General features: G+C 72.1%; 38 protein-coding genes and 2 pseudogenes (2 of these 40 running past the window's edge). 23 read left to right on the top strand and 17 right to left on the bottom strand.

Going from position 1 to position 57,671, the window contains the following annotated elements:
• A protein-coding gene (locus tag HBB12_RS30625; RefSeq protein WP_236993444.1) for an amidohydrolase family protein crosses the window boundary here: on the top strand, positions 1 to 1,045 show its 3' portion. The gene continues 404 nt to the left of window position 1, outside the view; the window shows 1,045 of its 1,449 coding nt (coding positions 405-1,449); its start codon lies beyond the left edge, outside the window; the stop codon is at positions 1,043 to 1,045.
• 104 nt (positions 1,046 to 1,149) lie between these two features.
• Positions 1,150 to 1,947 (top strand): IclR family transcriptional regulator, encoded by a 798-nt coding sequence (locus HBB12_RS30620; protein ID WP_236993442.1) that lies wholly within the window; start codon positions 1,150 to 1,152, stop codon positions 1,945 to 1,947.
• 416 nt (positions 1,948 to 2,363) lie between these two features.
• Here the strand turns inward: HBB12_RS30620 and HBB12_RS30615 are convergent, their stop codons facing one another.
• On the bottom strand, positions 2,364 to 2,879 hold the full coding sequence (locus HBB12_RS30615; protein ID WP_236993441.1) for a helix-turn-helix domain-containing protein: 516 nt from the start codon (positions 2,877 to 2,879) through the stop codon (positions 2,364 to 2,366).
• Positions 2,880 to 3,153: 274 nt separating this feature from the next.
• Complete coding sequence (locus tag HBB12_RS30610; protein ID WP_236993440.1) at positions 3,154 to 4,065, bottom strand: helix-turn-helix domain-containing protein; 912 nt, start codon at positions 4,063 to 4,065, stop codon at positions 3,154 to 3,156.
• A gap of 250 nt (positions 4,066 to 4,315) precedes the next feature.
• Between HBB12_RS30610 and HBB12_RS30605 the strand changes: the two genes are divergently transcribed.
• The 5 genes from HBB12_RS30605 to HBB12_RS30585 are packed head-to-tail and all read left to right on the top strand — an operon-like array spanning position 4,316 to position 9,325.
• Positions 4,316 to 6,025, top strand: a complete 1,710-nt coding sequence (locus HBB12_RS30605) for an FAD-dependent oxidoreductase (protein WP_236993439.1) — start codon at positions 4,316 to 4,318, stop codon at positions 6,023 to 6,025.
• A 48-nt stretch (positions 6,026 to 6,073) separates the two neighbouring features.
• Positions 6,074 to 7,303, top strand: a complete 1,230-nt coding sequence (locus HBB12_RS30600; protein ID WP_236993438.1) for an ABC transporter substrate-binding protein — start codon at positions 6,074 to 6,076, stop codon at positions 7,301 to 7,303.
• Between the two features lie 30 nt (positions 7,304 to 7,333).
• A complete protein-coding gene (locus HBB12_RS30595) occupies positions 7,334 to 7,669 on the top strand; it encodes an NIPSNAP family protein (protein WP_236993437.1) in 336 nt (111 codons plus the stop codon).
• A 37-nt stretch (positions 7,670 to 7,706) separates the two neighbouring features.
• Positions 7,707 to 8,552 (top strand): SDR family NAD(P)-dependent oxidoreductase, encoded by an 846-nt coding sequence (locus HBB12_RS30590; protein WP_236993436.1) that lies wholly within the window; start codon positions 7,707 to 7,709, stop codon positions 8,550 to 8,552.
• Positions 8,549 to 9,325: a glucose 1-dehydrogenase gene (locus HBB12_RS30585; protein ID WP_236993435.1), complete on the top strand. Its 777-nt coding sequence runs from the start codon at positions 8,549 to 8,551 to the stop codon at positions 9,323 to 9,325. Before HBB12_RS30590 ends, HBB12_RS30585 begins: the two co-directional genes overlap by 4 nt.
• A gap of 228 nt (positions 9,326 to 9,553) precedes the next feature.
• On the opposite strand, the gene HBB12_RS30580 is transcribed toward HBB12_RS30585, so the two are convergent.
• The 9 genes from HBB12_RS30580 to HBB12_RS30540 form a co-directional block, all read right to left on the bottom strand.
• On the bottom strand, positions 9,554 to 10,609 hold the full coding sequence (locus tag HBB12_RS30580) for an alcohol dehydrogenase catalytic domain-containing protein (protein WP_236993434.1): 1,056 nt from the start codon (positions 10,607 to 10,609) through the stop codon (positions 9,554 to 9,556).
• The gene (locus HBB12_RS30575) at positions 10,606 to 11,841 is read right to left on the bottom strand and encodes an ABC transporter substrate-binding protein (RefSeq protein WP_236993433.1); all 1,236 of its coding nucleotides are present in this window, start codon (positions 11,839 to 11,841) and stop codon (positions 10,606 to 10,608) included. Before HBB12_RS30575 ends, HBB12_RS30580 begins: the two co-directional genes overlap by 4 nt.
• Before the next feature lie 62 nt (positions 11,842 to 11,903).
• Positions 11,904 to 13,127 (bottom strand): CaiB/BaiF CoA transferase family protein, encoded by a 1,224-nt coding sequence (locus HBB12_RS30570; RefSeq protein ID WP_236993432.1) that lies wholly within the window; start codon positions 13,125 to 13,127, stop codon positions 11,904 to 11,906.
• A complete protein-coding gene (locus HBB12_RS30565) occupies positions 13,124 to 13,954 on the bottom strand; it encodes an HTD2 family dehydratase (RefSeq protein WP_236993431.1) in 831 nt (276 codons plus the stop codon). The genes HBB12_RS30570 and HBB12_RS30565 overlap by 4 nt, the downstream gene beginning before the upstream one ends.
• Positions 13,951 to 14,319, bottom strand: coding sequence for a hypothetical protein (locus tag HBB12_RS30560; protein ID WP_236993430.1), 369 nt, complete (start codon positions 14,317 to 14,319; stop codon positions 13,951 to 13,953). The genes HBB12_RS30565 and HBB12_RS30560 overlap by 4 nt, the downstream gene beginning before the upstream one ends.
• A 446-nt stretch (positions 14,320 to 14,765) precedes the next feature.
• On the bottom strand, positions 14,766 to 15,743 hold the full coding sequence (locus tag HBB12_RS30555; RefSeq protein WP_236993429.1) for a tripartite tricarboxylate transporter substrate binding protein: 978 nt from the start codon (positions 15,741 to 15,743) through the stop codon (positions 14,766 to 14,768).
• A gap of 25 nt (positions 15,744 to 15,768) precedes the next feature.
• The gene (locus HBB12_RS30550) at positions 15,769 to 17,868 is read right to left on the bottom strand and encodes an acetate--CoA ligase family protein (protein ID WP_236993428.1); all 2,100 of its coding nucleotides are present in this window, start codon (positions 17,866 to 17,868) and stop codon (positions 15,769 to 15,771) included.
• A complete protein-coding gene (locus HBB12_RS30545; protein WP_236993427.1) occupies positions 17,868 to 18,254 on the bottom strand; it encodes a Zn-ribbon domain-containing OB-fold protein in 387 nt (128 codons plus the stop codon). The genes HBB12_RS30550 and HBB12_RS30545 overlap by 1 nt, the downstream gene beginning before the upstream one ends.
• A complete protein-coding gene (locus tag HBB12_RS30540; protein ID WP_236993508.1) occupies positions 18,251 to 19,381 on the bottom strand; it encodes a thiolase family protein in 1,131 nt (376 codons plus the stop codon). The genes HBB12_RS30545 and HBB12_RS30540 overlap by 4 nt, the downstream gene beginning before the upstream one ends.
• A 270-nt stretch (positions 19,382 to 19,651) precedes the next feature.
• Here HBB12_RS30540 and HBB12_RS30535 point away from each other — a divergent pair, with 270 nt between their 5' ends.
• The 12 genes and pseudogenes from HBB12_RS30535 to HBB12_RS30480 all read left to right on the top strand — a co-directional run.
• The gene (locus tag HBB12_RS30535; RefSeq protein WP_236993426.1) at positions 19,652 to 20,614 is read left to right on the top strand and encodes a Bug family tripartite tricarboxylate transporter substrate binding protein; all 963 of its coding nucleotides are present in this window, start codon (positions 19,652 to 19,654) and stop codon (positions 20,612 to 20,614) included.
• A gap of 91 nt (positions 20,615 to 20,705) precedes the next feature.
• The gene (locus HBB12_RS30530; protein ID WP_236993425.1) at positions 20,706 to 22,061 is read left to right on the top strand and encodes an acyclic terpene utilization AtuA family protein; all 1,356 of its coding nucleotides are present in this window, start codon (positions 20,706 to 20,708) and stop codon (positions 22,059 to 22,061) included.
• Positions 22,062 to 22,067: 6 nt separating this feature from the next.
• The gene (locus HBB12_RS30525; RefSeq protein WP_236993424.1) at positions 22,068 to 22,427 is read left to right on the top strand and encodes an AtuA-related protein; all 360 of its coding nucleotides are present in this window, start codon (positions 22,068 to 22,070) and stop codon (positions 22,425 to 22,427) included.
• A gap of 73 nt (positions 22,428 to 22,500) precedes the next feature.
• On the top strand, positions 22,501 to 22,953 hold the full coding sequence (locus tag HBB12_RS30520) for a tripartite tricarboxylate transporter TctB family protein (protein WP_236993423.1): 453 nt from the start codon (positions 22,501 to 22,503) through the stop codon (positions 22,951 to 22,953).
• Between the two features lie 4 nt (positions 22,954 to 22,957).
• Positions 22,958 to 24,541 carry a tripartite tricarboxylate transporter permease gene (locus tag HBB12_RS30515; protein ID WP_236993422.1) on the top strand — a complete coding sequence of 528 codons (1,584 nt, stop codon included), beginning with the start codon at positions 22,958 to 22,960 and terminating at the stop codon, positions 24,539 to 24,541.
• Positions 24,542 to 24,741: 200 nt separating this feature from the next.
• The gene (locus tag HBB12_RS30510) at positions 24,742 to 25,866 is read left to right on the top strand and encodes an ABC transporter substrate-binding protein (protein ID WP_236993421.1); all 1,125 of its coding nucleotides are present in this window, start codon (positions 24,742 to 24,744) and stop codon (positions 25,864 to 25,866) included.
• A gap of 22 nt (positions 25,867 to 25,888) precedes the next feature.
• Positions 25,889 to 26,749 carry a branched-chain amino acid ABC transporter permease gene (locus tag HBB12_RS30505; protein WP_236993420.1) on the top strand — a complete coding sequence of 287 codons (861 nt, stop codon included), beginning with the start codon at positions 25,889 to 25,891 and terminating at the stop codon, positions 26,747 to 26,749.
• The gene (locus tag HBB12_RS30500) at positions 26,749 to 27,801 is read left to right on the top strand and encodes a branched-chain amino acid ABC transporter permease (RefSeq protein ID WP_236993419.1); all 1,053 of its coding nucleotides are present in this window, start codon (positions 26,749 to 26,751) and stop codon (positions 27,799 to 27,801) included. The genes HBB12_RS30505 and HBB12_RS30500 overlap by 1 nt, the downstream gene beginning before the upstream one ends.
• Positions 27,798 to 28,568: an ABC transporter ATP-binding protein gene (locus HBB12_RS30495; RefSeq protein ID WP_236993418.1), complete on the top strand. Its 771-nt coding sequence runs from the start codon at positions 27,798 to 27,800 to the stop codon at positions 28,566 to 28,568. The genes HBB12_RS30500 and HBB12_RS30495 overlap by 4 nt, the downstream gene beginning before the upstream one ends.
• A gap of 2 nt (positions 28,569 to 28,570) precedes the next feature.
• Positions 28,571 to 29,305, top strand: coding sequence for an ABC transporter ATP-binding protein (locus HBB12_RS30490; protein ID WP_236993417.1), 735 nt, complete (start codon positions 28,571 to 28,573; stop codon positions 29,303 to 29,305).
• An 8-nt stretch (positions 29,306 to 29,313) separates the two neighbouring features.
• A complete protein-coding gene (locus HBB12_RS30485; RefSeq protein ID WP_236993416.1) occupies positions 29,314 to 30,111 on the top strand; it encodes an IclR family transcriptional regulator in 798 nt (265 codons plus the stop codon).
• Positions 30,112 to 30,309: 198 nt separating this feature from the next.
• Positions 30,310 to 30,716, top strand: a pseudogene (locus HBB12_RS30480) (transposase); the annotation flags it as partial.
• A gap of 257 nt (positions 30,717 to 30,973) precedes the next feature.
• Here the strand turns inward: HBB12_RS30480 and HBB12_RS30470 are convergent.
• Positions 30,974 to 31,536, bottom strand: a pseudogene (locus HBB12_RS30470) (IS630 family transposase); the annotation flags it as partial.
• A 176-nt stretch (positions 31,537 to 31,712) separates the two neighbouring features.
• On the bottom strand, positions 31,713 to 42,512 hold the full coding sequence (locus HBB12_RS30465; RefSeq protein ID WP_236993415.1) for a beta strand repeat-containing protein: 10,800 nt from the start codon (positions 42,510 to 42,512) through the stop codon (positions 31,713 to 31,715).
• A gap of 466 nt (positions 42,513 to 42,978) precedes the next feature.
• Here HBB12_RS30465 and HBB12_RS30460 point away from each other — a divergent pair, with 466 nt between their 5' ends.
• The 3 genes from HBB12_RS30460 to HBB12_RS30450 all read left to right on the top strand — a co-directional run bounded on the left by HBB12_RS30460 (position 42,979) and on the right by HBB12_RS30450 (position 50,084).
• Positions 42,979 to 46,566 carry an O-linked N-acetylglucosamine transferase family protein gene (locus tag HBB12_RS30460; RefSeq protein WP_236993414.1) on the top strand — a complete coding sequence of 1,196 codons (3,588 nt, stop codon included), beginning with the start codon at positions 42,979 to 42,981 and terminating at the stop codon, positions 46,564 to 46,566.
• A gap of 86 nt (positions 46,567 to 46,652) precedes the next feature.
• Complete coding sequence (locus tag HBB12_RS30455; protein WP_236993413.1) at positions 46,653 to 47,819, top strand: glycosyltransferase family 4 protein; 1,167 nt, start codon at positions 46,653 to 46,655, stop codon at positions 47,817 to 47,819.
• A gap of 270 nt (positions 47,820 to 48,089) precedes the next feature.
• On the top strand, positions 48,090 to 50,084 hold the full coding sequence (locus HBB12_RS30450; RefSeq protein ID WP_236993412.1) for a tetratricopeptide repeat protein: 1,995 nt from the start codon (positions 48,090 to 48,092) through the stop codon (positions 50,082 to 50,084).
• Here HBB12_RS30450 and HBB12_RS30445 read toward each other — a convergent pair.
• Positions 50,036 to 51,928, bottom strand: a complete 1,893-nt coding sequence (locus HBB12_RS30445; RefSeq protein ID WP_236993411.1) for an O-linked N-acetylglucosamine transferase, SPINDLY family protein — start codon at positions 51,926 to 51,928, stop codon at positions 50,036 to 50,038. The genes HBB12_RS30450 and HBB12_RS30445 overlap by 49 nt on opposite strands.
• An 11-nt stretch (positions 51,929 to 51,939) precedes the next feature.
• The gene (locus HBB12_RS30440) at positions 51,940 to 53,742 is read right to left on the bottom strand and encodes a tetratricopeptide repeat protein (protein WP_236993410.1); all 1,803 of its coding nucleotides are present in this window, start codon (positions 53,740 to 53,742) and stop codon (positions 51,940 to 51,942) included.
• Positions 53,743 to 53,862: 120 nt separating this feature from the next.
• Here HBB12_RS30440 and HBB12_RS30435 point away from each other — a divergent pair, with 120 nt between their 5' ends.
• Entirely contained in the window at positions 53,863 to 55,683 is a 1,821-nt protein-coding gene (locus HBB12_RS30435) for a tetratricopeptide repeat-containing glycosyltransferase family protein (RefSeq protein ID WP_236993409.1), read from the top strand.
• On the opposite strand, the gene HBB12_RS30430 is transcribed toward HBB12_RS30435, so the two are convergent.
• The gene (locus tag HBB12_RS30430; RefSeq protein WP_236993408.1) at positions 55,643 to 57,535 is read right to left on the bottom strand and encodes a tetratricopeptide repeat protein; all 1,893 of its coding nucleotides are present in this window, start codon (positions 57,533 to 57,535) and stop codon (positions 55,643 to 55,645) included. The genes HBB12_RS30435 and HBB12_RS30430 overlap by 41 nt on opposite strands.
• Positions 57,536 to 57,545: 10 nt before the next feature.
• Positions 57,546 to 57,671: the final stretch of a hypothetical protein gene (locus HBB12_RS30425; RefSeq protein ID WP_236993407.1), read on the bottom strand. Its footprint extends 156 nt past the window's final position; the window shows 126 of its 282 coding nt (coding positions 157-282); its start codon lies off the right edge, out of view; it ends in the stop codon at positions 57,546 to 57,548.

Raw genomic sequence — 57,671 nt, 5'->3', positions numbered from 1 at the left:
GCCGACCCCCGACTGGCCCGAGCATTACGCCGAGACCGGGATCCGGGCCGTGCTCTGGGCGATGTTCCGCTCCGGGCCGTGGAAGACGACGAACGGCCACTCGGTCGAGTACGACCTCGACCCGGCCCGCGGCGACCGCGCCTTACGCGAGGCGATCGACCTGATGGACGAGGCCGGCCGCCACCCGAGCGGGCGCATCTCGGGCCTGCTCTGCCCGGCCCAGATCGACACGGTGACGGAGGGCCAGATCCTGGAGGCGCTCGCCGCCGCCCGCGACCGCGGCCAGCCGATCCAGATCCACGCCGCCCAGAGCGTCGTCGAGTTCCAGGAGATCCTGCGCCGCACCGGCGAGACGCCGATCGGCTGGCTCGACAAGATCGGCGCGCTCGGGCCCGATCTCGTCATCGGCCACGGCATCTTCCTCAACGACCATCCCTGGCTGCACTTCCCGCACGCCGACGACTTCGCGCGCTTACGCGACAGCGGCGCCGCCGTGGCTCACTGCCCGGTGGTGTTCGCGCGCCGCGGCATCGCGCTGAACTCGCTCGGCCGCTACGTGGAGGCCGGCATTCCCTGCGGGATCGGCACCGACACCTTCCCGCACAACATGCTCGATGAGTTGCGCATGGCCTGCTACGCCAGCCGCATCCGGGCCGGCAGCTACACCGGCGCGACCACGGCCCAGGCCTTCACGGCCGCGACGAGCGGCGGCGCCGACCTGATCCGGCGGCCCGATCTCGGCCGGCTGGCCAGCGGCTGCAAGGCCGATTTCGCCGTGATCGACATGAGCAACCCGTACATGCAGCCCGATTACGAGCCGTTGCGCAGCCTGATCTACTCGGCCAACGACCGCGCCGTGCGCGACGTCTACGTCGACGGGGTCCAGGTCGTTCGCGACGGCGCGGTGACGACCTTCGACATCGCCGAGGACATCGACATGCTGCGGCGCGGCCAGGCGGAGGTCATCGCCGGGGCCCCCGGCCGCGACTGGGCCGGGCGCAGCCTGGAAGAGCTGTCGCCGCGGGTGTTCCCGGTGCGGAGCTAGGGCCGGCCGGACGCGGGGTCACATCGCTCGCCGATACGATCGTCTTGCTCTCGTGAGCGCCCGATGGTGTAGAACGGCCGCTCACGCGAGGGACGGCTGAGCGCATGCGAACGGACGACGAGGCGGACGGGGGAGCGGATCCGCGGGGCGGGGTCGACGACCGGCTGTTCCTGCAATCGGTGGCGCGCGCGCTCGACGTGCTCGAGGCCTTCGCCGCCAGCCCGCACCCGATGTCGCTCGGCGAGCTGGCCGAGGCCGCGGGGACGAACAAGAGCGCGGCCCAGCGCATCGCGCAGACGCTGCTTGCCCGCGGCTATCTCGATCGCGGCCGCGACGGCGGCCTCGTCCCGGGCCGGCGCATCCTCGACCGTTCCTTCGACTACCTGCGCACCAATCCGCTCATCGAGCGGGCGATGCCGGTCCTCGTCGACTTGCGCAAGGTCGCCAACGAGCGCGTCGATCTGAGCCTCTTCGACGACCTCACGACGATCTATGCGGTGCGGCTGCAGAGCAAGCGCGAGACGTTCTACGCCACGCTCGCCGGCCGACGCGTCCCCACCTTCGCTTCCTCCGGCGGGCGCGCCTGCCTGGCGCAGCTGCCGGACGGGACGGTCGACGACATCCTGGCGCGCTCGGACCGCAGGCCGCTGACGCGGAAGACCCTGACCGAGCCGGCGAAGATCTGGCGCAAGGTGAAGGAGGCGCGCCGCGACGGCTACGCCTTCGCCACCGAGGAGGCGCTGATCGGCGAGGTCGTTCTCAGCGCCGCCGTGCTCGCCGACCCGGGCCGGCCGCTGGGCGCGGTCCACATCGCAGGTTCGCTGAGCGAGTGGTCGACCGAGGATTTTCGCAAGCGGTTCGCGCCGCTGGCGATCGAAGCGGCTCGGGCGCTGAGCGGGTAGGGTCCGGAGCCGATCCGCGGGATCGAGTGAAGGGCCGGCGAGGCGCGAGGCTGCGTAACATCTCCCGACGGTGAATCGATCTCCGTAACCGGCTCTGTACGATGCCGAATCAGGCGCCTGCAACAATACAAGCGAGCTACGGGCGATTTATTAAATTTGATTTATATGAATATTATCGGGTGCCATATTTTTGCTGAAATATTTTTGAAGTCGGAGATATTTGATCGGCAAATATAACATGTTCTGCATGCATCTCTTTATAGTTGCACCCTATTGTCTATTTACAGATAATATTTTGATTGGTTGATAAATTAAAATATCACAGAATATAATAAAAAATAAAATTTACTATATAATATTGCAGTAGAGAATTAATACAATCTATTTTGACGATCAAAGGAGAGGATGCAGTGATATCATCTCAACCCCAAGCATCCCGGAAGCGGTGGTTCCGCCAATATGACACTTCCCATAGTCCGAGAAACCGCCCCCGTTCCTCGTGACATTCGCATAAGGCGCATGGCGTTCTTTACTCCGAGCCAGATGCGCTGGACACTGGTGTGAGAGAGGCCGTGGCGTTTGGCGATCAGGCGCGAACTCCAGTGCGTGGCACCCTCGGGCCTGCGCTCCCGGGTGTCGAGGACCAGGGCTTCGACCCGAGCGTCGTCGATGCGGCGGGGTGCGCCGCTGCGGGGCTGGTCGCAGAGCCCCTCGACACGGTCACGCAGGAAGCGGTTGCGCCACTTGCCGACGGTCGCCGGGTCGAGGGCGAGATCGGCGGCAATCGCTTCGTTGGAGGCGCCCTCGTCGGCCAGCAGCAGGATGCGGGCACGCATGGCTAGGCCTTGCGCGGTCTTGCGACGCCCGGCCCACTTCTCAAGGGCGTCACGCTCGGACGGGCGCAGGTTCACCGCAGGCAGGGGACGAGGCATCGGAGCCCTCCGTAGCAGGATCTTCCCCTACGACGTTCGTCACCGAACTTGAGTGCCGGGACACTAAGCAGACTTGCGTTGGCAGGCCAACGCTTCGTCCGCTTAGATCCTTGTATTATCGCAGATTTTATCCGCAAAACCGGCGGCCACTTTTGCGAAATCTGCTTAGGGCAGCGCCCGATTGCAACGTGATCGGGCGCTGCCCTAGACGAGGGGGATTCGGGAGATCGATTGCTCTCGCCGAGCAAGGACCCTCTTTCTGTCCGCAGACGGCCTATAAGGCTTGGGCCGTGGCCCGCGACGCACGGAACGCTTGCGGCGTCTCGCCGATCTTCTTCTTGAAGACGCGTGAGAAGTATGCCGGATCGCGGAAGCCGAGGGCGTGGCTGATCTCGGCGAGCGGCAACGTGGTGTAGATCAGCCAGCGCTGTGCCTCGACCAGGACACGGCGCTGGATCAGCACCTTGGGCGGCTGTCCGAACCGACGCTGGCAGGCGGCGAGCAGCCGGTCCTCGGTCACGGCGAGCTGCCGGGCGTAGTCGGACACGGCTTGGACCGTGCGAAAATCCTGTTCGACGAGGTGCTGGAAGCGGGCGATCAGCGCGGCCTCCGCCGATCTCGGTGCGTCCTCCCGGCCCTGCGCGTCCACCAGACGGGCCGCCGCCACCAGGATCCGGATCAGCCCGGCCTCGATGGCGAGCATCCGGGCCGGAGCCGACCACAGGAATTCCTGCGACAGATCGGTGAAGGCGCCGGAGAGCCCGGCCACCGCCTCGGCCTCCAGGCGGCCGATGCAGGCCGCCCGGCGCAGGAGCCGGTCGATGGCCGCCTCGCCCCGGGCAACGTCCATTGCCATCGAGTCCGCCACGGTGACGACCCATCCGTCGGTGCCGGCCACGAAGTCGAAGGCGTGGATCGCCCCCGAAGGGACGACCAGCAGGGCCGGCGGCGTGATCGGGAAATGCTCGGCCTCGGCACGCATCACGCCACCGCCCTGCGTGACGAGCAGGATTTGGTGCAAGTCCGCATGGGCGTGGGGCGCGATGGTCCAGTGGTGCCGGCCGCTGCGCAAGCGGATCGGCTCGACGTGCAGGAAGCGCGCCTCGACGCTCTGGACCGGCTCCCCGTAGAGAAGAAAGCGCTCGACCGGCGCGGCCTGTCCGGATTCCCGTCTCGTCTGCGCCATCCGCCCCCTCCCGGACACGCCGCGGCCCGCGCGGGAAAAGTGCAATCGAACGCGGCATCTGTCCATTGTGCCCTGCGGGCCATCCGGTAGCCTCCGTGCATGGTCCTCGCGAGGCGTCAGAGCTTGCGAGAGACGGGAGGCAACAGGCGGAGAGTTGAGGGCGCGACGCGCCCGATGCCACGGGGTCCGGGCGGTCGAACCGCCGGTCCCGCGCATCCCGGCTCCGCAATACCCGGGAGAGGATGAAGCCATGCCGCCCCAGGCAGCCAGCGATCTCGCTTGCGACGTGCTCGTCGTCGGCTCCGGTGCCGGTGGTCTCGCGACCGCGATCACGGCGCGGAAGCGCGGCCTCGACGTGCTGGTGATCGAGAAGGAGCCGTTCTTCGGCGGCACCACCGCCTTCTCGGGTGGGGTTCTGTGGGTGCCGGGCAACCCGCACGCGGAGCGCGCCGGTCTGTCCGACACGCGCGAGGCTGCCCGGACCTATCTGCGCCACGAGGCCGGCAACGCCTACGACGAGGCGGCGGTCGAGGCGTTTCTCGACGCGGGCCCGCGCATGATCGAGTTCTTCGAGCGCGAGACCGAGGTCAAGTTCGTACTCTCGGGCTATCCCGACTACCATCCGGACGCGCCGGGCGGCGCCAAGGCCGGCCGCTCGGTCACGGCGGCGGCGTTCGATGCACGCAAGCTCGGGCGCGAGATCGCCCGGCTGCGCCCGCCGCTCGAGACGATCACCTTCATCGGAATGATGTTCAATTCCTCGAACGAGGATTTGAAGCATTTCTTCCGGGCGACCCGCTCGCTGACCTCTGCGGCTTACGTGGCGCGCCGCCTCGCCCGGCATCTCAAGGATCTGGCGATCCACCGCCGCGGCGTCCAGATCACCAGCGGCAACGCGCTGGCGGCGCGGCTCGCCAAGACCGCCTTCGACCTCGGCATCCCGATCCGGACCGGCACCGCGGCCGAGAGCCTGAGCGTCAGCGACGGGCGGGTGACCGGAGCGGTGGTGCGCGATGCGGAGGGTGAGCGCCGCATCGCGGCCCGGCGCGCCGTGGTCCTGGCTTGCGGCGGCTTTCCGCACGACCGGGAGCGGGTCTCCGAGGCCTATCCCCACGTCAAGCGCGGCGCCGAGCACCTGTCGCCGACGCCGTCCGGCAATACCGGCGACGGCATCCGCCTCGGCGAGGCGGCCGGCGGCGCGTTCGAGATCCGGATGGCCAACGCGGCGGCCTGGATGCCGGTGTCGCGCGTGCCCCTCGGCGGGGGGCGCACGGGGGTCTTTCCCCACCTCGTCGACCGGTACAAGCCCGGCGTCGTCGCGGTGAACCGGCACGGGCGGCGCTTCACCAACGAGGCGAATTCCTACCACGACACCGGCGCGGCGATGATCCGCGACGGCGAGGGGGTGGATGCGACCGCGGCCTGGCTGATCTGCGATCATCCGACGATCCGCAAATACGGCCTCGGCTACGCCAAGCCGGCGCCGGTCCCGATCGGCCGATATGTCCGCAACGGCTATCTCGTCTCCGGCCGGACATTGCCCGAGCTCGCGCAGGCCGCGGGTATCGATCCGGACGGGCTCGTCGCGACGGTCGATCACTACAACCGCGGCGCCGCGCGCGGCGAGGACCCCGCCTTCGGTCGCGGCTCGACCGCCTTCAACCGCTTCCTCGGCGATGCGGAGCATCGGCCCAACCCCAACGTCGCGCCGATCGTGAAGGGGCCGTTCTACGCCCTCAAGCTGGTCATGGGCGATCTCGGCACATTCGACGGCCTGCGCACCGATACGGTCGGACGCGTGCTGCGCCCCGATGCTCATCCGGTCGCGGGCCTCTACGCGGTCGGCAACGACCGGGCCAGCATCATGGGCGGCGCCTATCCGGGGGCCGGGATCACGCTCGGGCCGATCATGACCTTCGGCTTCATCACCGGACACCACCTCGCGGACGAAGCGGCCTGACAGAAGCCGCCCGCGCATCACCAAACGACGAAGAATGGAGGAGACGCCATGACCCTCGACCGCCGCACTTTCGTGCTCGCCGGGCTCGCCATGATGCCCGCTTCCCTGAGCCGGGCGCAAAGCACCAACACCATCCGCATCGGCGTCATCACCGACATGTCGGGTGTCTACCGCGACGTCTCGGGGCCGACCACCGTCGCCTGCGTCCAGCAGGCCGCCGACGAGTTCATGGCTCAGACCCCCGATATCAAGGTCGAGATCCTCACCGCCGACCACCAGAACAAGCCGGATGTCGGGCTGACCATCATCCGGCAATGGTTCGATCGCGGCGGCGTCGACCTGATCGAGAATGTCGGCAACAGCTCGATCGCGCTCGGCTCGCGCGGCATCATCGAGGAGAAGAGGAAAGCGGCGCTGATCACCACCGCCGGCAGCTCGGATCTCACCGGCAAGAGCTGCAGTCCGAACTGGGTGCACTGGTCGTGGGATTCCTGGTGCCTCGCCCACTCGACCGCCACGTCCCTGGTGCGGGTCGGCGGCGACAGGTGGTTCTTCATCACCGCCGATTACGCCTTCGGCCACGCGGCCGAGGCGGACGCGTCCCGCTTCGTCAAGGCCGCCGGCGGCAAGGTGCTCGGCGCGGTGCGCTATCCCCTCGGCAGCACCGCGGACTTCTCCTCCTACCTGCTCCAGGCCCAGAGCAGCGGCGCCAACGTCATCGCCTTCGCCAATTCCGGCAGCGAGCTGATCGCCTGCCTCAAGCAGGCGCAGGAATTCGGCATCGAGGGCAGCGGGGTGCGACTCGCCGCGATGGTCGGCTACGTCACCGACGTGCTCGGCATGGGGCTGCCGGTGGCCAAGGGCCTGTCGCTCACCGAGACCTTCTACTGGGACCTCAACGAGCGGACCCGCGGCTTCACGAAGCGCGTCAAGCCGCGGCTTGCCGCCAACGTCCTCCCCAACATGAGCCAGGCCGGCGATTATGCGGGGGTGCTCCACTACCTCAAGGCGGTCAAGGAGCTCGGCGTCGCGCAGGCCAAGGCCGACGGGCGGGCGGTGATCGAGCTGATGAAGCGGATGCCGACCGACGACGACGCCTTCGGGGCGGGCCGCATCCGGGCGGACGGGCGCAAGATCCACCCGGCCTACCTGTTCGAGGTGAAGAAGCCGGAGGAGAGCCGGGGCGCGGGCGACGTCTACAAGCTCGTCTCGACCATGCCGGCCGACGAGGCCTTCCGGCCCGAAGCGGATGGCGCCTGCCCGCTCGTCCGCTCCTGATTCCCGCTCGAGACCCGTGAGGACACCTTCATGACGCTCGATGCGGCAATCGTCGACCTGCGCACCTACACCATCCGCCTGCGCGGCATGGCCGAGTTCCTCGACGTCTTCGACCGGCTCGCGATGCCGGTGCAGCTGAAGTATCTCGGCGCCCCGCTCGGGATGTTCACGAGCGCGGTCGGTCCCCTCAACCAGGTCGTCCACCTCTGGGGGTTCGACGATATGGGCCAGTTCGAGGCACGCCACGCCGCCCGGGACCGGGACCCGGACTGGCCGGCCTATCTCCAGGCCTCCGCCCACCTGATCACCGCCCAGGAGAACCGGCTGATCCGGAGGGCGGTCCTGCCGTCCCTGGCCGAGCGGTGATCGCCGTGCACGCATCCTCACGCGGAGCATTCGCACCATGAGCGACAGGGATTTCGACTGGCTGGACCTGCGGGACCGGGTCTGCGTGGTCACCGGCGCCGGAGGCGGGCTCGGGCAGGCGATCGCGCTCGGCTTCGCCCGGGCGGGCGCCCGCCTCGTCCTCCTCGACCGCGAGGCCGGGGCGATGGCGGGGATCGCCGCCGAGGTCGAGCGATGCGGCGCCGAGGTGCTGGCGCTGGCCTGCGACGTGACCGACCCGGACAGCCTCGAGGCCGCCGCGGCGCGGGCACGGGCGCTCGGGCCCTGTGCGGTGCTGGTCAACAACGCCGCGCTGATGCGTCCCGCACCCCTGGAAACCCTGCCGCTGTCCGAATGGAACGCGCTCCTCGCGGTCAACCTCACCGGCTACTTCCTATGCGCGCAAACCTTCGGGCGGCCGATGCGGGAGCGAGGCGGCGGCGCCATCGTCCACGTCGCGTCGATCTCCGGACGCCACCCCCAGGGCTTCAGCGGCGCCTACAGCGTCAGCAAGGCCGGCATCGTGATGCTGTCGCGCCAGCTTGCCACCGAGTGGGGAGGGGCCGGCATCCGCAGCAACGTGGTCAGCCCCGGCCTCGTGGTGACGCCGCTGAGCCAGTCCTTCTACGACGCTCCCGGCGTGCGTGAGCGCCGCGGCGCCGTCGTACCCCTCGGCCGCATCGGCACGCCCGACGATATCCGCGACGCGGTCCTCTTCCTCGCCAGCGACCGGGCCGCCTACGTCACCGGCGACGAGATCACGGTCGATGGCGGCTTCGGCCGCGTGCTGATGAACCTGATCCCACGACCGGGCTTCGAGGCCGGCGCGTCGTCCGGCGGTGTCCCGCAAGGGAGCGCACCATGACCCAGGCCATCCGCACACCCATTGCCCTGATCACGGGAGCCGCGGACGGCATCGGCTGGGCGATGGCCCGGCGCTTCGCCGCGGCCGGCTGCCGGGTCGCCCTGGCCGATCTCGACCGCGACCGTGCCGCTGCGCGAGCGGCGGAACTCGGAGCCCATCATCTGGCGGTGGGGGCCGACGTCGCCGACGAGGCCTCGGCGATCGCGATGGTCGAGGAGACCGTCTCGCGCCTGGGCGGGCTCGACATCCTGGTGAACAACGCAGGCATCGGTGACAGCCACAAGCCGACCCTGGAGCAGGACCTCGCGTCCTTCGACAGGATCCTGCGCGTCCACCTCGACGGCACGTTCGTGGCGTCGCGGGAAGCGGCCCGCGTGATGGAAGGGCAGGGCGGTGCCATCCTGAACGTGAGCTCGATCGCCGGGCTGACCGGCCTGCCGCGGCGCAACGCCTACGGGGCGGCGAAGGCCGGCATCGTCGCGATGACCAGGAGCATGGCCTGCGAATGGGCCGGGGCGGGCATCCGCGTCAATGCCATCGCGCCGGGCTATGTCGGCACTGCGCTGGTCGCCAGGCTGGTCGAGGCGAGCCGCATCGACCGCGGGCGGCTGGAACGGCGGATCCCCCTCGGCCGCCTCGCCGATCCGGCCGAGATCGCCGAGGCGGCATGGTTCCTGTGCTCTCCGGCGGCGTCGTACGTGACCGGCGCAGTCCTGAGTGTCGATGGCGGCTGGAGCGCCTACGGTGATGCCGGCGATGCGTCGCTCATCTGAACAGCCTGACGAAGTGCCGACCTCGTGTCGACGTCGACCCGAGACCCATATGATTTCCGCATCGCGAAACGATCGGTCAAAAACCGTGGGATATGAGGAAATCGTAACGATACACTGCCTCAACGATCGTTGGTATTACAGGCATCCTTTCTATGCCGTCGCCCTATATGACGACGACTTGCAATCGCTCAGGGCAAGAATCCGCTGCCGTCGCAATCGACGATCGAATCAGATCTTGTTTGACAAGACGAGACGTCCGGCAACCGATCCGGCCTCGAGACGCCGCATCGCGGCCTCTGCCTGATCGAGGGGGATCGTCTCGGTTTCGACGAGGGTCAGGCCGTGCCTCCGCACGAGGTCGACGAGGTCGCGCAACTCGCCAAGATTACCGACATAGGAGCCCGTCAGCGTCAGGGCGCGCAACGGCAGGAGCGGCAGCGGCAGCGAGATCTCGCCGCCGAACATGCCGACCGTGATCGAGCGTCCGCCCCGCCGCAAGGTATCGATGGCGAAGCGCGCCGTCTCGGCATTGCCGACGAAATCGATCGCTGCCGCAAGCCCGTTCTCGAGGCCGAGGAGGGCCGTGCGTGCGCCGGGATCGACAGGGTCGAGGACCAGGTCGGCGCCGAGCGACAAGGACCGTGCACGCTTGCCGGGCGCCGTGTCGGCAACCGCGATGCGGGTGTGGCCGAGCGCCCGCGCGAGGCGCAGGGCGCTCTGCCCGAGGCCGCCGGCGCCGATCAGCAGCAACCAGTCCCGCGCGGGATCGACACCGACCTTGCGCAGGGCGGAGAAGGCGGTCAGCCCCGAACAGGCGAGTGTCGCGGCGGAGGAGGGCTCGAGGTCCTCGACGTCGATCAGGTAACGGGGATGGGGGACCACGACCTTCTCGGCGAAGCCGCCCGGCCGGTGCACGCCGAGGCAGCGCCCGGCGGCGCACAGGTTCTCCTCGCCGGAGAGGCAGCGGTGGCAGCTGCCGCAGCCGATCCACGGGAAGACGAGGACCCGCCGGCCGATCCCGACGGTGCCCGCCTCGGGTCCCGCCGCGGCGATGCGGCCGAGGATCTCGTGGCCGAGGGTCACGGGCGGTTTCACCCCGCGCTCGGCGAGGCTCAGGCGCCGCCCGCCGCCAAGGTCGTAATGGCCCTCGCGCAGATGCAGATCGGTGTGGCAGACGCCGCAGCGCTCCAGGTCGAGCATCACCTCGCTGCCCTGCGGGACGGGATCGTCCTCGACCAGTGTACAGAGCGGGCGGCCGAATTCGGTGACGGCAAAGCGCTTCAAGGCTGCGTCTCCTTCGCCGTGCGCACCAGCGGGCAGCCGCCCTCGGCGAGTGGGCGGAACGCCTCGTCGCCGGGGATGCGGCGTACGAGCTTGTAGAGGTCCCACTCGCCCGTCGATTCCGCCGGGGTCTTGGCCTGGAAGAGGTACATGTCGCGGATCACACGCCCGTCGGCGCGCAACGTCCCGCCATGGGTCATGAAGTCCTCGATCGGCGTGCGGCGCATCTGCGCCATCACGGCATCCGGGTCCTTGCTGCCGACCGCCTTCACGGCCTTCAGGTAGTGCAGCGCGCCGCTATAGGCGCCGGCCTGGGTCATGCTCGGCATGCGCTTCATCCGGGCGAAGAACCGGCGCGACCACGCCCGCGTCGCCTCGTCCTGATCCCAGTAGAAGGCTTCCGTCAGCAGCAGGCCCTGCGCCACCTTGAGGCCGAGGGAGTGGACGTCGCTCAGGAAGGCGATCAGCGCGACGAGCTGCATCGAATCGGTGAGGCCGAATTCCCGCGCCTGCTTGATCGCGTTCGTCGTGTCGGTGCCGCCATTGGCGAGACCCAGGATCTTCGCCTTCGAGGCCTGTGCCTGGAGCAGGAAGGAGGAGAAGTCCTGCGTGTTGAGGGGCGCGCGCACCGCGCCGAGGACGCGCCCGCCGCTCGCCTTCACCACCGCGGCGGTATCGCGCTCCAGCGCTTGGCCGAATACGTAGTCGGCGGTGAGGAAGTACCAGTCGGTGCCGCCTTGGCGCACCACGCTCGAGCCGGTGCCCTTGGCCATGGCATAGGTGTCCCAGGTCCAATGCGCCGTATAGGGCGAACAGAACTTGCCGGTGATGTCGGAGGAGCCGGCGCTGGTGACGAGGGCGATCTTCTTCTTCTCGTTGGCGAGGTTCATCACCGCGAGGGCCATCGCGGAGGAGGGCAGGTCGGTAATGACGTCGACGCCTGAGTCGTACCATTGCCGGGCGATGTTGGCGGCGACGTCCGCCTTGTTCTGCCCGCCGGCCGAGACCACCTCGACGGGCCGACCAAGCACGCCGCCGCCGACATCCTCGACCGCCATCCTCACCGCCTCGACGGCGCCCAGGCCCCCGATATCGGCGTAGGTGCCCTCCAGATCGACGAGGACCCCGATCTTGACCGGGCCCTGGTCGGCGGCCCGTGCCGGGAGGGCGAGGCCGGCTGCGAGGCACGCGGCCGTGAGCCCTCGACGCAGGCCCTTCCATCGTATCCCTGTCATCGTGGTGTCTCCTCCCTGAAGGTCGAGGCCCGCGGCGTGTTCGCCGTCGGGCCGTGGCGTGTTCAGCCGGTCCCAGTCTCGAACGCGGCCCCGGTGGCGATCAGCACGTCGGTCTCCGCCTCGCTCAGGCCGAGCCCGTGAAGCACGGCACGGGTGTCGTAGCCCGGCGGCGGCGCCGGTCGGCCGGCGGCGGCCGGCGCGCCGTCATGCAGGATCGTCGGCCGGATGGTGCGCACCGTGCCCTCGGTCGGGTGCGCATCCGTGCCGATCAGTCCGACCGCAGCGAGGTGGGGATCACGCTCCAGCGTTTCGAGCGTGTGGCAGGGCATGGCCGGCACGTCGGCCCGAGAGAAGACCGCGAGCCACTCGGCGGTCGTGCGCGCCGCCAGAGCCTCGGAGCGGATGCGGAACCACAGGTCGACGTTGCGGAACCGGTCGGCGACGGTGGCGAGCCGCGGGTCGTCGATCATGTCGGCCCGCCCGACCGCTCGCAGGAAGGCGTGGACCTGCGCGTCGGAATTGGCCGTCAGGCTGATCCAGCCATCCGCCGTGGGGAGGGGCCGGTTCTCCGGATTGAGCACGCGGGCGTCGCCGGCCCGGCCGAGCGGCGGAACGAAGGTCCGCGGGCCGAGATGCTCGTGGAGCACGAAGGCCGCCATGGTCTCGTGCATCGGCACTTCGAGCGTCGCACCCGCGCCCGTCCGCTCGCGGGCGAAGAGGGCGGCGAGGATCGCCGAGGCGGCGATCTCGCCGGTGACGTGATCGGCCAGAAGCAACGGCGCGTAGAGCGGGCGGCCGTCGCGCCGCTCGGCCAGGCCGGCGATGCCCGACACGCCCTGGACCACGCTGTCATAGGCCGGGCGACCGCGATAGGGCCCGCCGGGGCCGAAGCCGGTGATCGTGCAGTGAACGAGCCGAGGAAACCTGCCACGGAGGCCTTCCGCGTCGAGGCCGAGCCGGGCCAGCGCCTCCGGGCGCATGTTGGCGACGAGGATGTCGCTTCCCGCGATCAGGCGCTCCAGCACCGCGCGGGCGGCCGGCATCTTGAGGTCGAGGCCGAGCGCGCGCTTGCCCCGGTTCAGGTGGAGGTACGAGCCGGCGTGGCGCCCCCCGGGCGAGGGTCCGCCCAGGCAGCGCAGCATGTCGCCGCCGGGAGGCTCGATCTTGATCACCTCGGCACCGAAATCGGCGAGCCGCAGCGTGCAGGCCGGGCCGACCACGACGCTCGTGAGGTCGATGACCCGGATGCCGGCGAGCGGCCGGGCGGCGGGGGAGGGCTCGCTCACCGGAAGGTCGCCTCGAGCGCGACCGCCCCGGCCTCGTCCTCGGCCCAGGCTCGCCATTCGTCTGCTCCACGCCGCGCCTTCAGGTGCATCGCACGCCCGCAATAGAGCGGCCTGAGCGTACGGTAGCCGAAGGCGGCGGGCTCCCGTCCGGCGGTCGCCCGGACGAGTTCCAGGACGAGCAGCGCCGTGAGGGCGCCGTTGACCACGAGGGCCGGGTAGCCCTCGCGGCCCGTGGCGTAGGGCGCGTCGTAATGGATGCGATGAGCATTGAAGGTGAGGGCGCTGAAGCGAAACAGCAACGTCTCGTCGGGTGTCAGGATGCGCGCGACGTCGAACGGCCGCGGGGGACCGTCCTGCGGCGAGGCGGCAGGGTCCGTGCCGGACGGGGCCGCCTCGCGCAGGACGTAATCCTCGTGCTCCGCGACGACCTCGCGCCCGCCGACGCTGAGCACATTGAGAACCGCCACGACGGCGATCCGGCCGCTGCGGCCGGTCTTCTCCGCGACGCTCTCGATTTCGGTCCGCCGCCCGACCCTTGCGCCGAGGGGAATGTCGCCCGTGTAGGCCGCCCGGCGTCCGCCCAGCATGACCCGGGGCAGGCCGAGATCCGGGAGCGGCACCCCCGGCCCTGCATAGCCGTCCGGCCGCAGTTCCGATTGCGCCAGGCCGGTGGGAAAAAGCCCGATGTGCCAGCCACGGGGAAGGACGGTACGCCGCGCGACCTCACGCCCGTCGCGGTCGAGCAGGGCCGCGATCCGGCACAGGAGGCCCGGCGTGGCGATGTCGTCCGTCCACGTCTCCCCATCCGCATCGACCGTCTGGCTCATCGGGCGCTCCTGCGGCGGTCCGGGACGGCGTGACGGACACTCGCTTCTGCCTCGGACCGCGTCGCGATCCGCGGCACCCCCGGCTGGAGCTTCGCGCCGTCCGACCGGTCGGGGGGAGGCGGCGCCACGTCGAGGAGCCCGAACCGATGGAACCGGGTATCGCGCGCGACCGAGCCGAAGCCCTCGCCGACACGTGTGCGCACATCGTCGATGGCGGAAGAGGGGCTGGCCGACGCAGCGCGGAAGATCGCCTCGACGCTTTCAGCCCGCAGGGCGGCCGCGAGCGCCCGCGCGATCGCCACGGGTTGCGTGACGCCCCCACGACCGACCTTCATCGCCCAGCTCCGCTCCTCCGCTCGGTTCATGTCACCCGCTTTCCGCCGTCCCCCACCCGGGATCGCCCCGCACGCTCGTCGCCATTCACACGTGAGAATATCGTTCACTGGGCGAAATGAAAGCGCACAGTCGCCGCTCGTCCGCCGATCGCCCGCGTGGCGGCCTTCCGGAGGCGGTAAGACGGCGCGGGACGCCAGGCAGAGGGTCAGCGTTGCGCCCTGTGAATCAGCGTCGGATCCTCGTCGTCGAACACCTCCCCCGTCCGCGATGAGCGTATCATACGAATTCCCACGGATTGCTTCGCAATGCGGATTTCAGCGTCGCTCAGGCGCCGCGCGGGCTCGTGATACGCGTTCCGGAAGGAATTTTCCGGAACTCGTATCGGAGGTGTCCGAGAAACCGGGAAAGAATCAATGCCCAAGATGCTGTGCAACTTGTCTTACCAAGCCTCTGGCATTGCCGGAAAACGTTTTTTTCAGTCGAGCGTCGCTCCGGATTGCTTCACGACGGCGCCCCACTTGGCGATCTCGTCGGCCATGAAGGCGCCGAACGCCTCGGTCGAGAGCGGGCGGGATGTCGCCCCGAGTGCTTCGAACTTCGCGACGATCCCCGGCTCCTGCAAGGCCCGGACGGTCTCGGCGTGGATGCGCTGGATGGTGTCGGAGGGGGTGCCCTTGGGCGCCACCAGCCCGTTCCACGCAATGGCGACGTAGTCGGGCAAGGCCGTCTCGCGGATCGTCGGGATGTCCTTGGCCCGCGGCAGCCGCTCCGCCGAGGTGATGCCGAGCGCCCGCACCCGTCCGCCCTCCACGTGCGAGAGCACGGACTGGGTGGTGTCGAACATCAGATCGACCCGTCCTGCGATCACGTCGGTGATCGCGGGCGCGCTGCCCCGATAGGGGATGTGGGTGAGCTTGACCCCCGCCATCGACGCGAAGAGCTCGGCTGCGAGATGGGTCGACTGGCCGACGCCCGACGAGGCGTAGTTGAGGGCGCCAGGCTTCTCCTTGGCCGCCGCGACGAGGGCGCGCACGTCGCGCCATGGCGCCGCCTCCGGCACCACCAGGACGAGGGGATTTTCCGTGAGGAGTGCGACGGGGGCGAAGCTCTTGAGCGTGTCGTAGTTGAGCTTGCGGAACAGCGTCATGTTGATGGCGTGCGCCGTCGTGGCGACGCCGAGCGTGTAGCCGTCAGGCACGGCGCGGGCGACGACATCCATGCCGAGGTTGCCGCCCGCTCCCGACCGGTTGTCGATCACGAGGGGCTGGCCGAGGGCCACGGAGAGCCGTTCGCCGACGATCCGGGCGGTGATGTCGGTCGACCCGCCGGGCGGATAGGGTACCACGACGCCGATGGGCCGCGCCGGCCAGGCGGCGGCGCGGGCGGCCCGCGGCGCCAGCGCAAGGGCGCCGGCACCGGCGAGGCAGGCGGCGAGGTCTCGGCGTCGGATCATGGCGTGTCTCCCTCCTCATGTCGGATCATGGCGTGCCTCCCTCCTCGCCGCTCTCGAACACGACCGCGTCGAGTGCCGCGCAGTCGTCCGGGGCACTGCCGACCACGATGGGATTCACGTCGAGGCTCAGGATGCGGGGATCGTCCATCATCAGCCGGCCGACCGCGACCGCGGCGGACAGGTAGCGGTCGAGGGCAAGCGGCGGCTCGCCCCGGATGCCGGCGATCACCGGCGCGATGCGCAGGCGACCGATCGCCCGGCGCACGTCGTCCTCGTCGAAGGGCGGCAGCAGGAGGGCGACGTCGGGCATCGCCTCGACGTACTTGCCGCCGTCACCCACCACCACGACCGGTCCGAAGAAGGCGTCGCGGTGGGCGCCCAGCATCAATTCGCGCCGCCCGCGCCTCATCGCCGCGACGATCACGCCCGCGAAGGCACTCCCGTGCCGCTCGAGACCTGCGCGGCAGGCCTCGAAGGCCGCTGCGACGGAGGCGGCGTCGCTCAAGCCCAGATGGACGAGGCCGAGTTCGCTCTTGTGCGCCACGTCCGGCGAGCAGCCCTTCACGGCGACGAGCCCGCCGAGGGCGGCCGCCGCCGCGACCGCCTCCTCGGACGTGCGGCAGAGCCGGTGCGGCACGACCGGAATCCCGGCCTGTGCGAGGCGCGCGAGGCTCCGCGCCTCGTCGAGGAGGCGGGGCGCATGCGGGGACACGGGCGCGACCGCCGCGATAGGCGGGCGACCGGCCGCCGCCTGCATCCGCTCGTGGTGGACGATGAACTGGTGCAGCGCCCGCACGGCGGCCCCCTCGCCGGTAAAGACCGGCAGGCCGCGCTCGCGGAACGGTTTTGCGACGAGGTCCTGCGGCGCGACGATCACCACCGGCTTGCCGGTCGCGGCCGCGAAGGCGGCGGTGTCGCGGCCGAAGGCGTCGACGTCGTAGGCCCGGCCCGCCACCGGCACGCCGATCAGGAAGGCATCCGCCGAAGGGTCGCGGGCGATCGCCGGCAGGATCTGGCCGAACAGGGCGCTGTTCGTCATGAGCGCCGCCGTGATGTCGACCGGGTTCCGCACCGAGGCGAAGCTCGGCAGGATCGTGCGTAGCTCTCCTTGCGTATCCTCCCTCAGGGGCGCCAGGGTGAGGCCGGCGGCCGAGGCGGCATCCGCCGCCATCACGCAGGTCGCGCCCGAATTGCTGACCGCCACCATGCGGCGGCCCTCCGGCCGCCAGCCCTTGAGGTAGAGTTCCGCCGCCTCGACGAGATCGGCGGTGTCGCGCGCGCGCCAGATCCCGTGCTGCTCGAGGAAGGCGTCCACCACCCGGTCCTCGTTGGCGAGCGCGCCGGTATGGGAGAGCGCGGCGGCCTGGCCCGCTGCGGTGCGGCCGGATTTCAGCGCGACGATCGGCAATCCGTGCGAGCGGGCGACCTCCGCGGCCTGCGCGAGGTGGTGCGGGTCCGGGATGCTCTCCAGGTAGAGGAGGAGCAGCTTCAGCGCCCGGTCCTCGGCCACGGCGGCGGCGAGTTCGCAGACGGTGACGTCGGCGTCGTTGCCGGTGGCGTGGGTGTGGCGCACCCCGATGCCGCGCCCGCGCAGCAGCCCGTAGGGCACGACGCTCATCGCGCCGCTCTGGCTGACGATGCCGACCGGGCCGTCCAGCGGCGGGACCTCCAGGAACATGCTCGAGAAGCTCGCCACCGCCCCGGTGCCGAAATTCGCCAGCCCTTGGGAATTGGGGCCGATCACCCGCATGCCGCGGGCCCGGGCGCGGGCTACCATGGCGCGCTCGGCCGCCTTGGCTTCCGGGGACTCCGTCTCGCCGAAGCCGGACGCCATCATGATGGCGACCGTGACGCCCATGGCGCCGCATTCGTCGAGGGCGGCGACCGCTGCCTCGCCCGGGACCGCCACGATGGCGAGGTCCGGCGCCCGGGGGAGGTCGGAGAGGCGCGGCACCGTGCGCAGGCCCTGGACCTCCTCTCGCCGCGGGTTGACCGGGATGACCTCGCCGCGAAAGCCGAACTGCGAGAGGTAGAGGAGCGGCCGCCCGCCGATCTTGTCCGGGTTCTCCGAGGCCCCGATCACCGCGATGCTGCGCGGGTCGAGGGCCGCTGCGAGATTCGCCATCACTCACGCTCCTGCGGCAGGCAATAGGGGACGCGCCCGGCCCCGAAGGTCCGGAAGGCGGTGTGCACGGGCGCGCCGATCGCCAGCCCCTCGGCCGCGTGGGCCATGAAGCGGAAGCCCTCCTCGGCGTCGATCAGCGCGACGACGTAGGGCGCGTGGGTGGCGAGTTCCGGCGACGGCGCCCGTGCCACGGTGGTCAGCGCGTAGACCCGGCCGCGGCCGGAGGCCTGCGTGACCTGAAGGTCCCGGGCGCCGCAGGCCGGGCAGAACGGGCGCAGGACATACTGGACGTGGCCGCAGGCGCGGCAGCGCGCGAAGGCGAGGCCCTCGCCGCCCCGCGTCCAGTCCGCGGGCGCGGGCGCGGGGCTCGAAGGATCCGGGTTCATCGGACATTCTCCAGCACGAGGCTGACATGGGAGGACAGGACGCCGCCGTCGCCATGCAGCAGCGCCAGGGCCGGCGGCGGGATCTGGCGGGGCCCCGCCTCGCCGCGCATCTGCCGCACCGTCTCGGCGAGGTGCGCCATGGCGCCCCCGACCCCGCAATGGCCGTAGCTCAGGAGGCCGCCATGCGTGTTGAGCGGCATGGCGCCGGCGGGATCGAAATGCCCCTCGGCGGCGAGCCGCCCGGCCCCGCCCCGCGGCGCGAGGCCGATCTCCTCCAGGAGGATCGCCAGGGTGATCGTGAAGCTGTCGTAGATCGCCGCGTAGCCGATATCGGGCAGACCGACGCCCGCCGCGGCGAGCGCGCGGGCCGCGCAGTCTCCTGCTCCGAAGGTGGTGAGCGAGGGGGCGGCGCTGACGTGCTGATGGGTATGGGCCTGGGCCGCACCGCGGATGCGGGGTCCGCGCCGCCCCGCCTCGTCCCGGGCGATCACGAAGGCCGCGCCGCCATCCGAGACCGGGCAGCAATCGAGAAGGCGCAGGGGCGAGGCGATCGGCTTCGAGGCCCGGACCGCCTCGGCGGTGATCGGATCGCGCAGATGGGCGCCCGGCGTACGGGCGGCGTTGGCGCGCATCAAGACCGCGAGCGCCGCGAGATCCTGCTCGCCGTATTCGTGGGCGTAGCGGGCGGCGACGAGGCCGTAATAGGCGGGAATCGTCGGGCCGAGCGGCACCTCGTAGACGGGATGGCCGACCTGCGCGAGGGTCTGGATCGCGGCGTCGCGGGACTGGCCCGTGAGCCGGTTCTCCCCCGCCACCACCAGGATCCGCCGCGCGGCCCCGGCCTCGACCAGGAGGTGGGCGAGCATCACCAGCGCGAAGCCGGTGGCGCCGCCGAGCTGCACCGCGTGCGCGTAAGTCGGGCGCAGTCCGAAATGCTCGGCGAAGACGGTCGAGAGCATCAGGTGCGGGTGGGTGGTCGAGTAGCCGGTGATCAGCCCGTCGACGTCGCCCCGCTCAAGCTCCGCATCCGTCAGCGCATCGGCGGCCGCGCGGCTCATCAGGTCGAGCGTGGAGTGCCCCTCGTGGCGCCCGAACGGCGTCAGCCCGACGCCCGCAACGGTGCTCACCGGGCCGAAACCGGCACGGGCCGGGGCAAACAGGTCCGTGATGCGGAACGAGGCAACGGGCATCCTCCGGGCGGGCCGCGCGGACATTCCGGCGCGATCTCTGTTCGGAAGATGGTTGCCTTCCCGGTTAGACCCTGTCAACACTGTTACGTCCGCTGGAACGACGTCGGTTGTTGCGGGCGAGGGAGGGGCGAGGGCGACCGTAAGAGTTCCGCGTGACGGAACTCGACCCGAAGGGCGGCGCACTCGCGAAACGCACGGAGAGCCACCGTGGACCGTCGGCTGTGCTTGGGCCTGCTCGCGTCGCTGGCCGTCCCCGGGACGGCACTCGCCGCCTATCCGGACCGGATCATCCGGATCGTGGTTCCGTTCCCGCCCGGCGGGACGACCGACATCCTGGCGCGCCTGGTCGCCGACCGGCTCGACAAGCGCTTCGGCCAGCACGCCATCGTGGACAACCGGCCGGGCGCCTCGGGCAACATCGGCACCAAGGCGGTCGCGGGCAGCGCGCCGGACGGCTACACCCTGGTGATGGCGACCATCAACACCCACGGCATCAACGCCGCGGTGTTCCGCAGCCTGCCCTACGACCCGGTGCGCGACTTCGCGCCGATCACCGTGGTCGCCTCCACGCCGAACGTGCTGCTGGCCAACCCCTCGCTCGGGGTCGCCGACCTCGCGGGGCTGATCCGGCTGGCCCGTGCCACGCCCGAGGGCCTGGCCTTCGGCTCGACCTCGACGGGCGGCTCGCCGCACATGTCCGGCGAGCTCCTCAAGGTGATGGCCGGGATTCCGCTCACCCACGTCCCCTACCGGGGCGGCGGTCCGATGCTGAACGATCTCATCGCCGGCCACATCAAGCTCGGGTTCGACAACCTGCCCTCGGCGATCGGGCACGTGCGGGCCGGAACGCTGCGGGCGCTCGCCGTGACGACGGCCGCCCGCTTCCCCGGACTTCCGGACGTGCCGACCATGGCGGAGGCCGGGGTGCCCGGCTACGAGGTCGCGGCCTGGTTCGGGCTGCTCGCGCCCGCCGGGACCCCGCGCCCGATCGTCGACCTGCTGCAATCGCGCATCGCCGCCGTGCTGGCGGAACCGAAGACCACGGCCCGCCTGCTCGAACTCGGCGCGACGCCGGGCGGCACCGCCCCCGACGCCTTCGGGCAGGTAGTGCGCAACGAGGTCGCCCGATGGCCGGAGATCGTGGCCAAGACCGGCGTTGCGGTCGAGTAGAAGGTCCGGCGCAGAACTCCAGTAGAAACATCCCGCGCCGCCGTCGAATGAAGTCATTCCGGCGTCGCCATCGATCACAGGGAGGTACGGGATGGCGGGCTTGCGGATCGGATCGGGCTCGGCCTGGTGGGGCGACCGGCTGGAGCCGGCGCGCCTCAATGCCGAGCGGGGCGACCTCGACTATCTCTGCTTCGAGACCATGGCGGAGGCGACGATCTCCGCCGCGCAGGTGCGCAAGCGGCGCGATCCGGACTTTCCCGGCTACGACACCTATCTCGACGACCGGATGCAGCGGGTGCTGCCCGGCTGCCTGCGGCGGGGCACCCGGATCATCAGCAACCAGGGCTGGATCAACCCGGAAGGGGCGGCCGAGCGGATCGTCCATTGGCTGCGCGAATGCGGGGCGCCGAAGGGCACGAAGGTCGCGGCGGTCTCGGGCAGCCTGATCACCGACCGCGTCCTCGGCCTCACCGACACGCTGATGGAGGACGGGCGGCCGAGCGCCTCGCTCGCCGGCTCGATCGTCTCGGCGGAGGCCTATATGGGCGCCGAGCCCATCGTCGCGGCCCTGCGGGAGGGAGCCCAGATCGTCGTCACCGGACGCGTCGCCGACCCGTCGATCTTCATGGCGCCGATGATGCACGAATTCGGCTGGGATCCCCTCGACCACGATCGCCTGGGGCCCGGCAACGGCATCGGCCACGTGCTCGAATGCGGCGCGCAGGCCACCGGCGGCTACTTCTGCGATCCCGGTTTCAAGGACGTGCCGGACCCCTGGGATCTCGCCTTCCCGATCGCCGAGGTCGAGAGCGACGGCTCGGCGGTGATCACCAAGGTCGCCGGGACCGGCGGGGCGGTCACCCTCCGCACCCTGAAGGAACAGCTGTTCTACGAGGTGCACGACCCGGCGAACTACCTCACCCCGGACGTGGTGGTGGACTTCACCACGACCGAGCTCGAGGAGGTCGGCCACGACCGCGTGCGGGTGTCGCGCATCTCCGGCAAGCCGCGCACGCCCACCCTCAAGGTGTCGATCGCCTGCCAGGAGGGCTTCGTCGGCGAGGACATGTTCTTCTACGCCGGGCCGGGCGCCCTGCGCCGGGCGGAACTCGCCAAGCGCATCCTGGAGGAGCGGTTCCGGATCGTCGGCCTTCAGGCCGAGGAGATCCGCATCGACTTCGTCGGCCTCAACGCCATCCACGGCGGCAGCGCGGCGCGCACCGGCCCGGAGCCCTACGAGATCGCCGTGCGGGTCGCCGCCCGCACCCGGACCCGCGAGGAGGCGCTCAAGGTCGGCCGCGAGGTCGACGGCATGGCCGTGTCGGGCGTCGGCATGACCGGCAAGCGCGTGCCGCACCAGGACCGCACCCGCGAGGTGATCGGCGTCTGGTCGTCGCTCGTTCCCCGCGAGGCGCTGTCCCCCGTCATCACGTTCTACGAGAGCTGAGAGACCATGCGCCTGCCCCTGCAGCACGTGGCCCATGTCCGCTCCGGCGACAAGGGCAACACCTCGAACATCACGGTCATCGCCTACGAGCCGGACCTCTACCCCTACCTGAAGGAGCAGCTCACCGCCGAGCGCTTCAAGGCGTTCTACGCCGGCATGGTGACGGGCCAGGTCACCCGCTACGCGGTCGACCGGCTGGGCGTGCTCAACTTCGTCGCCGAGGGCGCGCTCGGCGGCGGCGTGTCCCGCTCGCTCTGCCTCGACAATTACGGAAAGGCCCTTTCCGCGGCGATCCTCGGCTTCGAGATGGAGGTGCCGGAGAGCGCCGCGAACCTCCTGCGCAACTACCACCCGGAGGTGGCGTGATGGCCGCGATCCCGCCGCTGTCCGAACTCGCCCGGGGCCTGCCCCTCCACCACGCGAACCCGCGGGGCTGAGCATGCACGCCTCGGCGTCCATCGTCCGCCGCTATGCGGCGGGCGGCCTGATCCTCCTCCTCGGTCTCGCGGTCGTGCTGGAGGCCCGCACCTTCGGCCTCGGCACCCTGGCGCGGGTCGGCCCCGGCCTCTTCCCGATGCTGGTCGGCGGTGCGCTAGGCGTGATCGGGCTCCTGATCGCGGTGACGCCGGAGGCGGCGGAGCACGAGGGGGAGGGGGGTCGGCCGGACTGGCGCGGCTGGTTCTGCATCGTGCTCGGGATCGTGCTGTTCATGGTGCTCGGCGAGCATCTCGGCCTCGGACCCGCGACCTTCGCCTGCGTCTTCGTCTCGGCGCTCGGCGACCGGAGCGGCAGCGTGCGCGCCGCCCTGGTGCTGGCGCTCGCGATGACCGTGGTGGCGGGGCTGGTCTTCACCCTGGCGCTGAAGTTCCAGATGCCGTTCTGGCGGGGATAGGGTCATGGACAGCACCGTCGCCAACCTGATCCACGGCTTCTCGATCGCGCTGCAGCCGCACAACTTCCTGTTCAGCCTGGTCGGCGTGCTGATCGGCAACCTCATCGGCGTGCTGCCCGGGATGGGCATCATGGCGACGATCTCGATCCTGCTGCCGCTCACCTTCGGGATGCCGCCGGTCGCCGCGATCCTGATGCTCGCGGGGATCTATTACGGGGCGCAGTACGGCGGGGCGATCTGCTCGATCCTGCTCAACCTGCCCTGCCACCCCTCGCACGCCGTGACCTGCCTCGACGGCTATCCGATGACGCGCCAGGGCCGCGGCGGCGTGGCCCTGGGCATCACGATGCTGGCCTCGTTCTTCGGCGCCGCCTTCGGCATCGTGCAGATGATCCTGTTCGCGCCGCTCCTCGTGCGCATCGCCTTCCAGTTCGGCCCGGCCGAGATCAGCACCCTGATGCTGCTCGGGCTCCTCGCCGGGGCGACGCTGGCCCGGGGCTCGGCGCTCAAGGGCGTGGCGATGACGCTCGTCGGGCTGATCCTCGGCTGCGTCGGCAGCGACCTCGACACCGGGACGAGCCGGTTCACCTTCGGGGCGATGTCGCTCTACAACGGGATCGACCTCGTGGCGGTGGCGCTCGGGTTCTTCGGCATCGCCGAGTTCCTGAAGAGCATCAACCGGCTCACCGTCGGCGATCTGTCGGGCGTGCGGGTTCGGATGCGCGACATGCGCCCGAGCCGGGCCGACCTGCGGGAGGCCGCGCTGCCGATCCTGCGCGGCACCCTGGTCGGCAGCCTGTGCTCGCTGATTCCCGGCACGGGTCCGACCATTGCCTCCTTCATCGCCTACGCGGCCGAGAAGCGGGTGAGCCGCCATCCGGAGCGTTTCGGCCGCGGCGCGATCGGCGGCGTCGCGAGCCCGGAGGCCTCGACGCATTCCTCCGTCCAGGGCGATTTCGTGCCGACCATGAGCCTCGGCATCCCGGGCGACGCCGTGATGGCGCTGATCCTCGGCGCGCTGATCATCCAGGGCATCACCCCGGGCCCGCAGCTCATGACCGAGCATCCGGACGTGTTCTGGGGCCTTATCGCGAGCTTCTGGATCGGCAACATCCTGCTCGTCCTCCTCAACGTGCCGCTGATCGGGATCTGGGTGCGGTTGCTGCAGATCCCGTTCCGGTTCCTGTATCCCTGCGCCCTGTTCTTCATCTGCGTCGGCGTCTACAGCACGAACAACGAGATGTTCGGCGTGCTGCAGACGCTGGTCATCGGGATCGTCGGGTACGGGCTGATGCGGCTCGGCTTCCACCCGGCCCCGGTGCTGCTCGGCTTCGTGCTCGGCCCGCGGCTGGAGGAGAACTTCCGCCGCGCCCTGCTGCTCTCGCGGGGCGATCCGTGGACCTTCGTCGGCAGCCCGATCAGCGCGACCTTCGTGGCGCTCGCGGTCCTGCTCGTGGGCATGCAGGTGGTCCTCGCCTGGCGCGGCCGGCGGCGCTCCCGCATGGACGCCGTGCTGGCCGGGAACGAGCGGGGCCGCCGGATGGCGCCGGTCGAGGCGCCCGCGGTGACCGGGTCGCTCGAGGTGTGAGAGGACGGGGAAACCAGCGCCGATCCTTGTCCCGGACAGCGCTGCGGCCCCCGGAGAGAGAACGCAATGCAGCCGCCGCCTCCGGAAGTGGAGCGTCGTGTCGCGGCCAATCGTCGAGACAACGGGCCGGCCCGATCCGGCAGGGGAGGTGTGGGATGCGATCATCAGCGTGGATATGCGGGCTTGTCGCGTGCCTCGGCGTGCTCTCGTCGGGACCCGGCCGGGCGGCGGAGCCGATCCGCATCGGCTGGCTCTCCTCGCTCACCGGTCCGCTCTCCTCGGCGGCCATCGCCGAGAACCAGGGCGTGCAATTCGCCATCAAGGAGATCAACGCGGCCGGCGGCATCGACGGCCGCCCCCTCGAACTCCTCACCCGCGACACCGCGGGCGAACCCACCAAGGCGGTGAACCTCGCCCAGCAGCTCCTGTTCAGCGACAAGGTGCAGTTCGTCATCGGCCCGGTGAATTCAGGCGAATCCCTCGCCACGGTGCCGATCGTGGCCAGGGCCGGCATCCCCAACATCGTCATCGGGACGATCGACGAACTGACCGATCCGAAGAAGTACCCGCTGGCGTTCCGGGCCATCAACACCAACCGGCAGTGGATCGAGGGCGGCAACGCCTACGCCCTCGACGTGCTCAAGCGCCGGAAGGTGGCGGTGATCGGCGACACGTCCGGCTACGGCACGTCCAGCGCCAAGACGGCGGCCGCGCTCCTGGAGCAGGCCGGGGTGAAGCCGGTCTACTCGGTGCTGGTCGACCCCAACAAGACCGACCTCACCGACGAGATGACCAAGGCGAGGGCGGCGGGCGCCGACGTGGTGATGCCCTGGACCGCCGCCACCGGCCTGATGGCCCGGATCCTCAACACCCGCGGCGACATGGGCTGGGACGTGCCGGTGGTGGGCCACCCTGCGATCATGGCGCTCCCGATCAAGGCCCTGCTCAACAAGCCGGATTACTGGCAGAACGCTTTTGCGGCCGGCTACCAGAGCACGACCTACGTCGACGGCAAGCTGCCGCCGCGGACCCGGGCCCTGATCGACAAGATCAAGCCGGCGCTCGGCGGCAGCATCGACTTCACCTTCTGGTGGGTCGCCCTCGGCTACGACACCGTGAGGATCATCGAGCACGCCGTGAGGCAGGCCGGATCGACCGATCCGCAGAAGATCAAGGCGGTGCTCGAATCGACCCGGGATCTGCCCGGCGTCTATGCCAGCTACAGCTGGAGCCCGCAGGACCACAACGGCTTCCCGGACAAGAACATCGTCGCCGACATCGCCGCCTCGTTCCGGGACGGCTGCTACGAGGCGGCCCCCCGGTGATCGCGAGACAGAGGAGCCACCCATGCTGGCCGTGATCGTCTCGGGCCTCGCCATCGGCGCCGTCTACGCGGCGACGGCGCTCGCCTACAACGTGATGTACTCGACCTCGCGCGTGCTGAGCGTCACGACCGGGCACCTCTGCATGCTGGGCGGGGTGGTCGGCGCCTGGTTCATCGCCGGCCTCGGGCTGCCCACGGCTCTCGGTCTCGCGGGTGCCGTGCTGGCCGGGGCGGCGGCCGGCGCCGTCACCGAGATCGTCGGCGTGCGCCGGGTTCTCGCCCGCTCCGACGAGCACCTCTGGCTCCTCTCGACCCTGGCGCTCGCCACCATGCTGCAGCAGGCGATCGGGCTCTGGTGGGGCACCGAGCCGCGTCCCTTCCCGCGGGTGATCCCGCAGGACTTCTCCGCCGGGCTCCTCGACCAGAAATACTGGCTGCCGGTGGTCGCGGTCCTCGCCATGACGGCCGGGCTCGAAGCCTTCACGCGCCTGACCCTGTGGGGCAAGCTGTTCCAGGCCACCTCCGAGGACGCGTTCGCGGCCCGCGCCCGCGGCATCCCGACCGACCGGGTGCGCCTGACCTCCTACCTGCTGGCCGGCGGGCTCGGCGGGCTCGCGGGCTTCGCGGCCGGCCAGCTCACCTTCGCGTATTTCGCGCTCGGCCTCTCGCTGACCCTCAACGGCTTCATCGCGCTCGCGGTGGGCGGGCTCGGCAGCAACCTCGGGGCGCTGATCGGCGGGGCCGGCCTCGGGCTGCTCTCGGCCTTCGCGACCTACTGGTTCGGCGGCGAGTACCAGCAGACCATCGCGGTCGGGCTGCTGATGCTGGTCCTGCTGCTGCGGCCCGAGGGGCTTCTCGGCAACAAGCGGGTGAGGCCGGTCTGATGTCCCACCCCAGCCTCCGCGTCGGCCTGACGCTCCTTGCCGTCCTCGCGCTCGCCTCCCTGCCGGCCTGGTCGGGCGACCTCTACCAGGTGCACCTCGCCTCCCTGATCGGCGCCTACTGGGTCCTGGTCGCGGGCCTCAACCTCGTGGTGGGCTTTGCCGGCCAGCTCTCGATCGGGCATGTCGGGCTCCTCGCCGTCGGCGCCTACGGCTTCGCGATCCTCGCCGGCACGGTCGGCCTCGATCCCTTCCTGGCCCTGCCGCTCTGCGGCGCGCTCGGGGGCCTCGGCGGCCTTCTCCTCGGGCTGCCGTCCCTGCGGTTGCCGGGCTTCTACTTCGCCATGGTGACGATGGCCTTCGCGCTGATCGTCGGCGAGTTGTCCCTCGCCTGGGGCGGCCTCACGGGAGGGGGCACCGGCCTGTCGGTGCCGGGCTTCCCGGCGCCCTTCGACAGCCCGCGGGGCCAGTATGCCCTCATCCTCGCTCTCGGTGCCGCCGTCACCGCCATGACCTGGAGCGTGGCGCGGTCGATGTGGGGGCGCGGGCTGATCGCGGTGCGCAACAGCGAGGTCGCGGCGGCCTCGGTCGGCGTCAACCTGTTCCGGGCCAAGCTCACGGTGTTCGTGTTCTCCGGGGTCACCGCCGGGGTCGCGGGCGCGCTGTTTGCCGCGCTCCAGACCTACATCACGCCGGACACGTTCGTGTTCGACATCGGCCTGTTCTTCTTCGTCTGCATCATCATCGGCGGGCGCGGCAGCATCCTGGGCCCGCTGATCGGCACCGCCATGTTGACCGCCCTGCCCGAGATGGTGGCGCCGCTGGCCCGGCTCGGCAACTTCTTCTACGGCCTCGCCCTCCTGGTCGTGGTGCTGCTGGTGCCGGACGGCATCGGCCGCCTCGTCGCCACCCTCGCGAGCCGCCTGCGGCCCGAGCCCCATGGCAGCCACGAGGTCCGGCCCGATCTCGCCCGCCTGCGCCGGGCGCTCGGCGCGTCGCCCCGCGAGCCGGACGCGACCGCGCCGGCGCCGCTGGCCCGGGAGGCCCTGCCATGAGCGCGCACGCCACCGACGCCCTTGGCGCGCGGGCGATCACCAAGCGCTTCGGCGGCGTCACCGCTCTCGATGGCGTCACCCTCGACCTCCGCCCGGGGGAGATTCACGGGCTGATCGGCCCCAACGGCTCGGGCAAGACCACGCTCCTCAACCTGCTGTCCGGCTATTACCGCCCGGATGGCGGGGACGTGCAGCTCGACGGCACCTCGCTCGCCCGGCGCTCGGTCCAGAGCCGGCCGCGGCTCGGCATCGCCCGCACCTTCCAGAAGCCGCGGCTGCTTCCCTCCCTCAGCGTGCTCGACAACGCGATGCTCGGCGCCTGGCGCGAGGTGCGCGCGGGCTTCCTCGCGGCGGCCCTCGCCTGGTCGGCGGCGCGGCGCGAGGAGCGCGCGATCCGCGCCCACGCCGCGGACCTCGTCCACGGCATCGGGCTCGGCCACGCGATCGGCCGGCGCGCGAGCCTTCTGGAGCACGCCGAGCAGCGCTTCCTGGAGATCGCCCGGGCGCTGGCGCTGCGCCCGCGCTTCCTCCTCCTCGACGAGCCGGCCGGCGGCCTCACCGGCGCCGAGATCGGCCATCTCGCCGCCATCCTCGGGGCGATCCGGGAGAGCGGCGTCGGCATCCTCCTCGTCGAGCATCACACCGACTTCGTGTTCCGCGTCTGCGACCGCGTCACCGCCCTGGACCGCGGCCGCCTGATCAAGCACGGTCGCCCCGACGAGGTCCGCCGCGACGCCGAGGTGGTCCGCGTCTACCTGGGAGCCTGACGATGTCCCGTGCCGGTGCGGTCCTCCTGGATGTCGAGGATCTCCACGTCGCCTACGGCAAGGCGCATGTCGTGCACGGGGTGAGCCTCGCCGTGCACGAGGGCGAGTTCGTGGTCGTGCTCGGGCGCAACGGCGCGGGCAAGAGCACGATCCTGCACGCCCTCTCGGGCCTGATCCCCAAGCAGCGCGGCCGTGTGCGCTTCGCGGGCGTCGACATCACCCGGGCGAGCCCGGGCGACATCGTGCGGGCCGGCCTGGTCCAGGTGCTCGAAGGCCACCGGGTCTTCACGACGCTCAGCGTCGAGGACAACCTGCGCGTCGGGACCTATGCGGGGCGGGAGGGCGCCTCGCGGGAAACCCTGGAGCGCATCTACGCCGACTTTCCCGAACTGGCCGAGCGCCGCCACCAGCAGGCGTCGCGCCTGAGCGGCGGCCAGCAGCAGATCCTGGCGGTCGCGCAGGGCCTGATCGCCGGTCCGCGCCTCCTGATCCTCGACGAGCCCTCCGGGGGGCTCGCCCCGATCGTGGTCGACCGCATCCTCGAGGTGGCGGCCCGCCTCGCCCGCGCCGGGACGGCCATCCTCCTCGTGGAGCAGCTCGTCGAGAAGGCCCTGCGCCATGCCGGCCACGGCTATCTCCTCGATGCCGGGGCCATCGCCGGGGAGGGGAGTGCCGGCGATCTGCAGGACAGCGCCCTCCTGCGCCGGATCTACCTCGGCGGGACCGAGGCGGCATGAGCGGTCGCATGCCCGACGAGCCCCCGTGCAAACCCTCCGCGCCCGGCGAGCCCAATGCCGTGCAGAAGGTCTGCGCGGTGATGCGCGCGCTCGCCGCCGCGACGCCGCGGCGGCTCAGCGAGATTACCGCCGAGACCGGGCTCAACAAGGTCACGGCCCTGCGAATCCTCGACACGCTCGCTCAGGAGGGCTTTGCCGCCCGGGCGTCCGACGGGCGGCGCTGGCGCCCCGGTCCCGAACTGACCGCGCTCGCGGCGAGCAGCGGGCGGTCCGACGACCTGCGGACCCTCGCCCGGCCGAGCCTGATGCGCCTGGCCGAAATGTCGGGCGACACCGTCCTGCTCTCGGTGCGCAGCGGCGTCGAGGCGGTGTGCATCGACCGCGAGGTCGGCTCCTACCCGATCCGGGCCAACTACCTCGATATCGGCAGCCGCCGCCCCCTCGGGGTGGGGGCAGGATCGATGGCGCTCCTCGCTTGGCTGCCCGACCGCGAGATCGAGGCGATCCTCGGCATCGTCGCCGAGCGCCTCGGGCCTTATCCGCGTCTCGGGGTTCCGGAGATCAGGGACGCCGTCCAGGCCTCGCGGGCACGCGGTTACGTCATGCTCCTGGACCGTGTGATCGAGACGATGGGTGCCATCGGCGTGCAGGTGAGGGACGCCTCCGGCCGGCCGGTGGCGGCGCTCAGCATCGCGGCGCTGTCCACCCGCGTGCAAGCGCGGGAGACGGAACTGGCCGAAGCGCTGCGGCGCGAGGCGGACCTCATGGAGCGCGAGCGCGTCGACGGTTCCGGCGTCGGCCGGTAGGGGCGTCGGCCGCGTCGCGCCGTCCACCGACCACTCTACGCCCGGTGCGTTGCGCGGCTGCCGCTCTTCAAAGATGTCGTCGCCGATCTCGCCTCGGCGGACGATGATGCCCGTGACGCGCGCTCGATCGGTGCGGCCGAGGTTGAGGGGAGGGGTGAGGCGAAGCTCTACCCCGACCGGGATCGTCGCCTACGCCGTACCTGCCCCGCCGGCCAGCACCTGACCAAGGGGGCGGCCCGGTCCGACCGCCGGGCCGAGGATGACGCCATGAACCACGACCGGCGCCCGGCCGCCTGCGCGGGTTGTGCGCTCGAACCTCGCCGCACGCCTACGAGGACGAGACGGGTCGAGCGCTGGATGTACGAGGGCGTGCTCGATGCGATGCAGGAGCGGCTCGACCGGATTCGGGACGCGATGATGATCCGTCGCCGGATCGTGGAGCCTCCGTTCGGCACGTTGAAGGCCCGGATGGGGCGAGACACTTCCCGGCACGAACTCTGGCAAAGGTCAGAACCGACATGAGCTTGCAGACTCTAGCCTACACCATGAATTGGATGATCCAGATCGTCGGGGTTGGAGCGCTGATCTCGGCGATCCGCGGATAATCCCCCGTGCATGCGAGTGCGCTGCGAGGGCTTATTCCGCTTTCCAGCCACTGATACGCTTTCCGATTGATCGCTTCGCGATGCGGAAAGCGGCTTCGCTCAGGCGCCGCGCGGGCTGATGATACGAAATCCGGAAGTGATCTTCCGGATTTCGTATGATACCAATGGCCCAAGATTCTGACGCATCGGGCCATTGATCCACCTCGAATCTTCGATTTCAAGCCAGAGGCTTGGCGAAAATTCGAGAACGGAATCAGCAGCGACATCATCGTGGTGTTGACCGTCGGCAGCACCAAGGCGGCTCTAGTGCCGCGCGCCGGGCAGGCCGCCCGAACAGATACGTCCACTTGCCGCGTTGGTCGCGTGGCGCCCGCGGGCGCGTCCCCTTGCACGCCCAGACCCGCGTCAGAGTGCCCTGCTGGCCGACGCGCGCCTCGTCCTGGAACCAGATCTCGAGCGGGCGGGCTCGGGCAAGATCTCCGCCACGCGCGCGGCGAAGCTATTTTTGGAAGCCTCCCGGGTCTCGTCGCTGGCCTTGGGATGATGCGGGCGCACCGAGAGCCGCACGAAGCCGAGTTCGGCCAGGTGCTTGCCGACCGTGCGCTCGTGCATCTCGACCCCGAACAGCTCCTCGCTGCGCGCCTGCAGGTCGACCCGGCGCCAGCGCACCACGCCATCCTTGTCGACGTCCGGTCCCGCCTCGACCAGGGCGACCAGAGCTTGCCTCCGCTCAAGGGTCAGCTTGGCGAGCGCGGCCCGGCGCCGTGCGGTCGCTCAGCCCTGCCAGCCCCTCGGCGTTGTGGCGGTGGGCGCCGGACCGGGAAACCGTGAGAGCGCCGGATGCCCCTGCCGTAGCAGCTTGCGGCCACACATCAGGTACAAGAAACCGCGTCATCGGCCGCGGGATCGGCGACAGCTCTGGTGGGCACCACGAGCCTCGAACACGGGCGTCCGGGCCGCCGCGCGATCGCGAGACGGCCCGGGCGCTTTCGGTCCTCAGCCGAAGATGAAGTTCGCCGCGCTGAGGCTGGAGGCCTGCACGTTCTGCAGCGTGAGCACGTCGCCCGCCCCGTACCTGAGCACCGTGTCGGAGCCCACTTGGGTCAATGCCCCCTGCAGCGCCTCGAATGACCCCACGACGCCGCCGTTGAACGCGATCACGTCCGCCTCCGGACCTGCAACCACGAAGTCCCGGATCAGGTCGGAACCGTCCCAGCGGCCAAACCCGAACACGTCCGAGCCGAGCCCGCCCTCCAGCGTATCGCTGCCGATATTGCCGAACAGAAGGTCGGCCCCATCGCCACCGAACAGCACGTCGTCGCCCTCGCCACCGCTCAGGCCATCCCCTCCTGCACCGCCCAGCAGCGTGTCGTTGCCTTGCTCGCCCGCGACCCGGTCGTTGCCCGCCTCGCCCAGTACCAGGTCGTTGCCGGTCCCGCCGAACACCGCGTCGTCGCCCTCACCGCCCAGCACCACGTCGTCGTCATCGTCGCCGTAGACCAGGTCGTTGCCCGACCCACCCTCCACCACGTCACGACCGTAGCCGCCCGACACGAAGTCGTCGCCCGCCTCGCCCCGCACCAGGTCGTCGCCGTCCTGGCCGAACACCACGTCCCGGCCCTCGCCGCCCAGCACGACGTCGTTGCCGGTCCCGCCGTAAGCCCAGTCGTCGCCGGCCCCGCCATAGACCCCATCGCGGCCTTCGTCGCCGAACAGCACGTCGTTGCCGTCCTCGCCGTGTACCTCGTCGTTGCCGGAGCCGCCCGATGCGAAGTCGTTACCCGCACCGGCCCCGATGAAGTCGTCGTCGTCCTCGCCGAACACCACGTCGTTGCCGGTCTCGCCGAACAGCGTGTCGCGGCCGGTCCCGCCCTGCATGAAGTCGTCGCCCGTGCCGCCATAGGCCAGGTCGTCGCCGGCCCCGCCATAGACCCCATCGCGGCCTTCGTCGCCGAACAGCACGTCGTTGCCGTCCTCGCCGTGCACCTCGTCGTTGCCGGAGCCGCCCGACGCGAAGTCGTTACCCGCACCGGCCCCGATGAAGTCGTCGTCGTCCTCGCCGAACAGCACGTCGTTCCCGGTCTCGCCGAACAACGTGTCGCGGCCGGTCCCGCCGCGCAGCCAGTCGTCGCCCTCGCCGCCGGCCACGAGATCCTCGCCCTCGTCGCCGTAGAGCGTGTCGTTGCCCGCGGCGCTGGCCACGGTGTCGTTGCCGCCGCCGCCATGCAGGATGTCGTCGTCGGCGCCGAGATACAGGTATTGCTGGTTGGTGTCGCCGTAGACGACCTGCCGGCCGTCGCCGCCCACCATGGTGGCGTTGCCGACCACCGCGGCGAACTCCACGTTGTCGAGGCGGATGGTGACCGGGCCGGCCACCGCCGTGGTGTCGAAGACCAGTGCGGTCGGGGTCGTGCTGGCGGTGCCGGTGCCGCCCAGGGTGTTGCCGTTGACCCGCATCTGCACCGGCTGGCCGGGGGTGACGCCCGGTGCCGTGATGTCGATGGTGCGGACGAGGAGCTGTGCCTGGTTGGGCAGCCCGCCGAGGAAGCCGGAGCCGCCGCCGGTCAGGTCGGTCTGCGAGGTGCTGCCCGGTTCGGTGCGGGCCTTGATGGCGGCGATCAGGCCGGTCAGGCCGGTCAGCGCCTGGTCGGGGGTCAGTCGACTGGTATTGCCGGTGGCCGCGACGCCGACGCCGGTGGGGACGCTGACGGTCAGGCTGGTGAGACTGGTGGGCTGTCCGGTCTGCGGGTCGACGAGGGTCTCGCGCACCACCGGCACGTCGGCCAGATCGGGATTGGCGGTGGTGCCGTCCTCGACGCGGCCGGCATCGGTCGCCGCGATGGTGACCGTTTCGATGCGGCTGCCGTCGGATGCGACGGTGACGCCGGTGTCAACGGTGGCGCCGTCGATGGTCTGCTTCGGCGGGGTGACCGGGTCGGTCGCGGTCGCCTTCCGGGCCGCCGCGGTGACGGGCCCGGCGGCGTTGCCGGCCGGGTCCGTGAGGCCGAGGGTGAGCGTGAGGGCGCCGTCGGCGAGGCCGGACAGGTCGAGGCCGCCGACGCGGGTGGTGCCGGTGGTGGTGGTGCCACTCCCGGAGATCTGGCCGCCGCCCGCCGAGGTGATGGTCCAGGTGAAGCTGTCGCCGGCATCGAGGCTGGTGAGGAGGAAGGCGGCGTCGGTCTGCTCGCCGGCGCCGATGTCGGCATCCTCGAACCGGACGGTGGCGGAGGGGGCTGTGGTGTCGATGACCAGCGACTGCGTCCCGACCGTGGAGACGTTACCCGCCGCATCCTTGGCGGTCACCGCGATCGCGTTGCGGCCGTTGAGGTCGAGAGCGAGCGTGCCGGTCGCCGGCGTGGCGGTGGCGAGGTCGAGCGACCAGGCTCCGCCCGTCGCGGTCGTGGCGTAGGTCGCCCCGCCCACCGTGACGGTCACCGTCGAGCCGGCCTCCGCCGTGCCGGTGAGGGTCGGGGTCGCGCTGTTGGTGAGCGCCGACGATGTGACGGCGGGCGCACCTGGAGCGGCGGTATCGATGACCAGGGATTGCGTTGCGGCCGCGGAGACGTTGCCCGCCGCATCCTTGGCGGTCACCGCGATCGCGTTGCGGCCGTTGAGGTCGAGAGCGAGCGTGCCGGTGACCGGCGTGGCGGTGGCGAGGTCGAGCGACCAGACTCCGCCCGTCGCGGTCGTGGCGTAGGTTGCACCACCCACCGTGACGGTCACCGTCGATCCGGCCTCCGCCGTGCCGGTGAGGGTCGGGGTCGCGCTGTTGGTGAGCGCCGACGATGTGACGGCGGGCGCACCTGGAGCGGCGGTATCGATGACCAGGGATTGCGTTGCGGCCGCGGAGACGTTGCCCGCCGCATCCTTGGCGGTCACCGCGATCGCGTTGCGGCCGTTGAGGTCGAGAGCGAGCGTGCCGGTGACCGGCGTGGCGGTGGCGAGGTCGAGCGACCAGACTCCGCCCGTCGCGGTCGTGGCGTAGGTTGCACCACCCACCGTGACGGTCACCGTCGATCCGGCCTCCGCCGTGCCGGTGAGGGTCGGGGTCGCGCTGTTGGTGAGCGCCGACGATGTGACGGCGGGCGCACCTGGAGCGGCGGTATCGATGACCAGGGATTGCGTTGCGGCCGCGGAGACGTTGCCCGCCGCATCCTTGGCGGTCACCGCGATCGCGTTGCGGCCGTTGAGGTCGAGAGCGAGCGTGCCGGTGACCGGCGTGGCGGTGGCGAGGTCGAGCGACCAGACTCCGCCCGTCGCGGTCGTGGCGTAGGTTGCACCACCCACCGTGACGGTCACCGTCGATCCGGCCTCCGCCGTGCCGGTGAGGGTCGGGGTCGCGCTGTTGGTGAGCGCCGACGATGTGACGGCGGGCGCACCTGGAGCGGCGGTATCGATGACCAGGGACTGCGTTGCGGCCGCGGAGACGTTGCCCGCCGCATCCTTGGCGGTCACCGAGATCGCGTTGCGACCGTTCGTGTCGAGCCTGAGCGTGCCGGTGACCGGCGTGGCGGTGGCGAGGTCGAGCGACCAGGCTCCGCCCGTCGCGGTCGTGGCGTAGGTTGCTCCACCCACCGTGACGGTCACCGTCGAGCCGGCCTCCGCCGTGCCGGTCACGGCCGGGGCAGCGCTCTTGGTGAGCGCCGCACTGGTGATGACCGGGGCATCCGGGTTGGCCGTGTCGACCGTCACCGTCAGGGCGGTCGAGGCCGAGGACGGGTTGCCGGCGAGGTCCACCGATCGCGCAGTCAGCGTGTGGGTCCCATCCGCAAGCGAACCCGTGGCGAGCGTCCAGGCGCCGAACGTGTCTGCCACGACCGTGCCGACGAGTGACGCATCCTCGAGGAGCAGCACGGTACTGCCCGGCTCGGCCAATCCGCTCAGGATCGGCGTCGTGGCCCGGGTGACGCCATCGCTCGACGAGGCGCCCGTATCCGAGATTGCCGCCAGGACGGGGGTGGAGGGAATGCCCGGTGCCGTGGCGTCGATCGTGACGGTGAGGCTGCCGGAGGAAGCCGCGCTGTTGCCGGCCGCGTCGAACACCCGGGTCGAAAGGATGTGGGTGCCCTCCGCCAGACCCTGGCTGATCCGCCAGATCCCCGTGGGATCGGCCGTCGTCGCGCCGATGAGGGCATTGCCCTCGTAGAGCCAGACCTGCGCGCCCGCTTCCACGGTTCCGGTCAGGGTCGGTGCGAGAAGGCGGGTGACGTGGTCGGTCGCGCTCGCGCCGGTATCGGAGCCGGCGTCCAGCGCAGGGGCGAGCGGCGCGGCGATCGTACGATCCACTGTCACGGTGAGCGCCGCCGATGCCGCGGAGGTGTTGCCGGCCGGGTCGATCGCCGTCGCCGTGAAGGTGTGCCCGCCCTCGACCGCCCCCAGGAGGGTCAGGCTCCAGGCCCCGGTGCCGTCGGCCTCCACCGTGCCGACCGGGTTTGCGGTGCCTCCGTCATAGAGGGTAACGTTGCTGGCCGCCTCCGCCGATCCGGTGAGGATGAGCGCCGAGGCGCGGGTCACGCGATCGCTCGCCGATAGACCGGTATCGCTCGCCGCCGAGAGGGCGAGGCCGGAGGGAATATCCGATACGAGGTCGATCGTGAGGGCGAGCGCCGCCGACGATGCCCCGGTATTGCCCGCCGCGTCGGCCGCCCGCGCCGTCAGGGTGTGAAGACCTGCCGCGAGGGTGACGTTCGCGATGCTCCAGGCGCCGCTCGTCGCGTCCGCGGTCACGCCCGCGAGCGCAGTCCCGTTGTCGTAGAGGGTGACGAGGCTGCCGGCCTCCGCCGTACCGGTGATGGTCTGGATCCGCTCGCGCGTCACGCCGTCGCCCGGCGTGCCGGTATCGGCCGAGAAGGCCGGGGTGCCGGGGGCACCGGGCGCCGTGCTGTCGATCGAGAGGACGAAGCCCGCCGAGGCGACGCTGGTATTGCCGGCACGGTCCACGACCTGCGCGGTCAGGGTGTGCGTGCCGTCGCCGAGCGCCGCGGCACCGACCGTCCAGGCGCCGGAGGCGGGATCGGCATTTCCCGTGCCGACGAGCCGGCCGTCGGCGTAGAGGGCGACGCTGCCGCCGGCCTCGGCCGTGCCGGTCACCGTGGGGGCGACCTGGCGCGTGAGATGGCTGCCGCCGGTCCCGAGGTCGTCGGCGAGGGCCAGGATCGCGGGCGCCGCCGCGGCCGTGTCGATGGTGAGGACGAACCCTGCGCCGACGCTCCCGGTATTGCCGGCGACGTCGACGGCCTGAGCCGCCAGCGTGTGCACGCCTGCACCGAGGGTCGTGGTGGCGGACCACGCGCCGCTCGCCGCGCTGGTCGCCCGGCCGACCACGGTGGTACGGTCGCTGTCGTAGAGGGTGATGAGGCTGCCGGCCTCCGCGGTCCCGGTGACGACCGGGTTCGTGATTCGTGTGAGGCGGTCGGTCGACGAGGCGCCCGTATCCGAGGCCGCCTCCAGCGCGAGCCCGCCTGCCTCGGGTGCCGTGGTGTCGATGGTGATCGTCAGCGGCGTCGAGAGGCCGAGCGCCGCGGTGCCGTCCTGGCCCATGGCGCGCAGAACGTGGGTGCCGTCGCCGAGCGCGGTCGCGGTGATCGCCCATGCGCCGGCGGTGCCGGCCGTCGTGGTGCCGACCGCATTCGTCGTGCCGTTGTCGTAGAGCGTGACCACGACGCCGGCACCGGCCGTCCCGGTGACGGTCGGTGCGGCGACCCGGGTGATGCGGTCGTTCGGGTCGGCGCTGTCGCTGCCGGATGCCAGGGCGAGCCCGCCCGGCGTGCCCTGACGTCCCGCCAGGGTCAGCGTGAGCTGTGCGGTGCCGACATTGCCGGCGGCGTCCGTCGCCTGGGCCGCCAGGGTGTAGGTGGCCGGTGCGAGGTCGGGTGTCTTGATGCTCCAGGCACCGGCCGAGCCCGCGGTCGCCGTGCCGAGCACGGCTCCGTTCGAGGGGCTGTCGTAGAGGGTGACGACGCTCCCGGCCTCCGCGGTCCCGGAGACGGTCGGCGCCACGCCGTCGGCATCGGCGATGGGCGTGCCGATGGCCGGGGCGGTGGTGTCGATCGTGACCGTGAATCCGGCCGAGGCTGCGCCGGTATTGCCGGCTCGGTCGCCGGCGATCGCCGTCAGGGTGTGCGGGCCCTCGATCAGCGCGCTGGCCGCCTGCACCGACCAGATTCCGCTGACCGCGTCGGCCGTACCGGTGCCGATCAGGGCATTGCCGTCGTAGAGCACGATCGAGCTGCCGACCTCGGCGCTGCCGGTGATGACCGGCGCGGTCCTGTTGGTCACGCCGTCACCGGCCGTGCCGCTGTCGGAGCCGCCGGCGAGGGCGAGGCCGGAGGGGGCGGTCGGGGCGACGAGGTCGAGGGTGATGGCGAGCGGCGCGGAGGCCGCGCTCGTGTTGCCGGCCGCGTCGACGGCGACCGCCGTCAGGCTGTGGCTGCCATCGACGAGGGCGGAACTGGTCACCGTCCAGGCACCCTGTCCGTCGGTCGTGCCGGTGCCCAGGAGAGTCTGTCCCTCGTAGAGCCGGATCAGCCCGTCCGCCTTGGCAATGCCGCTTATGGCGGGGGCCGTCAGGCGGGTGAGTCCGTCCCCTGCATCGCCGGTATCCGACCCGGCCGTGAGGGCGAGCCCCGTGGGTGCGGCGACGCTCCGGTCGATCGTGACGACGAACCCGGCCGAGGCCGAGCCGGCATTGCCCGCCGCGTCCTCGGCCTGCGCCGTCAGGGTGTGGCGGCCCTCGCCGAGGCTGCCCGCCGCGATCTCCCAGACCCCCTGTCCGTTGGCGATGGTCGTAGCGAGGGCGGCGGCGCCCTCGTAGAGCCGGACGGTGCTGCCCGCCTCGGCGCTGCCCGTGAGGGTCGGCGCCGAGGCATTCGTCACCGCGTCGCCCTGAATTCCGCTGTCGGTGGCCGCCGTCAGGCCGATGCCCGTGGGTGCCAGCGGGCCGGTCACGTCGATGGTCACCGTGACGTCGCCGCCGTCGCGGGTGTTGCCGGCCGCATCGCGGGCCCGTGCCAGGACGGTTTGCGCGCCCTCGCCGAGCGTGCTCGACGTGATCGTCCACAGGCCCGCCCCACTGGCGGTGCCGGTCCCCACCGTGGAGCCGCCGACCAGGAGGTCGATCACGCTGCCGGCCTCTGCGCTGCCCGTGAAGGTCGGCGCAGCGATGCGGGTGAGCCGGTCGCCGTTCGACAGGCCGGTATCGGAGGTCGGAGCCAGCGCCGGCGCGGAGGGGGCGGCCGGCGGCGTCGTGTCGATGGTGACGGTGAGCGATCCCGACGGGGTGCTGGTGTTGCCCGCGCGGTCGACGGCGCTGGCGGACAGGGTGTGCGGTCCCTCCGACAGGGTGCCCAGGGTGAGCTGCCATTGGCCCGAGACGTCCGCGGTCGCGCTGCCGAGCGACGCGCCGTTCTCGATCAGGCCGACGACCGCGAAGGCTTCCGCGCTGCCGATCACGACCGGCGTGGTGACGGCGGTCAGGTCGTCGCCCACGATCCCCGTGTCGGAGGTGGGGCCGAGCGCCAGGGTCGGAGCCGCCACCGTCGTGTCGACCGTGACCGTGAGCGGTCCCGAGGCCGAGCCGGTATTGCCGGCCACGTCGACCGCGGACGCCGTCAAGGTATGGGCGCCGGTCGCCAGGGTCGACGCAACGATCGACCAGAGGCCCGAACCGTCGGCGGTCGCCATGCCGATCGCGAGGGCGCCGTCGTAGAGCGTGACGGTGCTGCTGGCCTCCGCCGAGCCCGTCAGGGTCGGCTGCACGCGGTTCGTGAGGTTATCGGTCGTCGATGCGCCGGTATCGGACCCCGGCGCGAGCCGCAGGCTCGGGCCGGCCGGCGCGGTGGTGTCGATGGTGACGGTGAGCGATCCCGACGGGGTGCTGGTGTTGCCCGCGCGGTCGACGGCGCTGGCGGACAGGATGTGCGGTCCCTCCGACAGGGTGCCCAGGGTGAGCTGCCACTGGCCCGCGGCGTCCGCGGTCGCGCTGCCGAGCGACGCGCCGTTCTCGATCAGGCTGACGACCGCGAAGGCTTCCGCGCTGCCGATCACGACCGGCGTGGTGAGCGCGGTCAGGCCGTCGCCGACGATCCCGGTGTCGGAGGCGGGGCCGAGCGCGAGGGTCGGAGCCGCCACCGTCGTGTCGACCGTGACCGTGAGCGGTCCCGAGGCCGAGCCGGTATTGCCGGCTACGTCGACCGCGGACGCCGTCAGGGTATGGGGGCCGGTCGCCAGGGTCGACGCAACGATCGACCAGATGCCCGAGCCGTCGGCGGTCGCCATGCCGATCGCGAGGGCGCCGTCGTAGAGCGTGACGGTACTGCTGGCCTCCGCCGAGCCCGTCAGGGTCGGCTGCACGCTGTTCGTGAGGTTATCGGTCGTCGATGCGCCGGAATCGGACCCCGGCGCGAGCCGCAGGCTCGGGCCGGCCGGCGCGGTGGTGTCGATGGTGACGGTGAGCGATCCCGATGGGGTGCTGGTGTTGCCCGCGCGATCGACGGCGCTGGCGGACAAGGTGTGCGGTCCCTCCGACAGCGTGCCCAGGGTGAACTGCCACTGGCCCGAGACGTCCGCGGTCGCGCTGCCGAGCGACGCGCCGTTCTCGATCAGGCTGACGACCGCGAAGGCTTCCGCACTGCCGGTCATCACCGGCGTGGTGACGGCGGTCAGGTCGTCGCCCACGATCCCCGTGTCGGAGGCGGGGCCGAGCGCCAGGGTCGGAGCTTCCACCGTCGTGTCGACCGTGACCGTGAGCGGTCCCGAGGCCGAGCCGGTATTGCCGGCCGCGTCGACCGCGGACGCCGTCAGGGTATGGGATCCGGTCGCCAGGGTCGACGCAACGATCGACCAGAGGCCCGAGCCGTCGGCGGTCGCCATGCCGATCGCGAGGGCGCCGTCATAGAGCGTGACGGTGCTGCTCGCCTCCGCCGAGCCCGTCAGGGTCGGCTGCACGCGGTTCGTGAGGTTATCGGTCGTCGATGCGCCGGTATCGGACCCCGGCGCGAGCCCCAGGGTCGGGGCGGCCGGCGCCGTGGTGTCGATGGTCAGGAACAGGGCGGCGGAGGCGTTGCTCTCCGTGCCGGACGCGATGGTCTTCGCGATCAGGGTCCAGGCGCCGTCGGTCAGGACCGTGCCCGTGGCGATCGACCATTGGCCGGCGGAGTCGGCCGTTCCGGTCCCGAGGGCCAGGACCGTGGCTGCGTTGGGCGGCGTGCCGTAGAGGTTGATCACGCTCCCGGCCGCCGCGGTGCCGGTCAGGGTCGGGGCGGCGATGCCGGTCACGAGGTCGCCCTGCAGGCCGGTATCCGACGCGCTGGCGAGCGCCGGCGCGGACGGCGCGGCGGGACCGGTCGCCGAGAACGGGAAGACGACTTCGCCGGTTCGGCCGGTGACGTCCAGGGTCTGGCCGGACTGGGCGAGATAGAGGGTCTCGATGTCGCTGACGAAGATCGTCCCGGCGGACTCGGACAGGACGACGACGTCGACGCCCGTGCCGCCGATGACGGTCTCGACCGCGGAGACCTGCATGGTCATGCCGCCGGCCGAGACGCTGGCGACGACGTCGACGCCCGTGCCGCCGATGACGGTCTCGATCGACGAGACCTGCAGGGTCATGCCGTAGCTCGCGCTCGCGGAGATGGCATCGATGCCGGCGCCGCCGACAAGGGTCTCCACCCGTTCGACCGCGACCGTATTGCCGCCCCCGTCGAGGAGGATGACGTCGGTGCCGCTGGAACCGACGAGCGTTTCGATCGCCGAGACCGACAGGGTGCCGCCGCCGGGAAAGGAGGCGAGGATCACGTCCTGGCCGGACGTGCCGATGATGGTCTCGATCAGCGAGACCCTCATCGTGTTGCCGGAGGTATTCCACGCGATCGAATCCGTGCCCGGGACCAGCGTCGTCGTCGAATCCAGGTTGGTCAGTTGCAGGACGTCGTTGCCGCCGCCGCCGATCAGGGTGTTGAGGCTCGCCACCGTGACGGTGGTGCCGTGGTCCAGCAGGATGGCGGTGGTCTTGGAACCGGTCCCGCCGACGAGCATCTCGACGCTCGAGACGGCGATCGTGCCTCCACCCGTCGTGAGATTGATGGTTCCAGTCTTGAAGCCGGTCGTCACGACGTCCCGGGCGCTGGAGCCGATCACCGTCTCGACGAAGCCGACGCCGATCGTGCCCCCGCCATCGAGAACGATGACGTCGTTCCCGGCGGCGCTGCCGTTGCCGAGGAAGACCTCGATGCCGCTCACGCCGACGGTGTTGTTGCTGCCCGCGATGGTCGCGATCAGGTCCAAGCCGGCGGTGCCGATCAGCGTCTCCATCAGGGAGACCGCCGTGGTGGTCCCGCTCCCGCCGGCCGCGCCGAAGGTGATGACGTCCTTGCCGGAATTGCCGATGATCGACTTGAGATAGCTGACCGACATCGTATTGCCGGCGGTGCTGGTCAGGCTGATCAGAGCCGTGCCGGTCGTGGCGCCGAGGATCGTCTCGATGTCCTCCACCGCCATCGTGGTTCCGGTGCTGGCGATCTGGACGACGTCCTGGCCGCTGCTGCCGAACAGTGTTTCGAGGGCTCTGACCGAAATCGTGCTCCCGCCGTTGGACGGCAGCAGCGTGACGACATCCTTCCTGCTGAGGCTGTTCCCGCCGGTGAGATGATCGAGCTGGGTGACGGTGAGCGTCTGGCCTTGCGTGTTGAGGGTGGCGCCGCGGGTCCCGTTCCCGACGATGCTGCTCCAGACTTCGGTGCTGCTGAAGACGTAGTCGGTGACGCCCGTCGAGAGCGTGAGCGTTCCACCTGCCGCCATCTGTCGGACCCCACCCACCCTGCGCGGGACGATCGCGGCCTGCCGGCCCATCGTCCCCCTTCGTCGCACACGCCCGGCTCATCCGGCGCGCAAGCCAAGGCTCACGCGCCCAACCAGCGGTCATGCGTGCCAAAATTCGATTAAAAACTGGTTAACCGACGCGGTTCGACATCGCATTCGGCCGATATGCCGCCATCCGGTCGATGGCCGCCGACGCCCATCGACCAGCCCAAGACGAAGGATCGTCGTCGAGCTGCCCGAATAGCGTGCCGGGGCATTTCGCCGATCCGAGCGTATACCGGGAGTGGACTTTCGCCGAAGCCGTGCCGATACCTGAGCCCCGATGCAGTTGTATCTGATTCTTTCTGTCTGATTCTGTACACCGTCGGCGACGGGATTGGGAAGCGGGCGTTTCACGCCCGAGGGTTGCGCCCGGAGGTGTGTGATTTTGGCGACACGGACGCCTGTGGATGCGATCGGCGGCACCGTCGGGCGCCTGGTCTCGGAGGGGATCGACCATCTCGGAGCCGGGCGCGGCGACGCGGGGATCGCGAACCTGCGGGCGGCGCTGGCCGTGGCCCCGGGACACCCGGACGCCCTGCTCGTGCTCGGCCTCGCCGCGGCGGGCGCGGGCCGGACCGGGGAGGCGGTCGAAGCCCTGACGGCCGTGCTGGCGCGCGACCCGGAGCAGCCGGATGCCCTCTACCACCTTGCCGCCGCGCTCGCCCGCATTCCCCGGGCGCCGGAGGCGGTCGCCCTGCTGCGCCGGCTGCTGCGCCTGCGCACCGACTATCCGGGCGCCGCCTTCCGTCTCGGCACGCTGCTGGCCGCCGGCGACGAGCCCGTGGCGGCCGAGGCCGCCCTCCGCCTCGCCCTGATCGACGCGCCCGGCATGGCCGGAGCGGCCAACAATCTCGGGGCGGCCCTCATGGCGCGCCGCCGCCTCGGAGCGGCGGAGACCTGGTACCGGCGCGCCGTCGCGGCCGATCCCGCCGACCCCCACCATCGCAAGAACCTCGGCATCTGCCTGCTGACCGCGGGGCGGCTCGAGGAGGGCCTCCGGCACTACGAGGCGCGGCTGCTCCAGCCGGTCTGGCGCTGGCGCCCGGATCTCGGGTCGGCGCCGCCCTGGCGCGGCGAGCCGCTCGTGGGACGGACCATCCTGGTGCATTACGAGCAGGGGCTCGGCGACAGCGTGCAGTTCGTCCGCTACCTGCCGCTCCTGAAGGCGATGGGCGCCCGCACGGTCTTCCTGTGCCAGGCGCCCCTCCGGGGCCTGCTCGCGAGCGCGCCCGGCATCGACCGGCTCGTCGCCGAGGGCGAGGACCTGCCGCCCTTCGACTGCCACCAGAGCCTGATGAGCCTGCCCCATCTCTGCGGCACGCGCCGGGAGGCGGTCCCGGCCGTCATGCCTTATCTCGCGCCGGAACCGGCGCGCGTCGCGGCCTGGGCGCGGCGCTTGCCGAGCCGGGGCCTGCGAATCGGCATCCACTGGCGCGCGAGCGGCGCCCTGCGGGCGATTCCGCTCGCCGCCTTCGCGCCGCTGGCCGCCCTGCCGGGCGTCTCCCTGCACAGCCTCCAGCGCGTCGAGGGACTGGACGAGCTGGCCGAGCACGGGGCCCGGCTCGGGATCGCCCGGGCCGAGGCGGATCCGGACGACGCGGTGGACGGCTTCGCCGACGTGGCCGCGCTCGCGGCCAATCTCGACCTCATAGTCTGCTGCGATTCCTCCGTAGCCCACGTCGCCGGGGCGCTCGGCCGGCCCGTCTTCCTGGTCCTGCCCTGGATGGGCGACTGGCGCTGGATGGACGAGCCTGAGCGAACGCCCTGGTATCCGGGCCACCGCCTGTTCCGCTGCTCGCGTCCCGGCGACTGGGCGGGCGCGATGGCCCGGGTCGCGGAGGCGGTCGCCGCCCTGGTCCGGGATGGGGCGGGCGAGGGCGGCCCGCGCGGCGCCACGACGGGCCCGCCGCCCGTCCGGGACATGTCCCGCCCCATCGTGCCCCGCCCCATCGTGCCCCGCCCCATCGTGCCCCGCCCCATCGTGCCCCGCCCCATCGTGCCCCGCCCCATCGTGCCCCGCCTCCTGGAGACGGCATTCGAGGCCTACCTGGACGGCCGGCTCGACCGGGCCGGGGCCCTGGCCCGCGACGCTCTCGCGGCGGCGCCCGAGCATGCGGAGATCCGGTTGCTCCTCGGCCTTGTCGCCGCCGCCGCCGGACGGCCGGAACCCGCCGCGGCGTGGTTCCGGGACGCCCTCTGCCTCGACCCGCGCATCGCGGATGCCTGGATCAATCTCGGTCAGCTGTCGTGCGAGCGGGGCGACGAGGGGCAAGGCCTGCGCCGTCTCGACCGGGCGGTGACGCTCGATCCGGAGCATGGCGAGGCCTGGCTGGTCCGGGGGAGCGCCCGCCTGACGGTCGGCGAGAAGGCCGCTGCCGACCTCGACCGGGCCGTCACCCTGCAGCCTGCGGACGTGCGGGCCCGCATCCTGCACGGTGCGGCCTTGCGGGCGGAAGGCCGCGCCGCCGCGGCCGGCCGCGTCCACGAGGCGGCCGTGGCGTGGGAGCCGGACTCGGTCGAGGCCTGGCACGAGCTCGGCCATACGCGGCGCGGGGCGGGGGATGGGGCGGGCGCCGCCCGGGCCTACCGGCGTGCCGCCCGCCTCGATCCGGACCGGGGCGATATCCTCAGCGCGGGGTTGTTCACAGGCCGCGGGGCCGGCGACTGGGACGCAGCCGCGGACGCGGCGATCACGGCGCGCCTGAGGGCGGTCGCGGCGGCGGACGGCATCGTCCTGCCGCTGGCCAACCTCTTGATCGACGACGATCCGGCCCGTCAGCTGCGCTCGGCCAGGACTTTCCGGCGCAAGACGCTCGGCCCCGTCGCCCCCTGGGCGCCGCCCGACCGGCCGGAGGACCCGGAGCGGCCCCTCACGGTCGGCTACGTCTCGGCCGATTTTCACGAGCACGCCACCGCCTATCTGGCGGCCGAGGTGTTCGAACTCCACGACCGGGCGGGCTTCCGCACGATCGGCTATGCGACCCGACCGGACGATGGTGGCCCGATGCGCCGGCGGCTCCGGGCGGCCTTCGATCGCTTCCACGAGGTCGCCGACCTCCCGGATGCCGCGCTCGCCGAGCGCATCCGCGCCGACGGAATCGACATCCTGGTCGATCTCAAGGGTCCCACCGAGCAGGGCCGGCACCGGCTCTGGCGGCGGCGCCTCGCGCCGCTGCAGGTGCACTGGCTCGGCTATCCCGGTACCCTCGGCGGCGCGGCGATCGATTACCTGATCGGCGATCCCGTGGTCACGCCGCCCGAGCACCAGGCCTTCTTCGACGAGCACCTCGTGCTTCTGCCCGAGACCTACCAGCCCAACGACCGCCGGCGGCCCCGCGCCGCTGCGCCTGCGGAACGCAGGGCGCTCGGGCTCGAGGAGGATGCCTTCGTGTTCGCCGCGATGAACGCCCCCCACAAGGTCGCTCCGACGCTCTTTTCCCGCTGGATGCGCCTGCTCGACCGGCGGCCCGGGGCGCAGCTCTGGATCTACGCGCCGGACGCCGCCTGCTTCGCGCGGATGCGCTCGCGGGCCGCCGGGTCCGGCATCGCGCCGGAGCGCCTGATCTGGGCCGCGCCCCTGCCGCAGGCCGGGCATCTGGCCCGGATCGGCGCGGCGGATCTGTGCCTCGACAGCTTTCCTTATACCGGCCACACCACGACATCGGATGCCCTCTGGGCCGGGGTCCCGGTCGTGACCTGCCTCGGCGAAGGGTTCGCGGCGCGCGTCGCCGGGAGCCTGCTGCGGGCGGCCGGTTTGCCGGAACTCGTCACGGCCTCCCCCGACGCCTACGAGGACCTCGCCGTCCGCCTCGCCGCGGAGCCGGAGCGGCTCGCCGGCCTTCGGCGGCGGCTGGCGGAAGGGCGCGAGACCTGCCCGCTCTTCGACACGCCGCGCTTCGTCCGTCACCTGGAGAGTGCCTGGCGCCGGATGTGGCGGCGCCAGGCCGCGGGGTTGCCGCCGGCACCGTTCCGCGTGGAGCCGGCGGCGTGATACGGCCTTGCGGCACGAGGGGGCCGTCGCGGCACCGCGCCCGGCGGCATCCGCGCCGCCCGACCCGCACTTCGAGGAGGATCCGCTTGGCTCCGCCGACGCTCGCCCTGACGTGGCAACTCTCCGAGCTGCACGGCTGGGGCCTGGTGGGCACGCATACCTGCCTGCATCTCCTCGATGAAGGCCGCCCCCCGCTGCTCCTCTGCGAGCCGGCGCTCGCTTCCTTGCGCCCGCGCAACCGTGCCCGGATCGCGCCGTTGGTGGAGGATGGCCGGCGGATCGGCGCGATCTCCGCCGCCCGGGGCGGGCGGCCCCTGCGACTCGGCGGCACCGTGGTGCTGCATGCCCTGAGCAACGGCATGGTCTGGGACGAGCCGAGCCGGCTCTACCGGGGCGAGCGCAACATCGGGGTGATCGCCTTCGAGGATACTGGCCTCGACGCGGCTGCGATCGAGCGGGCGCGCGGATTCGACCGGATCGTGGTGCACTCGACCTACAACCGCCACCTGTTGCGCGAGCGCGGCCTCACGGACGTAGCCTGCATCTTCCAGGGCGTGGATCCGGACGAGCTGGAACCGGTCGCGCCGCGCCGCGCCTTCGGCGACCGCTTCGTGATCTTCTCCGGCGGGAAGCTGGAATTCCGCAAGGGGCAGGACATCGTGCTCGCGGCCTTCACCCGCTTCCACCGCCGCCACCCCGAGGCGCTTCTGGTCACCGCCTGGCTCAATCCCTGGCCGCACACGGCCCGCGGCATGGCCGAATCGCGCCACGCCCCCGTCCCGGTCGGCGTGGCGGAGGGCCGGCTCGACCTGGAAGGATGGGCGACGGCGAACGGCGCTTCGCCCGGCAGCGTCGTCGATCTCGGATTCCTGAGCCGCGACCGGCTCGCGGCCCTGTTCGCGGAGTGTCACGCCGCGGTCTTTCCCAACCGCTGCGAAGGCGCGACCAACCTCGTGGCCATGGAGGCGATGGCCTGCGGCGTGCCGACGGTCCTCTCGGCCAATACCGGCCATCTCGACCTGATCCGCGAGGGCACCTGCCTGCCGCTCCTGCGCCAGGACCCGGTGCCCGACCCGGAGGGCCGTCGCCTCGGCTGGGGCGAATCCAGCGTCGAGGAGGCGGTCGCCCATCTGGAGGCCCTCTACCGGGACCGCGCCGCCGCCCGCGACCTCGGGGCGAGCGGCCGCGCCTTCGTGCGCGCCGAGCGGCTTTGGTCGGATTTCGCCCGCGCCTTCACGGAGGCGGCGGATTGACCCGCCGGCCCTGGGCGAGGGCAAGTGTTACGGTCCGAACTCAACCAGCTTGACCGCATGACGGGCCGCCCCGGGCGAAGGACCGCTCGGGATCGAAAGCGGCCCCGCGCACGGTCAAGCTGGTGGGGTTTCGACCATGGGGGAGGGCACGAGGGACGTGGCGGCCCCGCGTTGCGCGGGCGGGAGAAGCCGTCCAGAAACCGCGATGGCGGGGCCGGCGGCGGTTACCGGATCGGGCATGGGTGGAGAGCCGTGAGCGAAGGTGTGGCGATGGCAGCGACCGCCCGAATCACGGAGGAGCGGGGCGGGGGCGACGGCCTCGGCCTCTCCGTTTCCGTCACGGATCCGGCGCCGCTGCTCGCCCGGGCCACCGCACTGCATAGAGCCGGCCGGACGGGGGTAGATGCGCTCTACCGGCGCGTGCTCGCCCTCGACCCGGCCCATGCGGACGCGCTCCACCTGCACGGCATCGTCGCGCTCCAGGCCGGCGACGCACGGCGCGCCCGGGCCTGGATCGTCCGTGCCATGGCGGTCGACCGGGGCCAGGCGATCTACCGCAACAGCCTCGGCGAGGCCCTGCGCTCCCTCGGGCGGCCGGAGGCGGCGCTCACCCGTTACCGGCAGGCCCTGATTCTGAGACCCGATTATCCGGATGCGCTCGCCAACCTCCTGAAGCAACCGGCGGACCCGGACGGAGCGGCGCACTGGCTTCGCCGGTTCTGCCGCCTCCGGCCGGCCGCCCCCGCCCTGGTCGCGGTGGCGACCGCCCACCTGCTGGCCGGCCGCGACGGCGAGGCGGCGCGGGCCGCCCGCGCGGCGATCACCCTCGAACCGTCGGCACCGGAGGCCTACGTCAAGCTCGGCATCGCGGCCTCGCTGCGGAAGGATCCGGCGCTGGCGGCGCGGGCCTATGCCCGCGCCCTGCGCCTCGCACCGGACCAGCCCGAGGCGTGGAACAATCTCGCCAGTGCCCGCTGGAGCCTCAACGACGGTGCGGCGGCCCTGCGCTGTTGCCGCAACGCCATCGCCCTGAGGCCCGACCACCCCGACCCCTACGCCAATCTAGGCCATATCCTGCGCTCGCACGCGCAGGGCAGGGCGGATTTTCGCGAAGCCGAGACCCTGTGCCGGCGTGCCCTGCAGCTGCAGCCCGCGCATCGGCCGGCCCGCAACAACCTCGGCATCGTCCATCTCGACCTCGGCGACCTGCCGCAGGCCGAGGCGCTCTTTCGCGGCGTGCTGGAGGCCGAGCCGCACCATCCCGATGCCCGCTTCAACCTGTCGCTCGCTCTCCTGAAGGGCGGTCGCCTGCGCGAGGCCTGGGACCTCTACGAGGCGCGCTGGGAGACCGGGCAGCTGCCCTCGGTGCGGGCGGATCTCCGGCCCTGGCGTGGCGAGCCCCTCGCGGGCCGGACGATCGCGCTGCATGCCGAGCAGGGCCAGGGCGACACCCTGCACTTCGTGCGCTATGCCCCCCTGGTGGCCGAGCGTGGCGCGCGGGTGTTCCTGCTCGTGCAGCCGTCCCTGAAGCGGCTGGTCGCCGGGATGCCGGGGGTCGCCGCGGTCTACGGGACGAACGAGGCCTTCCCGCGGCCCGACTTCCACTGCCCGCTCATGAGCCTGCCGCGCCTGTTCGGCACCGCGCTGGAGAGCGTGCCGGCCCGGATGCCGTACCTGTTCCCACCGGCCGAGGCGGTGGCGCGCTGGCTCGCCGTGCCGCTGCCGGGCGAGGGCCTGCGCGTCGGTCTCGTGTGGTCGGGCGATCCCCGTCCGGGCCTGATCAGCGCGCATCTCACCGACCGGCGCCGCAGCATGACGCTCGCGGATTTCGCGCCCCTCGCCCGGGTACCGAACCTCAGATTCGTCAACCTCCAGATGGGGGCACCCGCCGGGCAGCTCGCCGACCCGCCGCCGGGCCTCGTGCTTCACGACCCGATGGGGGCGGTGCGCGACTTCGCCGACAGTGCCGCCCTGATTCTGCGCCTCGATCTCGTGATCACGGTCGACACCTCCGTGGCCCATCTTGCGGGGGCGCTCGGCAAGCCGGTCTGGGTGCTCTCCCGCTACGACGGCTGCTGGCGCTGGCTCCAGGACCGCGACGACACGCCCTGGTATCCGACGATGCGGCTGTTCCGGCAGTCCGAGCCGGGCGCCTGGGCCGGCGTGGTCGAGCGGGTCGCGGCGGCGCTTGCGGAGATCGCCGCACCGGCTCCGCCTCAGGCCGGATCGGCGGATGCGAGCCAGTCCTGCCACAGCGTGCGATAGGCCGCCTCCACGCTCCGGGCGAAGCGGGCCGCGTCGCCGAGCGGTGCGGCCCGCATCCGCTCGCGGAGTTCCGTACGGAGCGTCGCTCGCCGGGCCGTATCGGCGGCGAGCGCCCTGGCGATCTCCAGATAGGCGTCCTGATTCTCCGCCACGAGGTCGGGCAGGCCACAGGCGGTGAGCAGGCTGACGCCGACCCGGGCGACGTGATGGGTTCCCGCGAGGCTCACCACCGGCACCCCCATCCAGAGCGCCTCGCAGGTCGTGGTGGTCCCGTTATAGGGAAAGGGGTCGAGGGCGACGTCGATCCGGTGATAGGCGCGCAGGTGCTCGTCGAGGCCCGCGACCTGGCCCGCGAGGAACAGGCGCTCCGCCTCCACGCCCGCGCGAGCGAACAGGGTGCGGTACCGCTCCCGGGTCGAGGCCTCGGCGAGGGCGCGGCTCTTCAGGACGAGTCGCGAGCCCGGCACCGCCCGGAGGATGCGGGCCCACAGGGCGACGACCTGGGGCGTCACCTTGGCGAGCTTGTTGAAGGAGCCGAAGGTCACCGGCTCGTCCGCGCCCCGCACCGGCCCCGGTTCGGCCTCGGCCAGCGGCGCGAAGCTCAGGAAGCCGCCGGGCAGCCGCACCAGCCGCTCGCTGTGCCAGCCGTCGCTCGGGCCCGGCGGATCGGCCCAGGCGTCGGTGAGCCGGTGGCCGATCGCCGTCATGCCGGTGGTGTCGGGATAGCCGAGCCAGGCGACCTGCACCGGCGCCGGGGCGCGGGCGAAGATCAGGGGCCGCGCACCCGCCGTATGGCCCGCCAGATCGACGAGGATGTCGATGCGGTCGGTCCGGATCGACGCGGCGGCCTGCGCGTCGTCGTGGCCGGAGAGCGGCCGCCAGAGGTCGGCCCGGCGCTCCAGGCGTTCCGTCACGGCATCCCGCCGCCCGGAGAGGTCGTAGGCCACCACCTCCACCGCCTGCCGGTCATGCGCGCCGAACAGCGGCAGGATGAAGGAGGCGCAGGCATGGGTGCAGAGATCGGGCGAGACGTAGCCGACCCGCAGCCGCCGCCCCGGATCGCGCGCATTGGCATGGACGACCCGCGCGGGTAGGAGGCCCGCGGCGTGGCGGCGGTTCCAGTGGGCATGCGCACGGGCCAGGACCGCGGGCGGAACCGAGGGCAGGTAGTGGAGGGTCAAGAGCAGGTTCGCGTGCAGCAGCGGCAGGTCCGGGTGGAGCGCCAGCCCGTCCTGGAGCAGGAGGGCGGCCTCCTGCGCCAGCCCCTGCGCGTTGAGCGCCTCCCCGAGATTGACCCGGGGCTGGGGCAGATCGGGCCTGTGGGCCAGCGCGGTGCGGTAGCAGGCGACCGCCTCCTCCAGGGCTCCGGCCTCGGCCCGCACGTCGCCGAGATTGCTCCAGGCCCCGGCGAGATCGGGCCTGGTCCGCGTCGCCCGGCGATAGGCGCCCTCGGCGCCCGCCCGCTCGCCGCGGGCGCGCAGCGCGTTGCCGAGATGGAACCAGGCTTCCGCAAGGTCCGGCCGGAGGGCGAGCGCGCCCTCGGCGAGCGTGCGGGCACGGTCCGGCCCCGCGGATTCGCCGACGAGAGCCGCGAGGCTCGCGCGCAAAGCCGCCTCCTCCGGCGCCGCGCGCAGCGCGCGGGTCAGCACGGCGATTGCGTCGGCCGGACGCCCCGACGCGTGCAGGAGCGCCGCGAGGTTGCCCGCCGCGCCCGGATGGCCCGGCCAGGCGGCGAGGACAGCGCCGTAGCCGGCCTCGGCGGCGTCGGCGCGGCCGGCCCCGTGGTCGCGGCAGGCCTCCGCGAACCGCGCCTCGACGGCGCTCGCCTCCCTCTCCGATCGCACCCCGACGGCGCTCATGCCCCCCCCGGCTGCGGGGCGAGGCCGAGACCGCCCAGGATCGTCAGCAGGGTCGCGGCCGACTGGTCCCAGGTGAAGTGCCGCCGCAGGTGGTCCGCGGCGGAAGGGAGCGCCGCGCCGTTCCGGATCACGGCCCGAAGGGCCGCGACGGCCGCCTCCTCGTCCGGCTGCCACCAGTCCAGGCCGTGGAAGGGCGCCCAGGGCTCGTCCGCGTAGGGGCGCCTCGCCGGTGCGGTGCGGGCCGGAATCAGGTGGGCGATGCCGTCATGGAGATAATCGACATAGGCGGTGTGGCGCGGCGCGATCAGCCCGAGGCCGAGCGCTCCCGCGGTCGCCATCGGCAGGTCCCAGCCTTCCCCGTGCGAGAGGCTCCAGTAATGGGTCGCCGCCCGGTAGAGGCCGTTCATCCGGACCTCGTCCAGGACCGCGTCGACCAGCAGGATCGGCGCGGCCTCCGCGACGCGGCGGCCCGTCGCCGCCTCGCCGCGGCGCACGAGGTCGGCGAGCTCGGCCCGGCCGTCGGGCCGGCCGCCGATGGCGAGCTTGAGGATCAGGCAGGCCGGGTCCCGGCGGTCGGTGGCCCGCAGCCAGACCCGCAGCAGCCCGTCGACGTTCTTGCGCGGGACGAAATCCGAGACGTTGAGGAAGCGGTACGGGATCTCCGCGACGGGACGCCCGTCCGGCAGCGCGAGGTGCAGGGGGGCGCCGTCCCCGGCTTCCGGGTCGATGCCGAGCGGGCAGAGGCGCAGTCGCGCCTCAGGGAAGCCGCCCGCGATCCAGGCCCGGCGGGAGGCGCGGGTCGGCACGACGACGATGTCGCTGTTGCGGCTGTGCACCTGCCAGCTCGGCGGGATGGGATGGCCCTCGAACATCGTGAAGGTGACCGCCGGCAGGCCCGGCACCCGCTCCACCGCCATCGGGATCAGGACGTTGAGGAGGGCCCGCGCCCGGACCGGGCGGTCGAGGGGCTCGAACGGCCAGCGCTCGTCGCCGAGGAGGCCGAGGATCTCCAGGGGGATGCGCTGCCGTCTCAGGGCCTCGATCAGGCGCCGCGTCATGTGGCTGTAGCCGCTCGCCGTCGCGAAGGCACCGCGCAGGGCGAGGCCGTCCGGGCCCGTGCCCGAGCGGGCGGCCCGCGCGGTCGCCCGGTAGCGTGCGACGCGCACGAGGCCCTGGCGTGCCTCCGCCGCGGCCGGATCGAGGCGCAGCGCGCGCGAGAAGGGCGCCTGCGCCCCGTCGAGGTCCCCGGCCCGCAGGGAGCAGGCTCCGAGCAGCCCGTAGGCGAAGGCGCCCTCGGGCTGCAGAGCGATGGCCTGCCTGAGGGCTGCGATCGCCCGATCCGGCGGCGCGGCCTGGCAGAGGATCGCCGCGAGGTTGAAGCGCTCGTCGATCCCGTCCGGCACGAGCCCGACCGCCCGGCGCAAGGTTCTCTCCGCCCCCTCGAGATCGCCCATCTCCGAGAGCGTCGCGCCGAGCTGGTTCAGGCCCTCGCGGAGGGCGGGATGCTGCGCGAGGAGGCGGCGCAGGCAGGACGCCGCGACGCCGTGGCGTCCGCCATCCCGCGAGACCGCCGCGAGGTTCAGGAGGGCGTCCGCGTGGTCCGGGCATCCGGCCAGGGCGGCGCGCAGGGCCGTCTCGGCCGCCGCCGGTTCTCCGGCCATCCGCAGGCAGACGCCCAGCAGGTTCAGGATGGCCGGCTCGCCGGGATGCTGCCCGGCCAGTTCGCGCAACAACGGCAGCGCGTCCCGGCCCCGTCCCGCACGGTAGAGCCCGAGCGCGGTCTCGAACGCATTCTCCATCCTGCCGGCGATCGTGTTCGTGTCCGTGCTGCGCGCGCTCGCCTGGACGGCGAGGCGGTATCTGAATAAAGCGCGGAGCCGGGGAAGGCTATGGGCAAGGCGGGCGGGCTTCCGGCTCCGATGGATGCGATCATCGCCGATCTGGGCATCGGCCGCCTCGCCGAGGCCGGACGGGGCTGCCGCGACGCCCTCGCCGCGGCGCCGGAGCGGGCGGAGGCCCTCCACCTCCAGGGGATCTGCCTGCTGCAGGCGGGGAGGCCGGCGGAGGCGGCCGCCTGGATCGCCCGCGCGGTCCGCGTCGCGCCACGACATCCCGCCTTCCGCCTCGCCCATGCGGCGGCCTTGCGCGCGGCGGGCCGCCTCGCCGAGGCCGAGGGGGAGGCCGTCGCGGCCCTGCGCGTCGCGCCCCGCACGGCGCAGGCCTGGGCCATCCTGGCGAACATCCTCGGCGACGGTGGCCGCCACGCGGAGGCGGCGACCGCGCTGGCGCGGGGGATCGACCTCGATCCGCTCGGCATCGAAGCGCGGCTCGGGCTGGCGCGCCATCTCATCCTGGCGGAGCGGGCGGAGGAGGCCGTCGAGGTCCTCATGACGCTCCTCGGGATGAACCCGGTGCTGGCCGCCGCGTACGGGAATCTCGGCGTTGCCCTCCGGCGCCTCGGCCGCGACGCCGAGGCGGAGGCCGCCTACCGCAACGGTCTCGGCATCGATCCGGACGAGCCCGGCCTCCTCAACAATCTCGGGATCGCCCTGCAGGATCGCGGCGATCACGACGGGGCCGGCCGCTGCCAGCGCCGGATGCTGGCGCTGCGGCCGGCGGATGCGGCGGCCTGGCTGAACCTCGCCCTCGGAGCCCAGCACGGGATGCGCCCGCGTGCGGCCGCCGCCGCCGCCCGCCGGGCGATCCGGATCGATCCCGGGCTGGCCGAGGCCCACACCACCCTGGGCTTCAACCTGCTGATCGAGGGCTGCGACGCGGAGGGCTATGCCGCCTACGAGTGGCGCAGCCGCATGGCCGATTCCCGCGCCGCGCCGGCCTTCGGCTCGCCGCGCTGGACCGGCGGCGACCCGGCGGGGTTGACGCTTCTCGTCCATGAGGAGCAGGGCGCGGGCGACACGCTGCAATTTGCCCGCTACGCCAGCCTGCTCGCCGCCCGGGGCGCCCGGGTCGTCCTGGCCTGCAACGCCTACCTCGCCCGGGTCCTCGCCGGGCTGCCGGGTGTCGCGGCGGTGATCCGCTACGGCGATCCGGTCCCGCCGCACGACGCCCACGCCGCGCTGCTGAGCCTTCCCCACCTGATGGGTGTCGCAGGGGAGGACCCGCCGGGTCCGCATCCCTATCTCGCGGCGGAGCCCGGGCCGCGGGCGGCGTGGGCCGGCCGCCTGGCGCGCCAGGCGGGCCTGCGGGTCGGGCTCGTCTGGGCCGGCAACCCGACCTTCAAGGGCGACCGGGCGCGCTCGCCGGGCCTTCCGGCCTTCCTGCCCCTCCTCGACGTGCCGGGCGTGAGCTTCCTTTCCCTGCAGAAGGGGCCTGGCCACGCCCAGCTCGCCGCCTGCCCGGAGGCCGCCGGGCGCCTCGTCGATCTCGGGCCGGATCTCGCGGATTTCGCCGACACCGCCGCGGCGATGAGCGGGCTCGACCTCGTGATCAGCTCCTGCACCGGCCCCGCCCATCTCGCGGGCGCGCTCGGCTGCCCGACCTGGACGATCCTGCCCTTCGCCTGCGACTGGCGCTGGCGGACCCGCGGCGACCTGACGCCCTGGTACCCGAGCATGCGCCTGTTCCGCCAGGAGCGGCGCGGCGACTGGAGCGGCGTGGTCGAACGCGTGCGCGCGGCCCTGGCCGGCCTGCTCGCGGCCCGCGCCCTGGCCTCTCCTGATCGCGTCGGTCCCGGCCGCGTCACGTCCACGGCCGGAACGGCCGGATCCGCCGCGCCTTGAGATCGGGTTCGACGGCGAGGCGCAGGCCGGGATTGAGACGGGCGGCGAGGGCGCTGAAGCCGCTGGCCGCGCTGACGCCGACGATGTCTGCCCGGGACAGGACGTGGAAGTCCTGCAGGTAGTCGAGACCCGGCCAGGGCTCGGCCACGTCCGTCAGCGACAGGGGATCGAACTCGGCGAAATCGGCCCGGACGGCCGCAAGGTCGTCGCTCGCGAGGTAGAGCACCGGCCGGTCGAGTGTCGGCCAGAGCTCGCGCAGCCATGACACGTACCAGCCCGCATCGGTGATCGGGTAGCCGCAGGCGACGAAGTCGCCGCGCCGCAGGTGCAGCGCCACCAGGGTGCGGCCGAGAAGCCGCAGCCGCGCCACGACGGGGTCGAGCCGGGACGCGAAGGCGGGCCTGGGCCGCAACCAGGACTGGACCCGCTCCCGCACCGCCTCCGGATAGGCGAACAGGAAGAGCGGGGAGAGCGCATCGCAGCCCGCGAGCGGCGGAAGGTGGGCCTCGCCCAGCACGCCCTCGTTCAGGAGGTGGCGCCCGAAGAGCAGGGGGGCCAGCGGACCGGCCGGGGCGGGATCGTCGAGCGCGAAGAACAGCCCGCCGACCCAGTCCGGCGTCTCCAGCACCAATCCGTGCCGCTCGGCGTAGAGGCGCAGGAGGATGTATTCGAGGACGTTGTGGGCGAAACGGCCGCGCGTGCCCAGCGTGCTCGAGGCGAGGCGGGGCCGGCCGGGATCGGCCGGGGGGCGCAGGAGCGTCTCCCCGCGCTCGTCCAGGGCGAGGCGTAGGGCCGCGACCGAGCGGAGGGTGAAGGTCCAGCCGGCCTCGCCGGCGACGGGCGCGAGGCGGGCATAGGCCGCGGCGGGGCGCCCCTGGGCGAGGTCGGCGGCGGCCAGCGCCGTGCGGCCCTCGCCGGCATGGAGCCGACCGGCGAGCGGCTCGGTCTCGAAGGGCGCGAACAGCGCCCGCAACTCCGGAATCCGATTCTGCGCCAGGAGCAGGCCGGTGAGCTGCTCGACCGCATCCGGCACGGCGGTGCCGGGCAGCGGCAGCGCGGCACGCAGTTCGGCCTCGGCCTCCGACGCGCGGCCGAGATCGGCTAGCGCCGCGGCGATCCGGGTGCGGGCGAGGCCGAGCCCGAGGCGGACGGCCCGCCGGTTGCAGAGCAGGGCGGCTTCGGTCTCGCCGCGGGCGTGGCGGGCGAGCCCGAGATTGTACCAGCATTCCGGGCTGCCGGGAGCGAGGCACACGGCGCGCAGCAGGTGGGCGAGGGAAGCGGCGCGTTCGCCCCGGGCGAGGAGGGCGTTGCCGAGGCTCATCTCCGCCTCCGCATCCGGCCGGAGCGCGCGGGCGCGGCGCAGGGCGCCGAGCGCCGCATCGAGCTCGTCGGCCTCCCGCAGGGCGAGGCCGAGCCCGCGCCACGCCTCGGGAGAATCGGGCATCAGGCGCGCCGCGCGCGAGAAGGCGGCGACGGCGGCCGTGCCTTGCCCGGGGCCGCCCTGCGCCAGGAGGGTGCCGAGACGCAGCCAGGTCGGGCCGTGGTCGGGGGCCTGATGCAGTAGGCCCCGCGCATCCGCGGTCGCCTCGTCCCGGCGGCCGGCGGCGGAGAGCAGGACGATCCGGCTCTGCCGCGCCTCGACGAGGCCGGGCGCGAGCCGCAGCGCCCGGCCGATCCAGTCGAGGCCCGGGTCGAGCCGTCCCGCCTGCGCCGTCGCCACCCCGAGCATGTGCCAGGCCTCGGGCAGGCCGGGCTCGGCGGCGAGGGCATGGCGGTAGCGGGTGGCGGCTTCCGTCGGGGCGCCGACCCGGTGTCGGGCGAGCCCCGCGTCGAACAGGGCCCGGCCGGTCACGGGCGCGCCCTCAGGGCAGGGGCTCGGCGGAGAGATCGACCGGCCCGTGCCGGAACGGGATCCAATCCTTGTGGTCGGCCCGGAATTGCAGGCCGTAGGGCGAGTTCAGGAAGATGCGGCCCTTGGCGACGCCCTC

The organism is Methylobacterium sp. SyP6R (assembly GCF_019216885.1).
In the GTDB taxonomy this organism is placed as follows: Bacteria; Pseudomonadota; Alphaproteobacteria; order Rhizobiales; family Beijerinckiaceae; genus Methylobacterium.
This window is presented reverse-complemented; position numbering and strand designations above follow the sequence as displayed.

Bases quoted from the DNA above. Each gene is read 5' to 3' on its own strand.
- HBB12_RS30565 (WP_236993431.1), bottom strand. From the start codon at position 13,954: ATGAGCCAGACGGTCGATGCGGATGGGGAGACGTGGACGGACGACATC.
- HBB12_RS30600 (WP_236993438.1), top strand. From the start codon at position 6,074: ATGACCCTCGACCGCCGCACTTTCGTGCTCGCCGGGCTCGCCATGATG.
- HBB12_RS30605 (WP_236993439.1), top strand. From the start codon at position 4,316: ATGCCGCCCCAGGCAGCCAGCGATCTCGCTTGCGACGTGCTCGTCGTC.
- HBB12_RS30555 (WP_236993429.1), bottom strand. From the start codon at position 15,743: ATGATCCGACGCCGAGACCTCGCCGCCTGCCTCGCCGGTGCCGGCGCC.
- HBB12_RS30590 (WP_236993436.1), top strand. From the start codon at position 7,707: ATGAGCGACAGGGATTTCGACTGGCTGGACCTGCGGGACCGGGTCTGC.
- HBB12_RS30545 (WP_236993427.1), bottom strand. From the start codon at position 18,254: ATGAACCCGGATCCTTCGAGCCCCGCGCCCGCGCCCGCGGACTGGACG.
- HBB12_RS30525 (WP_236993424.1), top strand. From the start codon at position 22,068: ATGCGCCTGCCCCTGCAGCACGTGGCCCATGTCCGCTCCGGCGACAAG.
- HBB12_RS30450 (WP_236993412.1), top strand. From the start codon at position 48,090: ATGGCAGCGACCGCCCGAATCACGGAGGAGCGGGGCGGGGGCGACGGC.
- HBB12_RS30530 (WP_236993425.1), top strand. From the start codon at position 20,706: ATGGCGGGCTTGCGGATCGGATCGGGCTCGGCCTGGTGGGGCGACCGG.
- HBB12_RS30490 (WP_236993417.1), top strand. From the start codon at position 28,571: ATGTCCCGTGCCGGTGCGGTCCTCCTGGATGTCGAGGATCTCCACGTC.
- HBB12_RS30465 (WP_236993415.1), bottom strand. From the start codon at position 42,512: ATGGCGGCAGGTGGAACGCTCACGCTCTCGACGGGCGTCACCGACTAC.
- HBB12_RS30585 (WP_236993435.1), top strand. From the start codon at position 8,549: ATGACCCAGGCCATCCGCACACCCATTGCCCTGATCACGGGAGCCGCG.
- HBB12_RS30620 (WP_236993442.1), top strand. From the start codon at position 1,150: ATGCGAACGGACGACGAGGCGGACGGGGGAGCGGATCCGCGGGGCGGG.
- HBB12_RS30495 (WP_236993418.1), top strand. From the start codon at position 27,798: ATGAGCGCGCACGCCACCGACGCCCTTGGCGCGCGGGCGATCACCAAG.
- HBB12_RS30520 (WP_236993423.1), top strand. From the start codon at position 22,501: ATGCACGCCTCGGCGTCCATCGTCCGCCGCTATGCGGCGGGCGGCCTG.
- HBB12_RS30515 (WP_236993422.1), top strand. From the start codon at position 22,958: ATGGACAGCACCGTCGCCAACCTGATCCACGGCTTCTCGATCGCGCTG.
- HBB12_RS30610 (WP_236993440.1), bottom strand. From the start codon at position 4,065: ATGGCGCAGACGAGACGGGAATCCGGACAGGCCGCGCCGGTCGAGCGC.
- HBB12_RS30575 (WP_236993433.1), bottom strand. From the start codon at position 11,841: ATGACAGGGATACGATGGAAGGGCCTGCGTCGAGGGCTCACGGCCGCG.
- HBB12_RS30500 (WP_236993419.1), top strand. From the start codon at position 26,749: ATGTCCCACCCCAGCCTCCGCGTCGGCCTGACGCTCCTTGCCGTCCTC.
- HBB12_RS30615 (WP_236993441.1), bottom strand. From the start codon at position 2,879: ATGCCTCGTCCCCTGCCTGCGGTGAACCTGCGCCCGTCCGAGCGTGAC.
- HBB12_RS30440 (WP_236993410.1), bottom strand. From the start codon at position 53,742: ATGGAGAATGCGTTCGAGACCGCGCTCGGGCTCTACCGTGCGGGACGG.
- HBB12_RS30550 (WP_236993428.1), bottom strand. From the start codon at position 17,868: ATGGCGAATCTCGCAGCGGCCCTCGACCCGCGCAGCATCGCGGTGATC.
- HBB12_RS30595 (WP_236993437.1), top strand. From the start codon at position 7,334: ATGACGCTCGATGCGGCAATCGTCGACCTGCGCACCTACACCATCCGC.
- HBB12_RS30505 (WP_236993420.1), top strand. From the start codon at position 25,889: ATGCTGGCCGTGATCGTCTCGGGCCTCGCCATCGGCGCCGTCTACGCG.
- HBB12_RS30560 (WP_236993430.1), bottom strand. From the start codon at position 14,319: ATGAACCGAGCGGAGGAGCGGAGCTGGGCGATGAAGGTCGGTCGTGGG.
- HBB12_RS30435 (WP_236993409.1), top strand. From the start codon at position 53,863: ATGGATGCGATCATCGCCGATCTGGGCATCGGCCGCCTCGCCGAGGCC.
- HBB12_RS30485 (WP_236993416.1), top strand. From the start codon at position 29,314: ATGCCCGACGAGCCCCCGTGCAAACCCTCCGCGCCCGGCGAGCCCAAT.